General features: G+C 66.7%; 56 protein-coding genes and 2 pseudogenes (1 of these 58 only partly in view). 27 read left to right on the top strand and 31 right to left on the bottom strand.

What is annotated here, in order from left to right:
• From ABZS43_RS26695 to ABZS43_RS26685, 3 genes are all read right to left on the bottom strand, one after another.
• On the bottom strand, positions 1-440 hold the 5' portion of the coding sequence (locus ABZS43_RS26695; protein ID WP_109525945.1) for a DUF3090 domain-containing protein. Its footprint begins 145 nt before the window's first position; the window shows 440 of its 585 coding nt (coding positions 1-440); it begins with the start codon at positions 438-440; its stop codon lies beyond the left edge, outside the window.
• An 83-nt stretch (positions 441-523) separates the two neighbouring features.
• Positions 524-1,270 (bottom strand): histidine phosphatase family protein, encoded by a 747-nt coding sequence (locus ABZS43_RS26690; RefSeq protein WP_355038709.1) that lies wholly within the window; start codon positions 1,268-1,270, stop codon positions 524-526.
• Positions 1,271-1,322: 52 nt separating this feature from the next.
• Positions 1,323-2,270 (bottom strand): undecaprenyl-diphosphate phosphatase, encoded by a 948-nt coding sequence (locus ABZS43_RS26685; RefSeq protein WP_355038708.1) that lies wholly within the window; start codon positions 2,268-2,270, stop codon positions 1,323-1,325.
• 448 nt (positions 2,271-2,718) lie between these two features.
• Between ABZS43_RS26685 and ABZS43_RS26680 the strand changes: the two genes are divergently transcribed.
• Genes ABZS43_RS26680 through ABZS43_RS26665 form a run of 4 tightly spaced genes read left to right on the top strand, consistent with a single transcriptional unit; the run spans position 2,719 to position 6,825 of the window.
• Positions 2,719-3,693, top strand: a complete 975-nt coding sequence (locus ABZS43_RS26680) for an aldo/keto reductase (RefSeq protein ID WP_355038707.1) — start codon at positions 2,719-2,721, stop codon at positions 3,691-3,693.
• A gap of 20 nt (positions 3,694-3,713) precedes the next feature.
• On the top strand, positions 3,714-4,790 hold the full coding sequence (locus ABZS43_RS26675; protein WP_355038706.1) for an ABC transporter substrate-binding protein: 1,077 nt from the start codon (positions 3,714-3,716) through the stop codon (positions 4,788-4,790).
• Entirely contained in the window at positions 4,787-5,974 is a 1,188-nt protein-coding gene (locus tag ABZS43_RS26670) for an iron ABC transporter permease (protein WP_355038705.1), read from the top strand. The genes ABZS43_RS26675 and ABZS43_RS26670 overlap by 4 nt, the downstream gene beginning before the upstream one ends.
• A complete protein-coding gene (locus ABZS43_RS26665) occupies positions 5,971-6,825 on the top strand; it encodes a heme ABC transporter ATP-binding protein (RefSeq protein WP_355038704.1) in 855 nt (284 codons plus the stop codon). Before ABZS43_RS26670 ends, ABZS43_RS26665 begins: the two co-directional genes overlap by 4 nt.
• 26 nt (positions 6,826-6,851) lie before the next feature.
• Here ABZS43_RS26665 and ABZS43_RS26660 read toward each other — a convergent pair whose 3' ends face one another.
• Genes ABZS43_RS26660 through ABZS43_RS26645 form a run of 4 tightly spaced genes read right to left on the bottom strand, consistent with a single transcriptional unit; the run spans position 6,852 to position 10,294 of the window.
• Positions 6,852-7,244 carry a YrdB family protein gene (locus ABZS43_RS26660; protein ID WP_355038703.1) on the bottom strand — a complete coding sequence of 131 codons (393 nt, stop codon included), beginning with the start codon at positions 7,242-7,244 and terminating at the stop codon, positions 6,852-6,854.
• Positions 7,245-7,255: 11 nt separating this feature from the next.
• Entirely contained in the window at positions 7,256-9,394 is a 2,139-nt protein-coding gene (locus ABZS43_RS26655; protein WP_355038702.1) for an MMPL family transporter, read from the bottom strand.
• A 9-nt stretch (positions 9,395-9,403) separates the two neighbouring features.
• Positions 9,404-9,931, bottom strand: a complete 528-nt coding sequence (locus tag ABZS43_RS26650) for a hypothetical protein (RefSeq protein ID WP_355038701.1) — start codon at positions 9,929-9,931, stop codon at positions 9,404-9,406.
• A gap of 6 nt (positions 9,932-9,937) precedes the next feature.
• Positions 9,938-10,294, bottom strand: a complete 357-nt coding sequence (locus ABZS43_RS26645) for a hypothetical protein (RefSeq protein WP_355038700.1) — start codon at positions 10,292-10,294, stop codon at positions 9,938-9,940.
• Positions 10,295-10,450: 156 nt separating this feature from the next.
• On the opposite strand from ABZS43_RS26645, the gene ABZS43_RS26640 reads away from it, so the two are divergent.
• From ABZS43_RS26640 to ABZS43_RS26630, 3 genes are read left to right on the top strand one after another with little or no spacing between them, the layout of a single operon-like run.
• Entirely contained in the window at positions 10,451-11,512 is a 1,062-nt protein-coding gene (locus tag ABZS43_RS26640) for a hypothetical protein (RefSeq protein ID WP_355038699.1), read from the top strand.
• A complete protein-coding gene (locus ABZS43_RS26635; RefSeq protein WP_355038698.1) occupies positions 11,513-11,761 on the top strand; it encodes a DUF5703 family protein in 249 nt (82 codons plus the stop codon).
• 8 nt (positions 11,762-11,769) lie between these two features.
• A complete protein-coding gene (locus ABZS43_RS26630; protein WP_355038757.1) occupies positions 11,770-12,840 on the top strand; it encodes a quinone-dependent dihydroorotate dehydrogenase in 1,071 nt (356 codons plus the stop codon).
• 11 nt (positions 12,841-12,851) lie between these two features.
• On the opposite strand, the gene ABZS43_RS26625 is transcribed toward ABZS43_RS26630, so the two are convergent.
• Positions 12,852-13,187 (bottom strand): hypothetical protein, encoded by a 336-nt coding sequence (locus ABZS43_RS26625; protein ID WP_355038697.1) that lies wholly within the window; start codon positions 13,185-13,187, stop codon positions 12,852-12,854.
• Between the two features lie 361 nt (positions 13,188-13,548).
• Here ABZS43_RS26625 and ABZS43_RS26620 point away from each other — a divergent pair, with 361 nt between their 5' ends.
• Entirely contained in the window at positions 13,549-15,243 is a 1,695-nt protein-coding gene (locus tag ABZS43_RS26620; protein WP_355038696.1) for a PfkB family carbohydrate kinase, read from the top strand.
• A 240-nt stretch (positions 15,244-15,483) separates the two neighbouring features.
• On the opposite strand, the gene ABZS43_RS26615 is transcribed toward ABZS43_RS26620, so the two are convergent.
• The gene (locus ABZS43_RS26615; RefSeq protein WP_355038695.1) at positions 15,484-15,843 is read right to left on the bottom strand and encodes a hypothetical protein; all 360 of its coding nucleotides are present in this window, start codon (positions 15,841-15,843) and stop codon (positions 15,484-15,486) included.
• Between ABZS43_RS26615 and ABZS43_RS26610 the strand changes: the two genes are divergently transcribed.
• Together ABZS43_RS26610 and ABZS43_RS26605 are read left to right on the top strand one after the other, a co-directional pair.
• Positions 15,842-16,015 carry a hypothetical protein gene (locus ABZS43_RS26610; RefSeq protein WP_355038694.1) on the top strand — a complete coding sequence of 58 codons (174 nt, stop codon included), beginning with the start codon at positions 15,842-15,844 and terminating at the stop codon, positions 16,013-16,015. The genes ABZS43_RS26615 and ABZS43_RS26610 overlap by 2 nt on opposite strands.
• Positions 16,016-17,486: 1,471 nt before the next feature.
• Positions 17,487-19,319: a long-chain fatty acid--CoA ligase gene (locus tag ABZS43_RS26605; RefSeq protein ID WP_355038693.1), complete on the top strand. Its 1,833-nt coding sequence runs from the start codon at positions 17,487-17,489 to the stop codon at positions 19,317-19,319.
• Between the two features lie 56 nt (positions 19,320-19,375).
• On the opposite strand, the gene ABZS43_RS26600 is transcribed toward ABZS43_RS26605, so the two are convergent.
• Together ABZS43_RS26600 and ABZS43_RS26595 are read right to left on the bottom strand one after the other, a co-directional pair.
• Positions 19,376-19,909, bottom strand: coding sequence for a YbhB/YbcL family Raf kinase inhibitor-like protein (locus ABZS43_RS26600; protein WP_355038692.1), 534 nt, complete (start codon positions 19,907-19,909; stop codon positions 19,376-19,378).
• A 46-nt stretch (positions 19,910-19,955) separates the two neighbouring features.
• Positions 19,956-21,320 (bottom strand): M20/M25/M40 family metallo-hydrolase, encoded by a 1,365-nt coding sequence (locus tag ABZS43_RS26595; RefSeq protein WP_355038691.1) that lies wholly within the window; start codon positions 21,318-21,320, stop codon positions 19,956-19,958.
• A gap of 196 nt (positions 21,321-21,516) precedes the next feature.
• Between ABZS43_RS26595 and ABZS43_RS26590 the strand changes: the two genes are divergently transcribed.
• The 3 genes from ABZS43_RS26590 (at position 21,517) to ABZS43_RS26580 (ending at position 23,203) form a co-directional block, all read left to right on the top strand.
• The gene (locus ABZS43_RS26590; RefSeq protein WP_355038690.1) at positions 21,517-21,930 is read left to right on the top strand and encodes a TIGR03668 family PPOX class F420-dependent oxidoreductase; all 414 of its coding nucleotides are present in this window, start codon (positions 21,517-21,519) and stop codon (positions 21,928-21,930) included.
• A 68-nt stretch (positions 21,931-21,998) separates the two neighbouring features.
• Positions 21,999-22,778: an SMP-30/gluconolactonase/LRE family protein gene (locus ABZS43_RS26585; protein ID WP_355038689.1), complete on the top strand. Its 780-nt coding sequence runs from the start codon at positions 21,999-22,001 to the stop codon at positions 22,776-22,778.
• A 128-nt stretch (positions 22,779-22,906) separates the two neighbouring features.
• Entirely contained in the window at positions 22,907-23,203 is a 297-nt protein-coding gene (locus tag ABZS43_RS26580) for an ANTAR domain-containing protein (protein WP_355038688.1), read from the top strand.
• Positions 23,204-23,271: 68 nt separating this feature from the next.
• Here the strand turns inward: ABZS43_RS26580 and ABZS43_RS26575 are convergent, their stop codons facing one another.
• Positions 23,272-24,198, bottom strand: a complete 927-nt coding sequence (locus ABZS43_RS26575; RefSeq protein ID WP_355038687.1) for an alpha/beta hydrolase — start codon at positions 24,196-24,198, stop codon at positions 23,272-23,274.
• A gap of 205 nt (positions 24,199-24,403) precedes the next feature.
• Between ABZS43_RS26575 and ABZS43_RS26570 the strand changes: the two genes are divergently transcribed.
• From ABZS43_RS26570 to ABZS43_RS26560, 3 genes are all read left to right on the top strand, one after another.
• Positions 24,404-24,847 carry a TIGR03618 family F420-dependent PPOX class oxidoreductase gene (locus tag ABZS43_RS26570; RefSeq protein ID WP_355038686.1) on the top strand — a complete coding sequence of 148 codons (444 nt, stop codon included), beginning with the start codon at positions 24,404-24,406 and terminating at the stop codon, positions 24,845-24,847.
• Between the two features lie 81 nt (positions 24,848-24,928).
• On the top strand, positions 24,929-25,726 hold the full coding sequence (locus tag ABZS43_RS26565) for an SDR family oxidoreductase (RefSeq protein WP_355038685.1): 798 nt from the start codon (positions 24,929-24,931) through the stop codon (positions 25,724-25,726).
• Positions 25,727-26,317: 591 nt separating this feature from the next.
• A complete protein-coding gene (locus tag ABZS43_RS26560) occupies positions 26,318-27,475 on the top strand; it encodes an NAD(P)/FAD-dependent oxidoreductase (protein ID WP_355038684.1) in 1,158 nt (385 codons plus the stop codon).
• Between the two features lie 135 nt (positions 27,476-27,610).
• On the opposite strand, the gene ABZS43_RS26555 is transcribed toward ABZS43_RS26560, so the two are convergent.
• Positions 27,611-27,877 carry a hypothetical protein gene (locus ABZS43_RS26555; RefSeq protein ID WP_355038683.1) on the bottom strand — a complete coding sequence of 89 codons (267 nt, stop codon included), beginning with the start codon at positions 27,875-27,877 and terminating at the stop codon, positions 27,611-27,613.
• A gap of 18 nt (positions 27,878-27,895) precedes the next feature.
• Here ABZS43_RS26555 and ABZS43_RS26550 point away from each other — a divergent pair, with 18 nt between their 5' ends.
• Positions 27,896-28,552 (top strand): hypothetical protein, encoded by a 657-nt coding sequence (locus ABZS43_RS26550; protein ID WP_355038682.1) that lies wholly within the window; start codon positions 27,896-27,898, stop codon positions 28,550-28,552.
• Between the two features lie 176 nt (positions 28,553-28,728).
• On the opposite strand, the pseudogene ABZS43_RS26545 reads toward ABZS43_RS26550, so the two are convergent.
• Positions 28,729-28,845, bottom strand: a pseudogene (locus tag ABZS43_RS26545) (methylisocitrate lyase); the annotation flags it as partial.
• Positions 28,846-28,998: 153 nt separating this feature from the next.
• Positions 28,999-30,153, bottom strand: coding sequence for a LuxR C-terminal-related transcriptional regulator (locus ABZS43_RS26540; protein ID WP_355038681.1), 1,155 nt, complete (start codon positions 30,151-30,153; stop codon positions 28,999-29,001).
• Positions 30,154-30,458: 305 nt separating this feature from the next.
• Between ABZS43_RS26540 and ABZS43_RS26535 the strand changes: the two genes are divergently transcribed.
• Positions 30,459-31,520: a hypothetical protein gene (locus ABZS43_RS26535; RefSeq protein ID WP_355038680.1), complete on the top strand. Its 1,062-nt coding sequence runs from the start codon at positions 30,459-30,461 to the stop codon at positions 31,518-31,520.
• A gap of 9 nt (positions 31,521-31,529) precedes the next feature.
• Here ABZS43_RS26535 and ABZS43_RS26530 read toward each other — a convergent pair whose 3' ends face one another.
• The 3 genes from ABZS43_RS26530 to ABZS43_RS26520 all read right to left on the bottom strand — a co-directional run bounded on the left by ABZS43_RS26530 (position 31,530) and on the right by ABZS43_RS26520 (position 35,254).
• The gene (locus ABZS43_RS26530) at positions 31,530-32,279 is read right to left on the bottom strand and encodes a hypothetical protein (RefSeq protein ID WP_355038679.1); all 750 of its coding nucleotides are present in this window, start codon (positions 32,277-32,279) and stop codon (positions 31,530-31,532) included.
• Between the two features lie 333 nt (positions 32,280-32,612).
• The gene (locus ABZS43_RS26525) at positions 32,613-34,076 is read right to left on the bottom strand and encodes an MDR family MFS transporter (RefSeq protein WP_355038678.1); all 1,464 of its coding nucleotides are present in this window, start codon (positions 34,074-34,076) and stop codon (positions 32,613-32,615) included.
• A 371-nt stretch (positions 34,077-34,447) separates the two neighbouring features.
• Positions 34,448-35,254: an enoyl-CoA hydratase-related protein gene (locus ABZS43_RS26520; RefSeq protein ID WP_355038677.1), complete on the bottom strand. Its 807-nt coding sequence runs from the start codon at positions 35,252-35,254 to the stop codon at positions 34,448-34,450.
• A gap of 518 nt (positions 35,255-35,772) precedes the next feature.
• On the opposite strand from ABZS43_RS26520, the gene ABZS43_RS26515 reads away from it, so the two are divergent.
• A complete protein-coding gene (locus ABZS43_RS26515; RefSeq protein WP_355038676.1) occupies positions 35,773-35,970 on the top strand; it encodes a hypothetical protein in 198 nt (65 codons plus the stop codon).
• A gap of 220 nt (positions 35,971-36,190) precedes the next feature.
• Here ABZS43_RS26515 and ABZS43_RS26510 read toward each other — a convergent pair whose 3' ends face one another.
• Complete coding sequence (locus ABZS43_RS26510; protein ID WP_355038675.1) at positions 36,191-36,406, bottom strand: hypothetical protein; 216 nt, start codon at positions 36,404-36,406, stop codon at positions 36,191-36,193.
• Positions 36,407-37,022: 616 nt separating this feature from the next.
• On the opposite strand from ABZS43_RS26510, the gene ABZS43_RS26505 reads away from it, so the two are divergent.
• Positions 37,023-37,277: a hypothetical protein gene (locus ABZS43_RS26505; RefSeq protein WP_355038674.1), complete on the top strand. Its 255-nt coding sequence runs from the start codon at positions 37,023-37,025 to the stop codon at positions 37,275-37,277.
• Positions 37,278-37,308: 31 nt separating this feature from the next.
• On the opposite strand, the gene ABZS43_RS26500 is transcribed toward ABZS43_RS26505, so the two are convergent.
• Positions 37,309-37,629, bottom strand: coding sequence for a lipopolysaccharide assembly protein LapA domain-containing protein (locus tag ABZS43_RS26500; protein WP_355038673.1), 321 nt, complete (start codon positions 37,627-37,629; stop codon positions 37,309-37,311).
• A 120-nt stretch (positions 37,630-37,749) separates the two neighbouring features.
• On the opposite strand from ABZS43_RS26500, the gene ABZS43_RS26495 reads away from it, so the two are divergent.
• The gene (locus ABZS43_RS26495) at positions 37,750-38,697 is read left to right on the top strand and encodes a tyrosine-type recombinase/integrase (protein WP_355038672.1); all 948 of its coding nucleotides are present in this window, start codon (positions 37,750-37,752) and stop codon (positions 38,695-38,697) included.
• 671 nt (positions 38,698-39,368) lie between these two features.
• A complete protein-coding gene (locus tag ABZS43_RS26490) occupies positions 39,369-39,560 on the top strand; it encodes a hypothetical protein (RefSeq protein WP_355038671.1) in 192 nt (63 codons plus the stop codon).
• 49 nt (positions 39,561-39,609) lie between these two features.
• Here ABZS43_RS26490 and ABZS43_RS26485 read toward each other — a convergent pair whose 3' ends face one another.
• The 3 genes from ABZS43_RS26485 to ABZS43_RS26475 all read right to left on the bottom strand — a co-directional run bounded on the left by ABZS43_RS26485 (position 39,610) and on the right by ABZS43_RS26475 (position 42,304).
• Positions 39,610-40,434, bottom strand: coding sequence for an alpha/beta hydrolase (locus tag ABZS43_RS26485; protein WP_355038670.1), 825 nt, complete (start codon positions 40,432-40,434; stop codon positions 39,610-39,612).
• Between the two features lie 210 nt (positions 40,435-40,644).
• Positions 40,645-41,748 (bottom strand): NAD-dependent epimerase/dehydratase family protein, encoded by a 1,104-nt coding sequence (locus ABZS43_RS26480; protein WP_355038669.1) that lies wholly within the window; start codon positions 41,746-41,748, stop codon positions 40,645-40,647.
• A gap of 52 nt (positions 41,749-41,800) precedes the next feature.
• A complete protein-coding gene (locus ABZS43_RS26475; RefSeq protein WP_355038668.1) occupies positions 41,801-42,304 on the bottom strand; it encodes a nuclear transport factor 2 family protein in 504 nt (167 codons plus the stop codon).
• A 277-nt stretch (positions 42,305-42,581) separates the two neighbouring features.
• On the opposite strand from ABZS43_RS26475, the gene ABZS43_RS26470 reads away from it, so the two are divergent.
• Entirely contained in the window at positions 42,582-43,643 is a 1,062-nt protein-coding gene (locus ABZS43_RS26470) for a dihydrodipicolinate reductase (protein WP_355038667.1), read from the top strand.
• A gap of 27 nt (positions 43,644-43,670) precedes the next feature.
• Complete coding sequence (locus tag ABZS43_RS26465) at positions 43,671-45,041, top strand: ABC transporter substrate-binding protein (protein WP_355038666.1); 1,371 nt, start codon at positions 43,671-43,673, stop codon at positions 45,039-45,041.
• A 52-nt stretch (positions 45,042-45,093) separates the two neighbouring features.
• Here ABZS43_RS26465 and ABZS43_RS26460 read toward each other — a convergent pair whose 3' ends face one another.
• Entirely contained in the window at positions 45,094-45,798 is a 705-nt protein-coding gene (locus ABZS43_RS26460) for a TetR/AcrR family transcriptional regulator C-terminal domain-containing protein (protein ID WP_355038665.1), read from the bottom strand.
• A gap of 185 nt (positions 45,799-45,983) precedes the next feature.
• A pseudogene (locus tag ABZS43_RS26455) lies at positions 45,984-46,205 on the bottom strand (TetR/AcrR family transcriptional regulator); the annotation flags it as partial.
• A gap of 148 nt (positions 46,206-46,353) precedes the next feature.
• Here ABZS43_RS26455 and ABZS43_RS26450 point away from each other — a divergent pair.
• Entirely contained in the window at positions 46,354-47,478 is a 1,125-nt protein-coding gene (locus ABZS43_RS26450) for an NADH:flavin oxidoreductase (RefSeq protein WP_355038664.1), read from the top strand.
• Between the two features lie 18 nt (positions 47,479-47,496).
• On the opposite strand, the gene ABZS43_RS26445 is transcribed toward ABZS43_RS26450, so the two are convergent.
• Both ABZS43_RS26445 and ABZS43_RS26440 read right to left on the bottom strand, forming a co-directional pair.
• Positions 47,497-50,925: a protein kinase gene (locus ABZS43_RS26445; RefSeq protein ID WP_355038663.1), complete on the bottom strand. Its 3,429-nt coding sequence runs from the start codon at positions 50,923-50,925 to the stop codon at positions 47,497-47,499.
• 157 nt (positions 50,926-51,082) lie between these two features.
• Positions 51,083-52,000: a TIGR03564 family F420-dependent LLM class oxidoreductase gene (locus ABZS43_RS26440; protein ID WP_355038662.1), complete on the bottom strand. Its 918-nt coding sequence runs from the start codon at positions 51,998-52,000 to the stop codon at positions 51,083-51,085.
• 162 nt (positions 52,001-52,162) lie between these two features.
• Between ABZS43_RS26440 and ABZS43_RS26435 the strand changes: the two genes are divergently transcribed.
• Positions 52,163-53,017, top strand: a complete 855-nt coding sequence (locus tag ABZS43_RS26435; RefSeq protein ID WP_355038661.1) for a GNAT family N-acetyltransferase — start codon at positions 52,163-52,165, stop codon at positions 53,015-53,017.
• Between the two features lie 83 nt (positions 53,018-53,100).
• On the opposite strand, the gene ABZS43_RS26430 is transcribed toward ABZS43_RS26435, so the two are convergent.
• From ABZS43_RS26430 to ABZS43_RS26415, 4 genes are all read right to left on the bottom strand, one after another.
• Positions 53,101-53,955, bottom strand: a complete 855-nt coding sequence (locus tag ABZS43_RS26430) for a class I SAM-dependent methyltransferase (protein WP_355038660.1) — start codon at positions 53,953-53,955, stop codon at positions 53,101-53,103.
• 2 nt (positions 53,956-53,957) lie between these two features.
• The gene (locus tag ABZS43_RS26425; RefSeq protein WP_355038659.1) at positions 53,958-54,302 is read right to left on the bottom strand and encodes a VOC family protein; all 345 of its coding nucleotides are present in this window, start codon (positions 54,300-54,302) and stop codon (positions 53,958-53,960) included.
• Position 54,303: 1 nt separating this feature from the next.
• On the bottom strand, positions 54,304-54,474 hold the full coding sequence (locus ABZS43_RS26420; protein WP_355038658.1) for a CopG family transcriptional regulator: 171 nt from the start codon (positions 54,472-54,474) through the stop codon (positions 54,304-54,306).
• Positions 54,475-54,560: 86 nt separating this feature from the next.
• Complete coding sequence (locus tag ABZS43_RS26415; protein WP_355038657.1) at positions 54,561-55,463, bottom strand: helix-turn-helix transcriptional regulator; 903 nt, start codon at positions 55,461-55,463, stop codon at positions 54,561-54,563.
• 165 nt (positions 55,464-55,628) lie between these two features.
• Between ABZS43_RS26415 and ABZS43_RS26410 the strand changes: the two genes are divergently transcribed.
• Entirely contained in the window at positions 55,629-57,071 is a 1,443-nt protein-coding gene (locus ABZS43_RS26410) for an MFS transporter (RefSeq protein ID WP_355038656.1), read from the top strand.
• Positions 57,072-57,156: the final 85 nt, after the last annotated feature.

Raw genomic sequence — 57,156 nt, 5'->3', positions numbered from 1 at the left:
GCGAATTCACGCGCCTGTATCGGCGTCAGGAAGACCCGCACCGCGTCCGGCCCCTCTTCGGTGTCATCGAGCACCACCGATTCGTCGACCTCGGTCTCGGTGATGGCGAGCAGTTCGACCACCACGGCGCCCGCGTCGGCATCCCAGCCCAGGCCCATGGTGCCGACCCGGAATTCGGCGTCTATCGGCGTGACCAACGGGTCGACGTCACTGACGTCCTCCGCTTGCGGCGGCACCGTGGCGCCGAAACGGCGCGCGACCTCGTCCAAGAGCAGACCCATACGGTCGGCGAGCACCTTCACCTGCTGCTTTTCCAGCAGCACACTCACCACCCGCGGCTCCTGCACGGCTTGGAGATAGAACGCGCGATCGCCCGGCTCACCGACGGTCCCGGCGACGAAACGATCGGGGGTGCGAAATACATGGATTTCTCGTGCCATCTGCACCTCCTGATACGTGACCCTGATCGACTACCCACGGCGCCCGGTGAACCCACACGCCACTCATTCGTTTACAAGGATTCTCACTGCTCCGCATTCCCATTATCCGCACCGGAGCCGCCGCCTATCTCGCCGCCGGGAACCGGACCACTCGTCGCGGTGGGTGCCGTCGCGGTGGATGTCGACGCGCCGTGCCGTTCGGAGGGAGCCAGCGCGCTCAGATCCGATCCGGTGTCGTTGAGCCGCCACACGTACGGCGCGGTCGGCGTGTAGCGGATCACGCTGATGGACGCGGGTTCGACCACGATGCGCTGGAATCCGTCGAGATGGATTCCGAAGGCGTCGGCGAGCACGGACTTGATCACGTCGCCGTGCGTACAGGCCACCCACAGCACGTCACGCCCGTGTTTCTCGGCGTAGGCACGCTCGCGGGCGCGGATCGCGGCCACCGCGCGGGACTGCACCTGCGCCAGTCCCTCGCCATTGGGGAACACCGCGCCGGAGGCGTGTTGCTGCACGACCTTCCACAGCGGTTCGGTGAGCAGGTCCGCGATCGGCTGCCCGGTCCAATCCCCGTAGTCGACTTCGATGAGCTGGTCGTCGTACTCCGGTTCCAGCCCGAACTTCTCGGCGAGCGGCCCGACTGTTCGCTGACAGCGCAACAGCGGGGAGTGCACGATGTACTCGATCGGCAGCTGCGCGAGGCGCTCGGCGACAGCGCGGGCCTGCTCGGCGCCGCGATCGGTCAGTTCGACTCCGGCGCTGCGACCTGCGAGAGTGCGGGCGGTGTTCGAGGTCGACACGCCGTGTCGCAACAGGATCACCGTCATCGGTACAGCCTAATCGGCGCGGCCGAGCGGGGGCGGGTCGCCGTGGCGGTGCTCACGTCGCCGACACCACCCCGCCCGCCAGCAGACCCATGACGACCAGGCCGAGCAGAATCCGATAGACGCCGAACCAGTTCAGCGAGTAGTGAGCCACGAACTTCAGCAGCCACGCCACCGACGCGTACCCCACCGCGAACGCCACGAGGGTCGCGACGAACAGCTGCGGACCGCTCGCGTTGAGTCCCTCACCCGCGGGTTCGAAGGCGTCCGGCAGGCTGAACAGGCCGGACGCGGTCACCGCGGGAATCGCGAGCAGGAACGAGAACCGCACCGCCGCTTCACGTTCCAACCCGAGGAACAGGCCAGCCGATGAGGTCGCGCCGGACCGGGACACACCGGGCACGAGCGCGAGGCATTGGGCGAGACCCATGACGAGTCCGTCGCGGGTGGTCAACTGCTCGATCGGACGGATCTTGCGACCGTAGTATTCGGCGGCGGCGATGACCAGCGCGAAGGCGATGAGCATGAACGACACCAGCCACAGATTGCGCGCCCCGGTGCGGATCTGATCCTTGAACAGGAATCCGATGACGCCGATCGGAATGGTCGCGATGATGACGTACCAGCCGACGCGGTAGTCGAGTTCGCGTTGCGAATCCTCGTCGTTGCGGAAATCGGCCGCGTAATCGCCGGTGATCACGGGCAGTTTCCGCGTGGGCTGCTCCGACAGCGGCACGGTCTGCCCCGATCGTTCCCGCAGCCGCGATGCCACCGTGGTGAACCAGGCGCGGACGATACGCGCGATGTCCTTGGCGAAATACACCAGGACCGCGGCTTCGGTCCCGAGCTGTGTGACCGCGGTGAAGGACGCGCCCGCGTCGTCACCGAAGAACACCGCGGACACGATCCGTAGATGCGCCGACGAGGAGACCGGGAGGAATTCGGTGAGGCCCTGCACCAGACCCAATATCAGCGCCTGTATCCAGGTCATCGACTCGCCCACTGGCTCCTCCGTTCCACGCGGTGCGGGCCGCCGATCGCGGCCCGCCTCGCACCCGTTCTACCTGGTGCCCGAAATATCTGTTCCGAGTGGGCAATTGGTCCTTCATGTGATCGCATCGGCATGAGCACCGCCGCAATCCCGCAGCGACAGTACAGGCTGGTGTCACACATACGACGCCCGGGCGTGTCCTCGCATCCCGCGCGGGCGAATGTCCTCGCATCCCGACGACACGGCGGCCGACGCGCGCGCCGTCGGGTACCGCTGCGGCAAGGCGGCCGACCGGTCGTCGTACCGCGCGCCGTCGAGGTGAAACCGCTGATCACAGCATGGTTCGATACCGCATCCTTGCGCGTGCTCCGGTTCGCCCGGCCTGCCGCGCGGCAGGAGACGAACTTCGGCGTGCGCCGCGCATTACTCTTGGCGCCGTGACGAATGCGCGGACACGGTGATGGAACAGCGGACGGTCGGTCGCAGCGGCCTACGGGTGTCCCGGATCGGACTGGCGACCCACACCTGGGGTTCGCAGACCGATTCCGACGACGCCGCCGGACAACTGGTCGCGTTCGCGGAGGCGGGCGGCACCCTGGTCGATACCTCCCCCGTCTACGCCGGTGGCGGCGCGCAGCGGATTCTCGCCGATCTGCTGGGCGATCTCGTCGCCCGTGACGAACTCGTCCTCAGCGGCAGCGCCGGGGTGGTGGCGCGGGTGGACCCGCCGTTGGTGGAATCCGGGGTGCCGACCCCCGAACCCGCGCGTCCTACGGTGGACGCCTCGCGGCGCACCCTGCTACGTCAACTCGACCGGACCCTGCTCGAACTGGGCACCGACTATCTCGACATCTGGACTGTCGCCGCCTGGGATCCACGCACGCCGCTCGACGAGATCGCGGCGACCATCGACTACGCCGTGCGGTCGGGACGCGTCCGCTACGCGGGCGTCAGCGGATTCGGCGCGTGGCAGTTGGCCAGTCTGGCCGCCATCGCACCGGTCGTGGTCGCCCAGACGGCGTACTCGCTGCTGGCGCGCGAGGCGGAGGACGATTTCGTCCCCGCCGCCCGGCACCACGGTGTCGGGGTGATCGCGACGGCGCCGCTGTCGGGCGGCATCCTCACCGGCAAATATCGCGACGGCGTTCCCGCCGATTCGCGGGGCGCGGACGAGGCCACCGCCGCCGAGATCCGGCATCGGCTCGACGATCGCGCCACCAGGGTGGTCGACGCGCTGGTCACCGCCGCGGACGGCCTCGGCACCTCACCGCTGGCCGTGGCACTGGCCTGGATCCGGGACCGCGACGGTATCGCGAGCATGTTCGTCGGCGCCCGCGATATCGGCCAGCTGACCGGGGTGATGGCCGCCGAGACCCTCGAACTGCCGAGGGCCATCGCGGCCGCGCTCGATGACGTCAGCGCACGCGCGGAATGACGCGGATTAGGCTTACCTACATGAGCAGTGCGAGTCCCGGCGATTCCTTCGTCCCGGCGCGAGGAAGTCACCGCGCCCGATCAGGCTGGTCGCGACCGGTGATCGCCGTGCTCGCGCTGATACTGCTCATCGGCTCGGCGGCCTGCGGCACCGAGGGCGGTGCGGTGAATTCCGGGCAGGCCGGACCAACCACCGCCGTCATCCCGAATCTGGATCCGGTGCCGATCGGTCCCGAGCCGACGCCTGTGCTGCCGAGCACGGTGCGGTCCTTCGACGGCGCCGACGTCACCGTGAACTCCGCGGACCGCATCATCGCCGCGGACCGCTACGGAACCCTCGCGCAAACGGTGTGGGCGCTCGGCCTCGGACGCAAACTCGTCGGCCGCAGCACCGGAGGCACCTTCCCCGCCGTGCGGCAGGTGCCGAACGTCACCGGCGGCAGCGGCTCACTGAATGTGGAATCCATTCTGGCGCTGCGTCCCTCGGTATTCCTCACCGACACCACGAGCGCGGCGCCCGCGGTCCGTGAGCAGCTCAGGGCGGCAGGTGTCACCGTCGTCTACTTCGATCCGCAACGCACCATGGCAGGCGTCGTCCCGCAGATCGAGGAGGTGGCGGACGCGCTCGGTGTGCCCGCGGCCGGACAGGCGCTCGCCCAGCGCACGACCGACGAGATCGCCGCGGCGAGCGCCGCGGTGCCCGAGCAGGAGAAACCGCTCAGCATCGCCTTCCTCTACCTGCGCACCACCGCCATCGCGCTGATCGCCGGACCCGGATCGGGCGCCGACGCCTTGATCGCCGCCCTCGGCGCGAAAGACGCGGGCACCGCCGCCGGCCTGAAGGAACCGTTCACCACGATCACCTCCGAAGCGATGATCAGCGCCGCACCCGAGGTCCTGCTGGTGATGTCGGACGGCTTGACCTCGGTCGGCGGGGTCGACGGACTCGAGAAGGTTCCCGGCGTCGCGCAGACCCCGGCCGGTCGCACCAAGCGGGTGGTCGACATGTCCGACACGGTGCTGCTCAGTTTCGGTCCGAACACCGGCCGCGTCATATCCGCGCTCAGCGACGCCGTCTACGGCCCCCGGCCCGCATGATCGAATCCGCTTCAGCGCGATCCGATTCGTCGACATCGGCGCCTGATGCCGGTCCCGGCGCGCAACTCGACGGCTCCGCGCCGGGCGACCTGGACACCGCGACGCGGCCGACGCCACCCCCCGCGGCCGACAGCGGCACAGGGCCGGTGCGTCGATCACGCACCACCATCGCCTTCGCCGTCACGGCGACCACCCTGGTACTGCTCGCGCTGGCGTCGGCGGCGATCGGTCAGGTTCCGACAGCACCCCTCGAAGTGGCAGGCAGCATGCTGCATCGCATCGGACTCGACTGGGGCCCGATGCCGGCACATCCCGCGGGCGAGGTCACGCTGTGGGAAGTCCGGTTCCCCCGTGTGATCCTCGCGATGCTGGTGGGCGCGGCGTTGGCCACCGCGGGAGCGCTGCTGCAGGGCGTATTCGCCAACCCGCTGGCCGAACCCGGCGTGATCGGGGTGTCGGCCGGAGCCGCGGTCGGCGCGGGCACGGTCATCGTGGTCGGCGGCGCGTTCGTCGCGGCCTGGTCGGTGGCGGCGGCGGCCTTCGTCGCCGGATTGATCACCACCGCGCTGGTCTACGCGCTGTCGCGATCCGGTGGACGTACCGAGGTGGTGACCCTGGTCCTCACCGGCGTCGCGATCAACGCCTTCGCGGGTGGACTCATCGCGTTGCTGCTGTTCGTCGCGACCCCCGCGGCGCGCGATCAGATCGTGTTCTGGCAGTTGGGCAGTCTCAACGGCGCTACCTGGCAGGCCGTTGGCGTGGTCGCGCCGATCGCCTTCGTCGGGGTGGCCGCCGCGATCGTCATCGCGCCGCGGCTCGATCTGCTCGCCCTCGGGGAATCGGCGGCTCGCCACCTCGGCGTGGATGTGGAACGGCTGCGCCGCAATGCGATCGTCATCGTGGCGGTCCTGACCACGGCGGGTGTCGCCTTCACCGGCATCATCCTGTTCGTGGGTCTGATCGTGCCGCATCTGGTGCGGATGCTCGTCGGTCCGGGGCACCGGGTACTCATCCCGTTGAGCGCCATCCTCGGCGCGGTCGTTCTGCTCGCCGCCGATGTGGCGGCCCGCTCCCTGGTGGACAACGCGGATATGCCGCTGGGCATGTTGACCTCCCTCATCGGCGGCCCCTTCTTCTTCTGGCTGCTGCGCCGGACCCGGGCCCGCGCGGGAGGCTGGGCATGAGCGGATTGCGGGGTCTCGGGGCCGCGTTGCGACGGGTGCACGCGATGCCGTCGATGCCGGCTCCGGGGGCGGTGACGCTGCGGTCCACCGGGTTGAGCATCGACCGGCGCGGCGCCTCCCGCGCCCGCCGGGTGCTCGACACCGTCGACTTCGAGGTGGTCGCCGGGCAGGTGGTGGCCTTGGTCGGGCCCAATGGGGCGGGTAAGTCGACCTTGCTCGCCGCGCTCGCCGGCGAGTTGACGCCGACCGAGGGAACCGTGGAACTCGACGGTCGCCGTCTCGATGACTGGACCCCGCTGGATATGGCCCGCAGGCGCGCGGTGCTGCCACAGAGTCATACCGTCGGATTCCCGTTCACCGCCCGCGAGGTCGTGGCGATGGGCCGCGCACCGTGGGCGCGCACCGAACGCGGCGAGCACGACGACGAACGGATCGACGCCGCGCTGGCCGCCGCCGACGTGCGGCATCTCGCGGGCCGTTCGTTTCCGACACTCTCCGGTGGTGAACGTGCCCGCGTCGCGCTCGCCAGGGTGCTCGCGCAGGACACCGCGACGCTGTTGCTCGACGAACCGACCGCCGCGCTCGATCTCGGCCACCAGGAGTCGGTGCTACGCCTCGCCACGTCCCGGGCCGCCGCGGGGGCGGCCGTCGTCGTGGTCCTGCACGATCTCGGTATCGCCGCCGCCTACGCGGACCGCGTCGCCATTCTCGAATCCGGCCGCGTCGCCGCCGACGGCCCGCCGCGCGAGGTCTTCACCACAGAACTGCTCACCCGCGTGTACGAACATCCGGTGGAAGTTCTCGACCATCCCGTGACGGGCGCGCAACTGGTCCTCCCCGTCCGCCGCTGACCATTCCCGCTCGAGTTGCCGGTGGGTCAGGACAGCTCGGCGCGGGATCGATCGCCGGATCCGATCTCCAACATCAGGCTCCCGGCCAACGCGTATCGCGCCAGCGCGTCGACCGCCCACAGGGCGAAGAAGACCACTCCCGCCACCGCCGACACCGCGACCGCCCAGGTGAGCGCTCCACCGCCGAACCAGATGACCTCCAAGGCGATTCGCCAGGGCCCACGCAGCCGGAAAGCGGCGTCGCGGGCGGCCCCGAACAGCGCCCACATCATGATGAACAGCAGCGGCGCGACCACTCCGGCGACGATCCGCAGCACCACCGAGCCCTCCAACGTGAAACCCCACACCGCGGCGCCGACGATCACCCCGAGTTCGAGCAGGAACATCAGCAACAGGGTGGCGCCCTTGGTGATTCGCACGGCAGATCTCCTCAGCGCCAGATCAGTTTGAGCACCGCCGGGGTCAGCAGCATGCGGATCACCGTGGCGTCGAGGATCAGCGCGGCGATCATGCCATAGGCGATGTACTTCATCAGCACGAGGTCCGAGAACCCGAACGCACCGGTGACCACGATGAGAATCGCTGCGGCAGAAGTGATCACACCGCCGGTGTGGGCGATGCCGTAGCGGATCGCCTCGGGTGGGTCCGCGCCGCCCGCTCTGGCCTCGGCGACCCGCGACAGCAGGAAGACCTCGTAATCGGTGGACAATCCGAAGACCACCGTCACGATCAGCGCGAGCACCGCGAACATCAACGGACCGGGAGTGAAGTGGAAGATCCCGGCGCCGTGCCCCTCCACGAAGATCCAGGTGAGCACCCCGAGGGTCGCGACCAGACTCAACCCGCTCATCGCGACTGCCTTGAGCGCCAAGATGATCGAGCGGAACGCCGCGTACATCAGCAGCAGCGCCGCGGCGGCGAGCAGCGCGACGAGCAGCGGCAGCCCTTCGAGCAGTCCGTTGATACTGTCGCGTTCCAACGCGGGCACCCCGGCGACCATGACCCGCACTCCCGGCGGTTCGGGTATCGCGCGCAATGCGTCGATCACCCGGTCGGCGTCGCGTTTGTCGCCGAGTCCGGCATTGAGCACATTCACGCCGTCCTTGGTCGGCGCGCTGGGTTCGAAGCGACCGGTGAGGCCGGGCACCTGGTTGGCCTCGTACCGGATATCACTGAGCTGCTGCGGATTCGCGCCGACCACGACGAGTTTCAACGGTTCGGTGCGGAAACTCGGGAACAGGTCGTCGAACCGTTCCTGCGCGACCCTGGCCGGATTCTCGGCGGCGAGATACTTTTCGCTGATGCCGCCGAATTCGATATGCCGGAACGGAATCGCGAGGGCGAGCAGCGCGAGCACGATCGGAATCGTCACCGCCAACGGCCGGCGCATCGCCCAGCGCGCGAGCCGGGAGAAGAATCCCGCGTCGATCTGCGCCTCGGTCTTGCTCCGGGAGAACCGCTTCCAGCCGAGGAAGTCGATACGGTGACCGGCGACGCCGAGCGCGGCGGGCAGCGCTGTCACCGAAAGCAACGCGGCGAGCAGAACGGAACTGATACCGCCGTAGGGCACCGACCGCAGCACACCGTTCGGGAAGATGAACAGCGCGGCGAGGCTGATGGCGATGATCGCGGCGGAGAACATCACGGTGCGCCCGGCCGTGGCCACGGTGCGCGCGGTCGCCTCCTCCACGGTGCGTCCCGCGGCGAGTTCTTCGCGGAACCTGGTCACCGTGAACAATCCGTAGTCGATCGCGAGACCGAGACTGACCAGGGTCATGACCGTGCTGGCGAACACGTTCACATCGATGATCCCGGTGAGCACCCGCATGATGCCCGCCGTGCCGAGAATGGTCATGCCGCCGATCAGCACCGGGAGCAGCGCGCCGACCATCCCGCCGAAGACGAAATACAGCAGGATCGCCACCAGCGGCAACGCGATCAGTTCGGCGCGGTGGATATCGTCCTGCATCCCGGTGTTCAATCCGGCGAGGATCGGTTGCAGCCCAGCTGTCTGCACGGTCGTGCCGCCCGGTCCCCTCCCCTGCCCCCCGGCCCCGAGGTCGTCCTTGATCGCCGCGTAATTCTCGACGGTCGCGGTGCCTTCACCCCGCAACCCCACGCTCGCGAAGGCGTGGGCACGCGAGGCGTCGGTGGCATTGGCGGCGAACGGGCTGTCCCAATAGCTGTCGATTTTCAGGATTCGGTCCGGATACCGGGCGAGCAACTGCCCCAGTGCCCCGGTCACCGCCGAGCGGACCTCGGGATCATCGACCGTGGCTCCTTCGGGCGCGGTGTAGAGCAGGATCAGGTCGCTGTCGGTATCGCGGCCGAAGGTGTCGTCGGCGATCTTCGACGCGGCCACCGATTCGCTGCTCTCGTCGAACCAGCCCTCCTGCGTGAGCCGACCGGCGAGATCACGTCCATACCAGCCCGAGAGCAGCACCATCAGCACGAAGATACCGAGTACCAGGTAACGGTTCCGGTAGACGAGATACCCCCAGCGCAGGGATTTCGAATCCGGCCCCGGCGACGACGCGGGGTGCGATCGGGACCGAACCCGCAGATTCACCACGATCGGCTATCCGCAGGCGGGGGTGCGGTAATCGGCGGATCGTAGGATGCCGCACAGATCTGTCCTGGAGATCTTCCACTTGCCGTCGATCAGCACGAAGTGCACCACCGTGGTGCGGATGACGGTGCCGCTGCCGTCCTTGTCCAGGCGCATGGTCGCGGTCAGGGTGCCGTCGCGGTTGTCGAACACCGGATCGGTCACGCCGTAGATGGCCCGCGGATTGTCCTGCAGCGCCTTGTACATGTCGGGGATGGCGTCTTTGAAGACGTTGCCGTCCTCGATCAGATCGGTGCGCTCGCTATCGGGCAGCGCCGGATCCAGCGCCCGCTTGATCTGCGCGTCGAGTTCGGCGGCCGACGGCAGCGGACGGTTCGCGGCACTCGACGACGCCGCTACCGAGGAGGACAGCGATTCGTTGGCGCGCGAACGCGCGGCGTCGACGGACGCCTCGTCCGAACTCGAATCGCAGGCCGAAGCCACCGCGAGGACGCCGACGAGGGCGAGGAGGGTTCGGGCAAGTCGTGTGGGTCGCATCACTTCCTAGATACCATCTATGACGGAACTGATCCGCCCCAGCAGGGCCCGCACGGTCGTGACGTCCCGATCCACGACGGTCCCGACCGGCGCGGCGTCCGGAATCATATCCCGGACCAGTGCGACCACACTGCGTTCGTCGCCGAGATCGACGTCGGTGACCCGCACCCGCGCCACCGCGACCACGTCCTCAGGGCCCGGCACATCGGAATCGAGATCCGCCCGGTAGATCTCGAGCAGGAGCGTGGCTCTGACGGTGCGAAACGCGTACGGCCTGCCGTCCGCCGTCGTGCCGAATCCGTGGGCGTACGGACCGACGGTGACGTCGTCTATGGCGAATCCCGATCGTCGGTCGGACTTCACACCGCGGCTCCCTGTGTCGGACATTGTTTCAACACTAAGGTAACCCGCGCCACCGACATTCCATGCCCGCGGCGGACCCCCGTCTGCCCCGTTGTCACCCCGACATGGTCAGATGGTGACGTCGTGCTGTCACCTCGGTAGTTAGGAGTTCGGTGGATGCGCCCTCGCGGCTCGGTCCCCTGTGCGCTCGTTGGCGCGGTGGTGCTCGCGTTGCTGACGACCGGATGCTCCTCCGATAACGGCACACCCGACGTTCCGACCCGAGATCCCGCCGTCGCGGCGGTCGCCCCCGCGACGACCGCCGCACCCGCGGGCGAGGTCGCGAGACTCGCGAATCCCATCGGTGCGCTGCTGGCGGAATCGGGTACCGGGCAGCTGGTGGCGCTCGACGCGAGCAGCCCCGCCGCCACCGTGCTCTTCGTGCTCGATCCCGCGACATTCCAGCGCCGCGATCCGGCCGGAGCGCCCGATCCCGCCGTGAAGACGCTTCCGCTGCCCGCGCCCGCCACCGCGCTGGTCCAGGGCAAGCCGGGTGAAGTCCTGCTCCCCGCGCGCGATCGGATCCTGCGCGTCGATCTCGCGACCGGGGTGAGCACCGAGATCCCCGTCGACGGTGACGCCAGGTCGGTGCGATACCGCCCCGACGGCACGTTTGTCGTCGGCACCTCCGATGGGAAGGTCCGCACCGTCACCGCCACCGGCGAGGTGGTACGGACCGTATCCGGTCTGGTCTCCGCCGACGTCCTCGCGACCACTCCCGACCACATCGCCGTGCTCGACCGGCGCCAGACTTCGCTCACCGAGATCGACCCGTCGCGGGACCGGCTCGGCCTCGCTCTGCGCGCGGGCGACGGTGCGACCGATATGATCGCCGACCACTTCGGCCGAGTCATCGTGGCCGACACCGCGGGCGGCGAACTCCTGGTCTATACGACCGGACCTCTCGTACTGCGTCAGCGTTTCCCGGTAGGATCGTCGCCTTACGCGCTCGCCTACGATCGACGGTCCGAGACCGTGTGGGTGACGTGCACGCAGAGCAACGAAGTCGTCGGATTCGATCTGTCGACGGGGATACCGAAGGAAGTGGGCCGGTTTCCCACCGTGCGCCAACCCGATTCGGTGACCATCGATGAACGCACCGGTGATCTGTTCGTCGGATCCGCGACCGGGGACGGTCTGCAGCGGATTCCCGCGGACGAGCGGAAGAGAGGGCAGTAGATGGCGCCGAACACCTCCCGCGGGGCACTACCGGCGAGCTGGGAAACCACCAGCGACGATTACGAGTACGTGCCGCTGCGACTACCCAAGGACGTGAACCGGGTCACCGCGTCGATGCGTCTGGCTATCCAGGCCGAATTCGGCGGCTGGGAACTGTCCCGGGTCCGCGCCTACACCGACGGCAGTCGTCGGGTGCTGTTGCGCCGTCGAAAATCTACGCTGCTACCCCAGTCGGAACCGGGGATGTGACGCGGCCGATGTACGCACTGGTGCTTCGCTTGATGTTCCTGGTTCCGCCGGAGCGGATCCATCATCTCGTCTTCGCCGCGATGCGCCTGGCAGCGCGTTTCGCGCCCACACGCTGGGTGTTGAACAAGTTGTTGGTGTCCGATGACCCGATCCTGCGCAATACCGCGTTCGGCGTCGAGTTCCCCGCGCCGTTGGGCCTTGCCGCCGGTTTCGACAAGAACGCCGACGGCGTCGACGTGTGGGGCCCGCTCGGCTGGGGTTTCGCCGAGATCGGCACCGTGACAGCACAGGCTCAACCGGGCAATCCGGCGCCGCGCCTGTTCCGCCTGCCCGCCGATCACGCCCTCATCAACCGGATGGGTTTCAACAACCACGGTGCGGCGCGTGCCGCGCGGCAGTTGATCGCGCGTTCCAGTGCCGTGCCGATCGGCGCCAATATCGGCAAGACCAAAATCGTCGAAGCCGCCGACGCGGCCGCCGATTACGCGACGAGCGCGGCGCTGCTCGGTCCCCTGGCCGATTTCGTCGTGGTGAACGTGAGCTCGCCCAATACGCCCGGGTTGCGCGATCTACAGGCCGTCGAATCCCTGCGGCCCGTCCTGCAGGCCGTGCTCGACCAGGTCCGGGTCCCGGTCCTGGTCAAGATCGCCCCCGACCTGTCCGACGACGATATCGACGCCGTCGCCGACCTCGCCGTAGAACTCGGACTCGCGGGCATCGTCGCCACCAACACCACCATCCGCCGCGACGGACTGCGCACCGATCCCGCCGAGGTCGCCGCCATGGGGCTGGGGGGCCTGTCCGGCGCGCCCATCGCCGACCGCTCCCTCGAGGTGCTGCGGCGCCTCTATCGCCGCGTCGGCGATCGCGTGGTCCTGGTGTCGGTCGGCGGTATCGAAACCCCCGACCAGGCGTTCGAGCGAATCCTGGCCGGGGCCACCCTGCTGCAGGGCTACACCGGTTTCATCTACGGCGGCCTCTTCTGGACCCGCACAATCCACCGCGGACTCGCCGAACGCCTGCGCGCCCGGGGATTCACCTCGATCGCGCAGGCGGTCGGCGCGGAGTACACGGCCTGAGTCTGATCCACCTACCCGAGTACCCGCGGCGGCTCGATCACATGGCGCGACATCCTCGGCCCCCCGGGAGCCCGGCCCCTGGACGGCGCGTCCTCCATCATGCGCGCCAGTATTCGCGTCGCCAGCAGGATCACCACCTGTTCGGCCGAGAGACCGAGCGCGGCGGCACGGGTGTCGACGGCGGCGTGCACGCCGGGATCGTTCACCCGGTCCGGATCGCTGAGCATTTCGTCCATTTCCATTCCGGCCAGTGCCTGCTGCCGGGTGAGCGGGCGATCCGGCAGCCAGCTCAACCGCCAGACCTCCTCGTCCGAATCCGTTGTCCGGTGCGCCGATTCGGGTGTCACGTCACTGATCATCGTTCGTGTGGTGGTGTGTACGTTCATCGCTGCCTTCGGGTGCTACAGCTGAGCAGGGACTGCTCGGGGGATGTGCTGGTCGGCCGGCATCGTCCGACGAACCGCGCATCGGTGAGTGCCGGAATACCTGGGTGCTGACGGTCTCGCGGAAACCGTCCCCGCGGGTGCGTGAGTGTGTCTCCGGCGGCATGCCACCGGTCACGTCGGCGGCCACGAATGTCCTCGTCGAGCATCCGGGCCGCGTGTTCGGACGCAGACCGAATCGTGATTCCCCGCGCTCCGGGCCCGCCTGCGCCGGCGAGGCTCGATACGCTGGGCATCACGGTGATCACCAGATCCTCCCTGACTGGTGGACGACGTAATCGCCTGCCTTCCAGTGTGTCTGCTGCGACGATGCGACGCCACCGAAATTAGGGCAGTTGCCGCGACGGCGACCGGCAATTGCCCGCGCTACGTGGGGGTTTGCCGGAAAAGGTGTGGCCTAGCCCCCTTACGCGGAATATCGTGGGGGCAGGCGCATATCGGCCGAATCCCAGGAAGGCGGATCGCGCGCATGGCCCCGCAGGACGCCCGTACCGTGATGATTCGCGATATTCTCACGCGTCTGTGCACGTACTACGGTCTGAAGCCGGAACGCCTCGGCAGCACCGAAATCGACGTCGGCCCGCTGCTGGAACTGACGGTTGTTCGCGAGCACGCACATCGAACGGGATTGTCGCCGGGCGACTCCATGCTTCCGGTGGTGCGCGATATGGCGCGAAGATTGCCGCCGACCGATCTGCTGATCGCCGACGCCACCCTGTCGCTCGGGCATTTCCGTGAAAATCCCCCCGGGGGAATCGATCTCGATCAGCTGTATGCCGACAGACTCGGCACGCGCCGCGAATACCTCGTCCAGCAGTGGCTGCCGCTGCACGAGGCATTACACGCCGAAGCTATCCCCGCCGCCCCGACGGTCAAACGCCTTCGGACCACGACCGAGAGCGACACGTTCACCGCACTGGCGAACCTGCTGGCGACGGGCACGGGTCACGTCATCGCACCGGCCGCGTCGAGCGGCAAAATACTGGTGTCGCTGCCAGATTCGACAGCACGCCCTGGTCGGATCACTGTCATCGGGGACACCGTCATCGACGATATCTACCGCGTCGACCGATTTCCTTCCATCGAGACGCCGACCTCGGCCGAATACGTCGAGCACCCCGGCGGGAAAGGTCTCAATCGCGCGGTGGCCGCGGCACGGCTCGGATTGGACGTGCACCTGCTCTCCGTAGTCGGCGATGACGACAGCGGCCAGAAGATCCTCGACTATCTGGCGCACGAGGGCGTGCACCGGGATCTGGTCAAGGTGGCGCGGGACGGGTCGACATCGAAAACCGCCGTCATCATGAACGCCAGCGGCGACACCCTGCTGATCGGGTGCCGCGATGATCGGAGCACACTGGCGGTGGAGGATGTCGAGACCTCGGCCGCCGTCGCCGTCATGAAGGCATCGGATGTGGTGCTGCTGACGTTCGAGCATCCACGCGGTGTCACGGAGCGGGCGCTCGCCCTGGCTCGACAGATGCGGCCCACACCGCAGGTAATCCTGTGCCCGACGCCGACCGTCGCTGTGCCGCAGGATTTCTACCGCTACCTCGACGCGGTCGACTACATTGTCGCGACGCCGACCGAACTGCGCAGAATGCTTCCCGACCAGCCGTCGGCGACGAGCAAGGACAGTGCGCGGCGTCTGCGCGGACTCGGGGTGCGTGCCGTCTGCGCTATCGACGAATTCCACTGTGCGGTCTGGTCGGATGAGGTCACCCTCGACATCTCGCATTTCCGTGGGGCGCTGAAACGAGCCCCGGGCGCCACCGCCGCTTTCGCCGCGGCACTGGCCTATCGCATCGTCGTCTCGGACGGACCGTTGCGGCGCGAGGATGTCATCTGGGCGACCGCGGCGATGATCCCGACACAGAAACTGGGCCCTGCGGCGAGCACCATGCCGGAGCGGAGTCAGGTCGACGCGATCGTCAGGCTGGCGGGCGACGTTCACCAGTGACACCTATCCTGAAGCGGGAGTTCACAGCACCGGAGGCAGTGACGCATAGCCTTGCGTGACACGGCCTTGGTCGTGGTCCGCGACATTCTCACCAGCGCTTACTATCGGCCAGGACCGCAGCGGCAAACGGATCCTCGACGATTGCGCACGGGGGGCGACGGGCCCGACCCTGCCTCGAGCCCGACGGCCGCGCCACGCGAGGGCGGCGATGATCGGCTCGAAAGACCCGAGCCGACGCCTTCATTCGTGGTCATGCGGTATTCGACTCGCGCTCTGCACAATTCGAGACACACAAGTATTCCAATCCTCGAGCTCGCGAGCGACTATCCGTCGATACAGCAGAACCGCCGCGTGCTCCCAGTCGATGCCGAGAACATCGGCGCGATCGGCGATGGCCGCATGCGCGATACCGTCGTGGATCAGATCGGGATCACTGAGCAGTTCATCGAGTTCCATACCCGCAAGCGCCTGCTCACGGAGCAGAAACAGATCCGGCAGCCAGCTCAGGCACCAGATCCGATGGGCGGGAGGGGGTTCCCGGCACGCGTATTCAGGTGAGCGATCGCTGGTCATCATCCAGGTGGTCGCGTGTATCGTCATGTTGGCTCCGGCATTACAGCTCCAACTGCTCCCACGGAATTCCGAGTTGACCGGCGGTGTGGACTGCCCGCAGAAATGCGGCGTGTTCGTGCCGGTTCGACTGGGTGCTGACGATCTCGGCGAGATCCATCCCCGCAAGTACCTGCTCGCGAGTGAGCAGGCGATCCGGTAACCAGCTCAGCCGCCACGATTCGAGCCATTTCTCGGCGGACGCGGTGCGCCGAATGCTCGGCGATATCGAATATGGTCACGAATTGCTCCTATCGAGCATCCGCACGTGCGAGGCCGTTCCGAGTGCACCGTGATTCGCTCTGCGGCGGCTCGTGTGAACGACGTCGGTTCGCACGGCGGACCACCGTCGGGGAAGCCCGATATTCCGGCCCTTGCGGTAGGTGGTGGGTCACCGCTGCCGTTCCGAAGTCCGCGAAACGGTCGTGCGTCGCGCGGATCGCGGCTGGATCGTTGTTCGAACAATTACGCCGACAACGCTTTCCGGCCGGTGATAACCTTCTGCCCGTCCGGGCCGATCCGAAGTGGTCAGGAAACAGGCCGGACGATCGACGGCACGGGAAGCGCCGTGGGCGAGGACCGAGGCCGATCGGTTCGGCTCGTCGGCCGGTGATTCGCTCAACGTGGGAAGTTCGACTCCGCTTCGCTGCCGGGGCGGTGCTGTCCACGCCGCCGAATACGCCGCTTCACAAGATTCATTCCGATCACCAGACCCTCCCTAGCTGCTGGTGGGCGATGTTCCGATGACACCAGTGTGGCTGGTTCCCCGGACAATCGCCACTACCTGATTGCCAATTGACATCTCAACTATGCCAATTGGCATCAACCACCTACTCTTTTCACCGTCAATAGCCTGGATAAATAGGCCAATACCGCATATCGTAGGCGTGCACACCGATCGAAAGATTCGCCCCGGGGAGGAACAGATCGACCTATGGCGACCCAGGACTCCGCAACTGTCGCCGTGCGGAACGTCCTCGCGCGACTCAGCAAGCAGCGAAAGCAAGAATATTTTCGCGCTCGTTCTCCAAAAGCCTGATACGCCCGGGATCGGTATATATATCGGCGTGGCTGGGAGCGAATTCGCCGTGGAAGTCGATGAGTCTATCCTCGAGTCACTCTCTGCGAATTGTTGGAGCGCATACGCCCGAGTCGAGGGGTGCATCCGAAGTCGGCTGAACTTCTCGCCCGCAGGTCGATGCGGTCACGGGATGCATAGCGACACATGACGATCGTGCGGGCATTCACATCCGTCGAAAGCAGACCGTTCCATGTCCGGCCGAAGATCGCCCCGAAAAGATCGCGATCTGTTGCATCTCGCAGACGAGCTCCGGGCCTCGGTGATGCGAGCTTCGATGCGGAGGGCGCGACGCCCATGGTCGCGGTCGATTCACCGCCGATTCACCGCGATCTCCGGTCCGCCTACGTACTTCCGGCCGCTGGTTCGCGAGAAACGGACACCCTGAACACACTTCTCTGGCTACGATAAGTGAGCCGCGCCACTCGATGACGCGCCGACCCGCGAGACGATGACATACGCAACGCCACATTCTGTCGTGGTCGCGGGTCCACCAGCAGCGGTACTGCGGGCGCATCGAGATCGGTCTACGACAGAGTTATCGGGAACAGGGAAGATGAGCACAACAGAAATCGGTTTCGCACACGAGTCCGGCAAGACGGTGTATACCGTGCCCGAGGCATTCCAGGAGACCGTGAAGTTGCGGCCCGATCAGGTCGCGTTGCGCACGGTCGGCGGCACGCTCGAGATCACCTGGCAGCAGTACGCGCAGCGCGTCGAAGCGCTCGCGGCCGGACTGTCCGCACTGGGCGTCGGGCACGGCGACACGGTCGGCATCATGCTCACCAACCGGCCCGAATTCAACCTGGTCGACACCGCCGCACTGCATCTGGGCGCGACGCCGTTCTCGATCTACAACACCAGCTCCCCGGAGCAGATCACCCACCTGTTCACCAATGCGGAGAACAAGGTCGTCATCACCGAGAGCGCGTTCCTCGACGCCATCAAGGCCGCGGGCGTGTCGTCCATCGAGCACATCGTGCTGGTGGACGGCCAGGCCGAAGGAACGGTGTCACTCGCCGATGTCGAGACCACCCCGGTCGCGGACTTCGATTTCGCCGCGGCCTGGCAGGCGGTGACGCCCGACGATCTGGCGACCCTGATCTACACCTCGGGCACGACCGGCCCGTCCAAGGGCGTCGAGATCACCCATCGCAATGTGATCGCCCAGATCATCGCGCTGGTCAAAGGTCCACTCTCGGCCGGTTTCGACGACCGGGCCATCTCCTATCTGCCCGCCGCACATGTCGCCGACCGCATCTCCGGGCACGCGATCAGCCTGCTCACCGGAATTCTGATCACCAGCGTGCCCGACCCGCGCGAAATCGCCGCGGCACTGCCGGACGCGCAGCCGACCATCTTCTTCGGTGTGCCGCGCGTATGGCAGAAGATCAAGGCCGGAATCGACGGCAAGCTGTCCACCGAGGCGAGTCCGGTGAAGAAGGCACTCGCGAAGTGGGCGATCGAAACCGGTATCGCGGCCGCTCGCTCGGATCTGGCGGGTAAGCGCCGTGGGCCGGTGCTGGGCCTGCAGTACAAGATCGCGGACGCGCTCGTGCTGTCCAAGCTGCGGCACGCGCTCGGACTGCAGAATCTGCGCGTGGCGTCTTCCGGCGCGGCCGCGATTCCGGCGGAGACCCTCGAGTACTTCCTCGGACTCGGCCTCACCGTGAGCGAGGTGTGGGGCATGTCGGAGACCACCGGCGTCGGGACCTACACCGAATTGGACAAACCGCGGCCGGGTTCGGTCGGCCGACCCGTCGATGGGCTGGAGATCAGACTCGCCGCGGACGGCGAACTGCTGGTACGCGGCGCGATCGTCACCCCGGGTTACCGCAAACAGCCCGATAAGACCAAGGAGGCGCTCGACTCCGACGGCTGGCTCGCGACCGGCGATGTCGCGACCATCGACGCGGATGGCTACGTGCGCATCGTGGACCGCAAGAAGGAACTGATCATCAACGAGGCGGGGAAGAACATCTCCCCGACCAATATCGAGAACGCGGTGAAGGCGGGCTCTTCGCTGGTCAGCCAGGTGGTCGCGATCGGTGAGGCCAAGCCCTACATTTCCGCGCTCATCGTGCTCGACCCGGACACCGCGGCTCTGCGCGCCAAGGAATTGGACGTTCCCGCCGACGATCCGACCGCGCTTGCCACCCGCAAGGAGATCATCGACGAGATTCTCGCCGCGGTGGTCGCGGGCAACAAGAAGCTGTCGCGGGTCGAGCAGATCAAGCGGTTCACCATCGTCGGGAAGCCGTGGGAGCCGGGCGGCGACGAGCTGACCCCGACCATGAAACTCAAGCGCAACCCGATCGCGGCGAAATACGCCGAGGAGATCGCCGCGCTCTACACCGATCCGTTGCCGGACACCGTCATCAACGTCTGAGTTCACGACAAAGGACCGTGGCCCCGAGCGTTCGGGGCCACGGTCCTTTTCGTCTACTACTTCTGTTCGTAGGTGGCTACCAGGACCGCGCGGGCCAGGGTGTGGGAGAACAGGTTGAAGCCGAGGTAGGCGGGCGTCGCCGTCGACTCGATACCCAGACTGTCCACGTCGACCGCGTGGACGACGATGAAATAGCGGTGCGGGCCGTGTCCAGGCGGCGGGGCCGCGCCGACATATCCGGCGAAACCTCCGTCGTTGTTCAGCGTGATCGCGCCGGTGGGCAGCGCGCCGCCCTCGGAGCCGGAGCCCGCTCCGGCGGGCAGCGAGGTGACATTCGCCGGAATGTCGGCCACGGCCCAATGCCAGAAGCCCGACGCCGTCGGCGCATCGGGATCGTAGACGGTAACCGCGAAACTCTTTGTGCCCTCGGGGAATCCGGACCAGGACAGTTGGGGCGAGATATCCTTGCCACCCGCACCGAAGACACCGCTGACCTGATCGTTGTGCAGCGGGCTACCGTCGGTCACATTCTCGGAGGTCAGGGTGAAACTCGGAACCTGCGGGAGTGCCTCGTAGGGGTTGTAGGTCATCGTCTCTCTTCCGGATCGTCGGTTGTCGGAGAAGTGCGGGTCGGGTTCAGCTATTGAGCAGGAAGTGTTCGAGCACCCGCGTACCGAATTCGAGGGCGTCGACCGGGACTCGTTCATCGACGCCGTGGAACAGCGCGCTGAAATCCAATTCGGGCGGCAGCTGCAGCGGCGCGAATCCGAAGCAGCGAATGCCCAAGCGGGCGAACGCTTTCGCGTCGGTGCCGCCCGACAGCATATAGGGCACCGTGCGCCCCTGCGGATCGTTCGCGAGGATGGCGGCGTTCATCGCGTCGACCAGGTGACCGTCGAATGTCGTTTCGTAGGAATCGAGTTCGGTGATCCATTCGCGTTCGACATCGGGACCGATCAATTCGTCCACCTCGCGCTCGAACGCCGCCTGCCGTCCCGGCACCACGCGGCAGTCGACGACCGCCTCGGCTGTCTGCGGAATGACGTTCGCCTTGTAACCGGCCTGCAGCATGGTCGGATTCGCGGTGTCGCGCAGGGTCGCCCCGATGATGCGGGATATGGTGCCGAGCTTCGCCAACTGGCCCTCGATATCGGGACTGTGCGGATCGAATTCCAGTCCGGTCTCCTCGGCGACCGCGGTCAGGAATTCGGCCACCGAATCCGAAAGCACCAGCGGGAAGGTGTGTTTGCCGAGTCGCGCCACCGCGGCGGCCAGAATGGTCACCGCGTTGTCCTCGTGCAGGAACGAGCCGTGACCCGCACGGGCCTTGGCCCGCAGGCGCATCCAACCGAGCCCCTTCTCGGCGGTCTCCACCAGGTAGAGCCTGCGCACGCTACCGTCGGGGCGAGGCACCGTCAGCGAGAACCCGCCGACCTCACCGACCGCTTCGGTGACTCCATCGAACACGTCGGGACGGTTGTCGACCAACCACTGCGAACCCCATCTGCCGCCGTTCTCCTCATCCGCGAGGAACGCGAAGACGATATCGCGCGGGGGTACCGTGCCCTCGACCTTGAACTGGCGCGCGATGGCCAGCATCATGCCGACCATATCCTTCATATCGATCGCGCCGCGCCCCCACACATACCCGTCGCGGACCGCCCCCGAGAACGGGTGCACACTCCAATCCGAGGCCTCCGCGGGCACCACGTCCAGGTGACCGTGCATCATCAGCGCGCCCCGGCTGGAATCGGCGCCCTTCAGCCGCGCGAACACATTTCCGCGACCGGGCGCACCCGACTCCAAGTACTCGGTGGTGTAGCCAACCTGCTGCAGTTGCTCAGCGATCCATTCCGCGCATTCGCGCTCCCCCTTGGTCGTCGCCAGATCCCCGGTGTTGGAGGTGTCGAACTTGATCAGCGTGCTGACCAACTCCACAACCTCGTCCACCGCGCGCGACCTGCTGCTGATCCGACCCGATCCTTCGCCAGTAACCGACACGCCCCCTTTCCTACCACTGCGGGCGAGCACGTGACACCACCCCACCCGTGATGCCATCGGGTACGCGGCGTCGGCGTGCCGATTCCCGTAGCCGCGCGCCAACATCACCCTGATCGCAATGTCCGCGACAGCGAGGCGAGTTGCCGAACGAGGCCGAGCGGCGCATGGTCATCGGTGATCGAGACGAGGAGGTGCGATGCGGCTGAACACGGTACGGGCGCGGGAGCTTTTCGCGGGCGAGCGCGTCGCCCGGCTCGCGACGGTCTCCCCCGACCTGACCCCGCATATCGTGCCGATCGTGTTCGCGGTGTCCGACGATATCGTCTACACGGCGGTCGACGCCAAACCCAAATCCACCACGGCGCTGCGCCGACTGGCCAATATCGCCGCCAACCCCGCCGTCGCGCTCCTCGCCGACCACTACGCCGACGACTGGACCCGCCTGTGGTGGGTCCGCGCCGACGGCTCCGCCCGCCTCGCCGACGCCGCCGAATCGGAGCACGCCCTCCCCCTGCTGGCCGCCCGCTACCCCCAGTACATCACCCACCCCCCGCCTGGGCCCGTCGTGATCATCCGAGTCACCCGATGGACCGGGTGGGCCGCGAGCTGATGTCGTCTGCGGTGGGTACGATTCGGGCCGAACGCGGTAGAGGCTCGGTCGAGTACAGAGGAGCGGACGTGCTGAGGCAGTTGTACTCGACCGACGGCTTGCTCGAGGCGCCACTGGTGGAATCCGATGGCAGCGTCGTCTTCTCGAACGTGACCGGCGGCGGGATCTTTCGGCACCGCGGCGGCGAGACCGACATCGTGGTCGATCGTCGGCGTGGCGTCGGCGGACTGGCATCGCACGCCGAGGGCGGCCTCGTGATGACCGGCCGCGACCTCGCCTTCGCCGATGGCGACCGACAGCACACGCTCCTCTCGATCGACGGTGCCACCGGGTTCAACGATCTGACCGTCGCGGCTGATGGTTCCGTCTACGTCGGCGTCCTGCGGCACCGCCCGCAGCAAGGGGAATCGGCGGTGCCGAGCGAAGTCGTGAGAATCGATCCCGGTGGCATCGTGACCGTCGCGGCGTCCGATATCCGGTGGCCCAACGGGCTCGGCTTCGCGCCGGACGAACAAACCCTCTACGTGTGCGAATACGCGGAGCGGCGGGTACTCGCGGTACAGCAGGGCCGCACGAGGGTCTTCGCCACCGCACCGACCGGAGAATGCGACGGACTGGCCGTCGACGTCGAAGGCGGCGTGTGGGTCGCCCTCGGCAGCGGGAGCGCCGTCGCGCGCTTCACCCCTGACGGCACACTCGACACGATGATCGATGTGCCCGACGGATTCGTCTCCTCGGTGGCGTTCGACGGTGAGGTCCTCTACATCACCACCGCTTCCCGACTGCTCAGCACGTCGGTGGGCGTCCGCGGACACGCCGTGGCCATGGCCCGCATTCCGGTGCACTGATCCCGGCATCGTAGGCAGGCGAATATGCCTGTGCTCCAAGTCCATTCGACTGATCACTTCGCGAGCGCATCGGCCGCGCCGAGAGGAGGCCGAGGGGTATCTCGGCGAAATCTGGGTACAGCCGTGAAGTGGAGGAGAACAGCACCGAGCCGACCGCGCGACCGAACGAGTCCGACGACTCGCGCGAGGTCATCGAGCAGGTGAACGGTGTACTCATGCTGGTGTACGGGATCACCGCCGAGCAGGCATTCGCCTTGCTGCGCACCTGTGCGCAGGACAGCAATATCAGCGCGGCGCAGTTGGCCGAACGGATCGCGACCTGCCTGCCCACCCTGTCCGATTCGCCCGCACTGTGGCAGACACGGGTGCAACTCAACCGAATCCTGCTGGTTCCGGATGCGCACGGAGCGGGCCGAGCCCGCTGAGTAGGCGCCCCCACTGTCGATCGGGTGGGCGCTGTGGTCGACCCGCGCACCCTCGCTCGGGTACGTGATCACCCGGCAGCGTCGCGACGCTCGATCCGCGAGATGGTCGAGACGGTCGCCGAGCGCGTCGTCGCGGTGACCTCGCCGATGATCGCCGCTGTCGCGGCGCGGCCTTCCGGTGCGGCCACCAGCGGGTACACGTGGATCGCGTTGCGGCAGACGGTGACCCGCACGTCGGCGCCGGCTTCGGCGGCGAGATCGCGGAAGCGAAGGACATCAGGGTAGAGCAGATCCCTTGTACCGATATAGACGTGGGTCGGCGGCAGACCGGACAGCGGGCCGTTGATCGGGCTCAGCAGTGGGTCTGCCATATCCGTGCCATGCGCCCAGGCCCGGCCCGCTTCGACGAGCCCGACGCGGCTGAGCCACGGATCGTAGATTCCGCTGTTTTCGGACATCGTCAGGTCGAGCCACGGCGAGATGAGTATCAGCCGGTCGGGGGCGGGTAGCTCGCGCTCGGCGAGGGTCTGGGCGAAGCCGAGGGCCAGACCGCCACCGGCGGAATCGCCGATGATGGTGACCGCGGCGGCGGGATGCTCGGACAGCGCGCGCTCATAGACGGCGGTGAGCATCCCATAGGCGTCGCGGTAGGAGTACCGGGGCGCGAGGCCGTAGAGCGGCGCTTCCACGGCTACACCCGCGTCGGCCAGACGCGAGATCAAAGTCCAATGCGGACGGGCGATCTCACGGTAGTAGCCGCCGCCGTGGACGTAGATCACCAGATGCGCGGCCGGACCGGCCCCGGGTAGCACGCTGTAACAGGCGAATTCGCCGAACCGTCGCATGCGGACCGCATGGCGGTTGCGCAGCTTTCGCGGCGGCGTCCCGGATTCCTTCGGCGCGGCGATCTGCGCCCGCGCTCGTTGCGCCGTTGACATCAGAGGTTTGGATACCCGCTGCATGTACAGGCTCGCCATCCTCATCGCGAAACTCATCGGTCAGACCCTTCATCATGGCGCAGCCCTGGACTACCGGACTCCGATCGAGGCGGGGATACCCGGGCACCGGCGGATCACACCTCGTCCGCGATACGGACAATCAGGGCGAGCGAGGGTGAAGTCCGCGGTGCGTTCCCCCCGCGACGACGACCGTCGGGTGAGTTCGCCCGATTCCCTCCCCCACGCTGGTTAGACTGCCGACGTGACCGACCTCGCGGACTTCACGCGGCTGATCGCAGGCGACCACGGGCTGTGCGTCGTCTCGACCCTGCGTGCGGACAGCACGATCCAATCGTCCCTGGTCAACGCGGGCGTGCTGAAACACCCCGATACCGGTGCCGATGTGGTCGCCATGGTGGTGCACGGAGGCACCCGCAAGCTGGACAATCTCCGCGACCGGCCACGGATGACGGTCGTGGTCCGCGTCGGCTGGGAATGGGCCGCCGTCGAGGGACCGGTATCGATCATCGGTCCCGACGATCCGGCGCCCGCGTTCGATGCCGAACGGCTGCGGATTCTGCTCCGTGAGGTGTTCAGCGCGGCAGGCGGCACGCACGAGAATTGGGACGAGTACGACAGGGTCATGGCCGCCGAACGTCGCGCGGTCGTTCTGGTCGCGCCTGACCGCGTCTACGGCAACGGCTGACCTGCTCCGACGGGCCAGGAATTCGGATCAAACCGATCGGGAGGGGTCACCCGCGCCGACACGCTCATTACCGTGGTGCGGGTGAATCTGAATCTGGACCGAAAACGGGCGATCGTCACCGGTGGCAGCCGCGGTATCGGAGCGGCGGTCGCGCGCGGGCTCGCGCTCGAAGGCGTCGACGTGGTGATCGCGGCGCGCGACGCCGTACAGCTCGAAGCCACGGCGCGCGCGATATCCGAGGAGACGGGCCGGCGGGTGATCGCGATACCGACCGACACCGGTGCCGACGACCAGGTCCAGGCGCTGGTCCAGCGCACCGTCGCCGAACTGGGCGGCGTCGACATCCTGGTGAATTCCGCCGCGACGCCGTGGAGCGCTGGTCCGAGCACCGATCTGGCCGCCACCAGCGACGATATCGTTCGTCGTGAGGTCGAGATCAAAGTGCTCGGATATCTGCGCACCGCGCGTGCCGTCGCACCCCACCTGCTCGAGCAGGGCTGGGGCCGCATCATCAACATCAGCGGACTCGGTGCCCGCCAAGCCAATTCGATCGCCCAGACGATCCGCAATATCAGCGTCTCCGCACTGACCAAGAACCTCGCCGACGAACTCGGCCCGAAGGGCGTCAACGTGACGGTCGTCCATCCCGGCCTGACCAGAACCGAAAGGCTCACACAGCGATTGGCGGCGCGCGCCGAGGAATCCGGGCAGACGATCGCTGAACTCGAAGCTGAGCTGGCCGAGAACACGCTGCACCGCGTCATCGACGCGTCCGAAGTGGCCGATGTGGTCACCTTCCTCGCCTCCCCACGTAGCATCGCCATCACCGGCGACGCCATCGCGGCAGGCGGCGGCGTTCCCGGCCCGGTCTTCTACTGACCAGCAGGCCGATGGCGAGATCCTCGGCCACCTCCAGGAAGCGTGTCCAGCGGGCGTGCACCCCCCGCTTCGGGACCAGGTCTGGTTCGATCGCGAGCTCTGACGTCATCGAGTTGGGTTGACGCGGGCGCGGAGTTCGGATTCTGGTCGTCAACTGATACCCTCGCAGGTCGCTGGCACCGGCGGCGTCCGGTCAGGTGGGACAGGGTTTCACGCTCGCCGGTCGAGAACGGCGCGGATGGTTCGCTCAACGAAATGTCGGAGCAACTTTCGCGGCTTCGCGACCAGGACATCTGCGCAATACCGACCACGACGATCGTGTCCACCCCCACGGTCGAATGGGCCCCGCGAGCAGCGACATCCTGCGCCGCGAATCTTCGTCCGGTTGATCGATGACCATCGAATGAGTGAGTCGACACGGCGCGTAGCTCGCGGCGAGTCGAGTGGGGTCAGGGGTGGACTGACCCAATACGTCCAGCTGGTGGTTCATGTGAATTGATCGGACTGCCCGCGCGTCGGTTGAGGTGGTGGAAGTTGAATACAGGCGACCAGCCTCGAGATAGTGTCGTCCGAACTTCATCGGCCCGGCGTGTGTTGATAGTCGGCGCCGGCGTCGGCGGCATCTCCGCCGCCCGCGGACTGCTGCGCGACGGTCACGACGTGACCGTGTTCGAACGTGCGTCGGCCGTGCGAGCCAGTGGTGGAGCGGTGACCATCTGGCCCAACGGCGCGAAGGTGCTCAGCCAGCTCGGCGTCGACATGGCCGGAGCCGGTCAGGTCCTGTCTCTGGTGCACGTGTCGACCGCGACCGGTCGCCGCGTCGCCGCTATCGACGTGACGGCGTTGAACGCCGAATTGGGAGCGCCCACCCGAATGGTTCCGCGGCGGGTACTGCTGGAACGACTGATGGACGACTTGCCGCTCGGTCGTATCCGCTGCGACGCTCGTGCCGTCGCCGTGACCAATACTCCCGACGGCGTGCGAGTCGACTTCGCAGACGGTACATCGGCCGAAGGTGATCTGTTGATCGGCGCGGATGGGCGACACTCGATGGTGCGCGCGGCGTTCAACACACAGGACGCGGTTCCGACCGGCTGGTGCAGCTGGCAAGGGCTGGTCGAGCTCCCTGACCTCGCCGACAGCGATGTCGCGGTGATCATCATCGACAAAGGCGGAAACCTCGGCCTGTCGCCCGCAGGTAATGGCAGCCTCCAGTGGTGGTTCGATCTACCCTGGTCCCCGGGTTTCGTACGACCGGACTCCCCCATCGACACCATCAGGTCACATTTCACCGGCTGGTCCCAGCCGGTCGACCGGGTGCTGGCGGCGTTGACCAACGACGACCTGAGCATGTCGCCGTTTCCCCACTTCCGGCATCCGATACCGCGTGAATGGGGACAGGGCCGATTCACCCTGCTCGGCGATGCCGCCCACACGATGCCGCCCACGCTCGCCCAGGGCACCAACCAGGCGCTGCTGGACACGATGGTGCTGCGCCGGGCACTGGCATCACCGCGCACCGTGCCCGAGGCGCTGCGCTGGTACGGGAAGACCCGGCGACGCAAGGTCGCCGCCGTCTCCTGGGTGACCTCACGTCAGATCTCGCACGGCGAGTCCGCGATGAAGCCTGCCGGGCTACTTCCGCCGGGCTTCGTGACCCGGGTGCTGACGAGTTTCCTTCGGGCAGTGAGCCATTCCAGAATGTCGGCCGAAGCCACCGGGAAACTCTGGCCCATCGACACACGATGATGTGACTCGAACGGCGTGACGCACCGATCCGCGTGGTCCTCCTCCGGACGACGGTTGCCCTCCGACGGGCGTCAGTGCGGTGACCTCCGGCCCTTCTCGCCCGTGGCAATCGTCGACGGCCGCCGCACGCCGCTGTCAGCGCCGGAGAATACGTCGGATACGCGCACGGATATCGGGGCGGTCGCCCGGCGCGGAGCCGGCGACTTCGACGACTTCCTGTGCCGACTCCGCCTGTGCCGACTCCGCCTGGGCCGACTCCGCCTGTGCCAATCGCATGTGCAATTGTTCGCGGACCTGCTCGGGCGTATATGCCCGGCGGCGGCGTTCCGCACGCACCACCACCACACCGGTCGCCACCACACCGGCCGCACCCGCCAATCCCACTGCCTTCCACCACCTCATACCGCATAGGCTACGGCCATGACGGGTAAGAGCATCAGTCTCGATCGAGCGCTCGAGGTCACCAGAACCGGCGACATCTGGCTTTTCCGTGGACATTCGACCGCCGACCGGGTGATCCGCATGACGACCAACAGTCCGGTGAACCATGTCGGCATGTCCGTCGTGATCGACGATCTACCCGCGCTGATCTGGCACGCGGAACTCGGCCGATCCCTGCCCGATATGTGGTCGGGAACCGAGCATCGCGGCGTCCAGTTGCACAATCTGCGCGACGCGGTGCTGGTGTGGGCGCACCGCTACGGTCAGCAGGCGTGGTTGCGCCAGTTGAACCGTCCGGCCACCCGCGAGATGGAGGACGGCGTATTGCGCACCATCGCCCGGCTCGACGGAACCCCGTTCCCGTCCACCGCCGGTCTGGCCGGACGCTGGCTGCGCGGCCGGGCGCGCCTGCCGCGCCGCGCAACGCGTCAGAAGGCCGCCAGGGAACTCGAGAGCGCGTACTGCGCGGAGATCGTGGCGGCGACATATCAGGCGATGGGATTGCTGCCGGAGCATCGAAGCCCCAACTGGTACGACCCGGGCCGATTCTGGAGCGGAGACGGACTGGGTTTGTCCGGCGGCTACGAACTGGGTGGCGAAATCGCCGTCAGGACACCGCCCGCGCCGGAATCCTGACTCGGTCAGCACCGGTTCCTTCCCAGGGAGAAATCGACGATGTCGGAATCGAACTCGCTGTAGCGCGCGTACTGGAGCAGCTCGTTCAGCCTGCTGCCCGGCGGCATCCGATCCAGCAGCCCGGATTGTGTTCCCTCGGCAAAGATTTCCCGTAGCCCGGCCTCGGCGGCGAACAACGCCACCAACGGATTGAACGCACCGGGCAAGCGTTGAATCCGGCCGGAGGACAGCCCCGCGCGAAACGCGACGCGCTTATCAGCGGCTGAGGTGGCGGCAGCCAATAGACCCGTCATCGGACACATCCTTCGGAAGTCTCGGCGCCCGAGCCAGGGCGTCGTCGGAGATCATGCAGTTCAACTGCGGCAATTCTTCCGGAGTCGGGCGAACGCTCGCGCCCCGCCGTCGCGAACACCCGCGACACTTTCCGATATCCGCCGTGCCGGTAGTCAGCGCGTCCCCGGCTGATTCGCGGTCCCCTCGAACTGACCGGTGCCTGCGAGGATCGTCGTGAGCACCCGAACCAGTTCGGCCTGCCGATGCGTTCCTGTCTTCTCGAAGGCGTGTTGCAGATGTGTGCGCACGGTGTTCACCGAAACCGACAGCTCCTCCGCGATCGAACGCAGACCCTCACCGCGCAGCGCTGCCGCCGCGACGCGCGCTTCGGCCGCGGTCAACCCGAACAGTTCCCGCAATGCCTTCGGTCCTCCCGTGATTGCCTCACCCGGGTCGACGATGACTACGAGCGCCGACGCCGAACGCTCCTCACGGCACCCGGATTTCGGATTCAGCGGCGCCACCAGCAGTGCGTACTGGCCCGCGCCGCTGCGCCGGGGAACGAGGGTGCGTCCGCCGTCGCACGGCCCACCCGCTCGGATCGCCGAATCTATCAGGGTGCGCAACACGGCCGCGGATCGATTGTCCGACGATTCGAGGTGGCCGCTGCGTCCCCTGCAGAGGCCGTCGCGCGATTCCAGGATCGACAGGGCCGACGGGTTCGCGTAGCTGATCGCCCCGCCGCTCGACACGATCACCAGTCCGTGCCGGTGCACGTCGAGCACACCGATCGCTCGATCACGTTCGGTCCTGACGTCCGTCAGACAGGACTGGACGGTCAGCGCTTGCCGCAGATGCGGGAGCAGCAGTCGCAGTACCGACGCGGCCTGCACTCGGTCGAGATCTCGATCCCGGTCGGGATACACCCCGACCCACGACATCTCGCCGCCACTGCTCAGCACTGCGAGCATCCCGTTGCCGAGTCGGTTCGGCACCATCCAGCCCTCGAAGAACGGATGCCTGCGCAGGTATTGCGGGCCGAGCAACTCCTCGCATGTGGTGATGACACCGGCGGGTTCGCGTTCGAGCGCCCGCGCGAACGGATCGATACGCCAGAATCCGGCGTTGTAACTTCGGCGCAGGTCGTCCGCCCCGGGTGAACAGACGGTCATCCGTCGCCTACTCGCGCCGGAAACGACCAAGCCGCCGTGGTATCCGCCCACCGCCGCGACGATATCGCGCACCGCGGGCGGCCAGTCACCGGAATGCAGCGCCGCGCGGTTGATGAGCGCGACGATCGCGGAGAACCTCTCGATTGTCAGTGTCATGTGAAATGTCCTGCGGCGCAATCGAACCAGCTGACAGCGGGCGGGTTGACCATAGATGTTCGAGCAGTACTTCACACGAGTAGTCCGATACCCGATTCTACTCTCCCGCATGCCATCAACGGATTCGGCGTCCTCATCGGTTCGGATGAGGAACCGCGTCGCCGGCCCTGCTCTACTCGATAGAGCAACCACTTCGCTACAGCCGGTCGGCCTCGATTCCCGGATCAACCCCGCCCACGACAACCCCTGCCGCCGAGTTCGGACAGTCGTTCCTCGATCGCACTGCGACACAAGGAGAAGACACCGTGAACGCCCCCGAATACACCGAACTCGACAGGATGGGAAACTCGCGCTCGGAGCGCTGGGGAGCTCGTATCACCAACTTCCTGCTGCACACCCAGGAAGGGAACGGCACCGCGGAATCGCTTGCGGCCTACCTCGGCAACCCCGACAACGGCGTCTCGTATCACTACACGCTCCGGGACGCGATCGTCTGCGATGTCGTCGATACCGACTATGCGTCGTGGTCGGTCCTCGACGCCAACAGCAATACGATCAATCTCTGCTTCGCGGGCAGCCGGGCCTCCTGGACGCGCGACGAATGGCTCGTCATCGAGGCAGACCTTCGGATAGCGGCCTGGCTGGCCGTTCAGGACGCGAAGAAATACGGTTTCGCCAGTGATGTGATCGCACCGCCGTATTCGCGAAGGGACGGTATCTCCGACCACAAATACGTCACCGAATGTCTCGGCATCGGCACTCATACCGACGTCGGCTGGAACTTCCCCTGGAGTGTCTTCGAGAGTCATGTCCGAGAGTTCGCCGGCGGTGTCCCGGTGGCCGGGGATATCGATCGCAAGGCAGCCGTATCTCCCTGGCTCGGCAAGCGTCTGGGCACCGGGCAGGAAATGCGAACGGCCGACGGCGTCGGCCGGTTCGTTCAGTTCGAGCACGGGTATATCTACTGGCATCCGTCCACGGGCGCGCATCCGATCCCCATATCACTGTTCCAGCGATACGCCGAAACCGGATGGGAAGCCGGACCCTTGGGCTACCCGATCACCGACCACACTGCGCTCCGAGACCCGGAGAACCGAGAATGGGGCGAGGTGCAGGGCTTCCAGAACGGGGCACTCTACCGGCGCAACGGCCGTCCCACGTACCTGGTGCACGGCGAAATCCGCGAGCGATGGAACCGGAGCGGATTCGAGAACGGCCCACTCGGCTGGCCGATATCCGACGAAATCGCCTACGACACCGCGACCTACCAGGAATTCGACAACGGCCGGATCTACTGGACGCCGAAACCGACGCTCGCGCTGCTGACGATCGGTGGACGCGACGAACCGCTGCGTGAGACCGCCTGAGTCGGTCGGCTACGGTTGCCGCACCGCGACGACGGGGACACCGAGAATATCGGTGACGATTCCCTCGAGCGCGCCCATTACATCCGCGGTCTGTTCGGCCGGTCCGCCGCGGGTATGCGCGGCCACCGAGAAACCGGGACCGAACGACGCCGAGGCGACCTCCTGTGGCGGCATATCCGACCAGCCCCATTTGCTGCCCTGAACACCGGGCAGTGCGGCGGTGCCCCAATTCTGCTCGGTGCCGTCGACGGCGGTCGGCGCCGCGGTGGCCATCCAGTCGAGAATCGGAGAATTCGGGTCGGTGGTCTGTTTAGCGGTGAGGAAATCGGCGAGATCAGCGGTGCTGGTGGTGGAGGTACCCCACTGCCCGGTGGATTGTGTCTGTTCCAAACCGTATTCGGCGGCGGTCGACCCGATCGCTTGCGGATATTTCACCGCGACGGTGTCGGCGGCGGCGTCGTCGGAGTAACGGATCATCCGTTCGGCGCACGCGCGATCCTCCGCGGAGCCGTCGCCGTGGCGCAAGGCGTAATCGGCCAGGTACAGCTTGGCCGTCGACAGCGCGCTGCGCGGTTCGTGCTCGTTGGCCGTACCCCATTCGATCCCCATCGGGGTGCGCAGGGATATCGCGCTGCGTGGGGGCACGCCATCCGGCGACATGCCCGGCTCGGGGTCCGACTGCGCGGACGCCGACATCGGCACGGCACCGAAAGAAGCGGAAGCGATCAGGATCGCCATCGCCACCGTCCGGTAACTCATGGTCTTCACCTCGATTTCGCAGACAACAGCCGCATCGAGCGCCCACGCGGTAATCCCGGGCGCGGCGCCATCGGCACGAATTCGGCGGAGTCCTTATTCGGCAACCGTACGGTGGTGCACAAATTCAAGGCTACTTCAGGGCAACCGCCAATGTCCTCGAATAAGCTCGATTGCAGAGATTCCCAGCAAACTGATTTCCGGTTCGCGCGCGCCCCATGATCGGGCGTTGCGCGCGAGCAACCATTTACTCCCTGACGAATGAACGCACCGAGCCGTGTCGGCTCGGTGCGTTCATTCGATGCGCGATCCGTCACCCATGCATCGGAATCGAAGTCATCCCTTGGCCAGTTCCGGAGCTACCGCTTCGAACTCGTCGGACCCTTCCGGGGCCGCCGCCCGGCTCGGAAGCAGCACCGCCACCACGATCACGATCAGCGCGAAAGCGGCACAGACGAGGAAGGCCAGGCGCATACCGTCGAGGTGGGCGGCGACGGCGTCCGCGCCGTCGGCGACGAGGCCGGTGCTGCGCGCCGACATCACGGTCACGACCAGGGCGGTTCCGAAGGCCGCGGCGACCTGTTGCAGGGTGCCGAGCATGGAGCTGCCGTGCGAGTACAGATGCTGCGGCAGCGCGCCGAGGCCGAGGGTGAAGACCGGCGTGAAGGTGACCGCCATCGACACCATCAACACGACATGCAGGGCCAGCAGCTGCCAGTACGGCATATCCATCGAGATCTGAGTGAACCCGGCCAGCGCCACGGCGATTCCGATCGCCCCGGGAATCACCAGCACGCGTCCGCCGAATCGGTCGAACAGACGTCCGACGGTCGGTCCGAGCAGCCCCATCCCCAACCCGCCCGGCATGACCAGCAGGCCGGTCTCCAAGGGGCTCAAGCCACGCAGGTTCTGCAGATAGAGCGGCAGCAGGATCATCGACCCGAGCATCGCCATGAACGCGACCGACATCAGAACCAGCGCCTTCGTGTAGGTGCCGGACAACAGGACCCGCAGGTCGAGCAGCGGCGTGCCGGTGCGCTGCAACCGCAACTGCCGGAACACGAACGCGGCGATGAGGGCCGCACCCGCGGCGATGATCAACGCCGGACCGGTGAGGTTGCCGGTCTCGAACTTGCTGAGCCCGTACACGAGACCACCGAAGCCGAACGCCGCCAGCACCACACTGGCCCAGTCGATCTCGCCCGCCTGCGGTTCACCGACATTCTCCAGCCTGCGCATGCCCAGCCAGGCGATCACCCCCGCGATCGGCAGCACCAGCACGAAAAGCCAACGCCACGAACCGATCTGCAGCACCAATCCGGAGATCACCGGACCCATCGCCGGCGCGACCGAAATGGCCAGGGTGACGTTACCCATCACCCGGCCGCGATCATGTTCGGGTACAACCGTCATCAGGGTGGTCATCAGCAGCGGCATCATCACCGCGGTGCCACCGGCCTGGACGATCCGTCCGATCAGCAGTACCGCGAAGGTCGGAGCGACGGCCGAGAGCGCGGTGCCCGTGATGAACACTCCCATCGCCACCAGATACGCCCGCCTGGTCGACACCCGCTGCAGGAACCAGCCGGTAGTCGGGATGACAGCCGCCATGGTCAACATGAATGCGGTGGAAACCCATTGCGCCGCCCGCTCGGTGACCTCGAGATCCGCCATCAGCCGCGGGATCGCGTTGATCATGATGGTCTCGTTCAGGATCACCACGAAGGTCGCGAGTACCAGGACCCGGATGACGGTCGGTGTCCGTCCCCCCGAGGCTGAGGCGGATGGTTCGGCGGACATCGGATACCTCCGGGGTATGGGGCGCTGACAGGTAAGTGTGGCCCGTTGCCGAGTAGCCGGATCGTGTCCCGGCCGCCACAGTGGTTGAGACGGACTCGGCTGCTCGAACTCATCGGGCGCGGGCCAGTATTCCGGGCGGCACCGACAAAAATCATCCGATTTTCTACCGCTCCCCTTCGCGGACCTCCACAATCCGCTGGTCGCCAGCTTCTTTTGGACTACCGCTGTACCTAATAGTGACCCTGGTCACCTAGAAATGCATAGTTTGATGCGCATATTTACGTAACTATATGTAGGACACCGGGTGTCGCGGTAGCCCACCGGGCACCGGAAGTTCACCAGGCACCGGAAGGTCACGGCCACACGGAAGGTCAACGGTCCGCGTCGGGCTTGCGCACATTCCAGTCGCCGGTGAAGGTCGCCTCCCGCTTCTGCGCGAAGGCCGCATAGGCCTCCGGGACATCGGCGGTGGCGAAATTGACCGCCTGGGCTCGTGATTCGCTGGCGAGCGCCTCCCGCATCGTCCGGTCGGCGCCCTCGTTGAGCAGCGCCTTCGTCTGCGCGACCGCGATGGGCGGACCCGCCGCCAGCCGCCTCGCCGTCTCGTCGACGAAGTCATCGATCGCGTCCGGCGATTTGATCCACGTGACCAGGCCGAGGGCGCGAGCCTCCTCGGCATCGATGGTCTCGGCGAGCAGCGCCAAACGTTTGGCCTGCTGAATACCGATGAGTTTGGGCAGCAACCAGGAACCGCCACAATCGAGCGAGAGTCCGCGGCGGGCGAATACCTGGGAGAAGGTCGCGTCCGGGGTGGCGACCACCAGATCACACCCCAACGCCAGATTCCACCCCGCCCCCACCGCGACGCCCCGCACCTTGGCGATGGTCGGCACCGAGAGATCGTGCAACCGCTGCGCGACTTCGGAAATCGCCTGGAGTTTGGTGAACGGGGCGGCATAGGGATCACTGTCGACGACATCGGCGCCGGCACAGAACGCTCCCCCGGCCCCGGTGACGACGACGGCGCGCACCGTCCGGTCGTGCGCGATCTCGTCCAATGCGGTGCGTAGGGCATCCCAGAGTTCGATAGTGATCGCATTCTTGCGATGTGGCCGGTTCAGGGTCAGCGTGCTGACGCCGCCACGCCGAAACTGTTGTAGCACAGGTTCTTCTGTCATCGAGTCGACTCCGTTCCCGTCCGAATGCCGTTCACCCCACACCGCCCGACCGATCAGGCTTTCGCGCCCACCTCGGGAACAACAGATACCCGACCGGGGCTTTACCGCGCGTACTCCGGTGCACCTTACAGTAAGGCGTCACAGTCGAATACGCACGGCCGTGAACAACCCGCTGTCATATTCGTCATCGAGGACAGAACCGGCACTCAGTTCGATTGCCCCCGCACATCGAACAGGGCCGGCAGGATCGTCGTGACTTTTTCGCGACTTCGAACTTGCCGACACGCGACTCGGTCATGCATGATCGGTGCGGTCGGCAACTCGACGATCAGCCGCCGGCCACGCCGTGGCGAACGGGGACCGTGTATCGCTTTGCGGCACTCGAGTATTCGAGCGGATCGAACCCTGGCCGCTCGGTAGCCACACCTGCTTCGAAAACTCCCCGACATGCCGTCGCGGCGCCAGTAGATCACGCCGCGTGGGCATTTCGACGATTCTCGTGGAAAGGCTCGCTGTCGATGATGTCCTATGCACCCGAGCGCCGCGCTTTCGTTCACGCGAACAGCAGACTGGCCGAACACCTGTGCGGCCTGCACGTCACAGATCTCACCGTCGAGCGCGCGCGACGATTACAGAAGATCCACGGCGAGCACCGACCCGACGACTGCCTCATCCACCTGGCCGCCGCGATGCTGCTGACGCGGAACACACAGTGACGCACTGTGAGTCCGTGCCGACCGGGTATCTCGCGGCACCGGGGTGACAGGCGAGCCGATCGCGCGCGAGCACGTGCGATGTCCTCCGCCCCCCGACGACGCACCCGCGTTTCGCAAGGCGGACTTCGACATTCGCCATCTACCGCGCGTGGTCGTATCAGCGATTCGATGAGCACCGAGCGCGGCTCGGGACAGCGTCCTCCCGAGCCGTACGCCCCGCTCACGGTGCGTACGGGTCGATCACCGGCCGGTCCGTGAGATCTCGATGCTCGGCGGCCCCGATCAGTTTCCGCATCTCCTGTTCGATCGCCGCGACAGCCTCCGGCGGCCCCGCGACACGGAGATCGGCGAGTCGTTGGAACACGGCGGCGGCACCGTATTCGCCAACGATTTCCGCCAGACCGATCCGTCGCGTCTCGCGGTGGGAATTCGCCACTGTGATCGAACCTCCCTCGTGGCCGTGCGCGCGCTCGGCCACATATGTCCCGATGCCGCGATCGGTCGGCGAACCGCAATCCGTGGCCGGATCGGTCAACCGTCGGCCACCGGCCCCAGCGCGGTCGGCCGCCCAGAGATCTCAGGCATATCCCGATAGCTATATGTTACTCAGAATTCCTCTCATGGAAACGGCGAATTCGAGCAGTACGCGTAGCGGAGGCGGTCGGCTTCCGGGGCAGGGGAATCTGCATGTCGGAAGATATACGCGCGAGCCTTCCCGAACCCGCGGACAACCACCGCGCGGCGGCCGTATCCACGCACTAACGGCACACACCGTTCTTCGAGCGACCGTGCACACCGGGGGCGAACAGAGCGCAAGCCCCACCCCCGCGTCACCGCCTGGCCCGACCGCGCCGAGTGATCGCTCGGCAATCCGTGCCGCAAAGTCGACCGAAGCGAGGAGGAGTCCAGTAAGTTATCAGCTGTTCCAGTATTGACCGGGCGCACTTCCGACGATTCGCCCGAGTCTCTCGCCCGATCTCGACCCGCCCCGCCGAGGCTCCGCGCGTCCACTGAGCCTCGGCCGACCGACCACGTACACGAACGGCACGCCCATGAGCACCAACGAAATCCGCCGAATCGCCGTAGATACCCAGATCCACGAAATCATCAACTACTTCGGCAAATGCGTTCGCTGCGGGTATCCAGCCACCGCTTCGGTCTACGTCACCACCTACAGCGACGGAACCGAATCCACCCAGGCATTGGCGACCTGCGGATCCCCTTGCGGCTGGACCGGACCCGCGACGCCTACCACCATGAGCGGGCAACCCCCCGTCATCCGGGGACCGCGGCGCGGCGCGTCCTGACATCGCGGCCGCGCACCCGCGCGACTACCGCTCATTGTTTGGCGACTCGGCGCAATTGGAGGATGCGCATGCCTCCGACCAGTGCCATCACCAGCGCACCACCGATCACCGACAGCAGCACCGCCACACCGATCGGCATGTTGAAATCCCAGAAGAACAGGCTGACCCGGATGGTCTGCAAATTCTGCAGAATGAAGATCAGCAGGACTACCAGGATGAGCACTCCGGCGACCAGGCCGATCCACGTGTCGCCGGTGCGCGAGGCGAGTGACTTCCTTGTCGTGACGGTGGACGTCACGGGGGGCGGCGTGGCCGTCTCGGGGCCGTGCGGATCTTCGGTGTTGGGGTACATGACTGCGGCATACCCACTGCGACAGAAAACATCGCCGCGAAGTGATCCCTCCCGTCCGGATTCCTGTCGGTCCACCCTGCCATCCTGGGGTTCGACTTGATTGCTGCTCGGGAGGCGGTGGTGGGCACGGACGCCTTCGACGCGACGGGTGAGTTCATGCCGGTACAGATCGCGGCATCCCCGATCCTGACCGGGTTCACCGCGTCCCTCACCAACCGCGACGACCTCGCCCCGCGCGCCCGCGACACCTACCGCGAACGTGTAGGTCACTACCTGAACTGGTTGCGCGACACCGGCGGCTACGACGATGCCCTGCACTCCCCCGTCGGCCGCGATCGCGCCGTCGACGCCTACCTCACCACCGCCGTGCACGATCGCGGCATCGCCACCCGCACCATCGACCTGACGCTCACCGCGCTCACCACCTTCTACGAATGGCTCGGGCTCGGCGCACCCGCGACACCCCGCGCGATCCTCGATCCCCTCACCCCCGACACCCTGTCCCCGACCGACCAGCGCGCCGTGCTGCACGCCGCCGCGGCCCGAGGTCCCCGCGCGTTCGCACTCATCGTCCTGAGTCTGGATGTGGGACCGACGAATACCGAGATCGCCGCCCTCGACCTCACCGGTCTCGACCTCGCCCGCTGGCCCGGCGCCCTCACTATCACCGATACCACCGGCGCCGCACGAGAAGTCCCGATCCAGGCGGGCACCCGTGCGGCATTGACCGCCTGGCTCAGCGAACGCCGTCGCCTACTGCGCGGTCGCCCCGAACAACGCGCCCTCTTCCTCGCCGAACACGCGCCCCACCACCGATTGGCCGTTCGCACCATCGATGATTCCATCCGCAGCATCGGCGCTGCCGCGGGTCTCGACATCTCGCCGGGCTCGCTGCGCGCGACCGCCGCACAACGCCTGCACCACCGGGGCCTCCCACCCGCCGCGATCGCCACCCGGTTGGGCCACCGAACACCCGACCCTCGGCGCGTACTCGACCACCCCGCTCGCACCCGAATTCCGCTCGGCGACAACGAACAACTCGACCTCTTCGCCGACAACGACCTTTAGAGATCGCCTCGGCGGCAAGCTGTCCCGCAGAGCGAACCGTCGGCACACCGTCGCCGTGATCGCGCCGACGGCGGGACAGTCGGCGGTTTCGCGGTCGAGCGTCGCTGGCTGCCATCGATACCGAACTCGCCGACGTGCTCCGCAGACATGTCGGGGCGGTTGGCGTGCTGTCGACCGTCGAGCCCGGGCGTGCGCGCAACGCGGCGCCCGGGGACGTGGGCCGGGGTGATCTGATCGCCCGGTACGGACATCGATCCCTCGTCGGTTGCGCTGGAGGATCTGACCGACGGGGGATTCACAGGGGCGACATAGTCGTCGAAGCCAACTCGCGCGGATGCTCCCCCGGGCTCGCCCGCCGACAGCGGTGGCCGATCGCGCACGGCCAGCGCCGGTTCCCGGCAGCGGGTGACCCGCCCCGATAATGGAAATATTCCTGTTTCACTACGGCGATCTTCTCACCTGAGGGTAACCGTGTTACCGTTTTGGATCCCCGTTCCTGGGTCCGCCAGTTATCTCGAAGTGGAGGCGTGATGCTCACCTTCCCGCCGACCGTCCGGCCGGTTCCGACACCGGGATGCCCCACGTACTCGGCCCGCACGGTGCGGCCGATCTCGCACGCCCGGACACCGCGTTGCGGATATCGCATACTCCATGGTGGTCGGTAGCGAGCGATGGAACGTCATATCGCCGTCGAATTCGGCATCGAGGGCCTGCCCGTCCTGCACTACCGCGCGGAAGAATCCGTGGCGACCGCGTTCGCGGCGGAGATGCGCCGACTCCGGCGGGCGCGCACCGTCAGCATCGATGATCGCGTGACACGGGATATGGATCCCCTCCCGTGTCAGAGGCTATTCGAGCGCTAGCCGCGACGGCTCAGATCGACCGAAATCACACCGCGGGCCTCGGACGGCATCAGGCTTGCAGGAACGCGAGAAGATCGGCGTTGATGGTGTCCGCGTGGGTGGTGGGCATACCGTGCGGAAACCCCCGATAGGTCTTCAGTGTCCCGTTCCGCAGCAGCGCCGCCGACTTCGGACCCGAGGCCACGTAGGGCACGATCTGATCGTCCTCGCTGTGCATCACGAGGACCGGGACGCCGATCCGCTCGAGGTCCGCGGTGAAATCGGTCTGGGAGAACGCGGCGATGCCGTCGTAATGCGCCTTCGCGCCGCCCATCATGCCTTGGCGCCACCAGTTTCCGATGATCGCCTCCGACGACCGCGCGCCCGGTTGGTCGAAGTTGTAGAACGGGCCCGATGGCAGCGCCCGATAGAACTCCGAACGATTGGCCGCGAGCTGCGCCCGCAGATCATCGAATACCGATTCGGGCAGGCCATCGGGGTTGGCCTCGGTTCTGACCATCAGCGGCGGCACCGCGCTGATGAGCGCGGCTTTCGCTACTCGGCTCTCGCCGTGGCGCGCGATGTAGTGCACCACCTCACCGCCGCCGGTGGAGTGGCCGACGTGAACGGCCTCGCGCAGGTCGAGGTGTTCGACGACCGCCGCCAGATCGTCGGCGTAGTGGTCCATATCGTGCCCGTCACCGGTCTGGGTGGAGCGACCGTGGCCGCGCCGGTCGTGGGCGACGACCCGGTAACCCCGCGCCAGGAAGAACAGCATCTGGTTGTCCCAGTCGTCGCTGGACAGCGGCCAACCGTGGCTGAAGACGACGGGCTGCCCCTGCCCCCAGTCCTTGTAGAAGATCTCGGTGCCGTCGGACGTCGTGATGGTGCCCATGGTGCGCCTTTCCGTCGTTGGCCGCGCCGATGCCGTGGTCGTCGGCGCGGTGGACGTGGCCGAGGATCGGCGGTGCGGACCGAGGTGAACAGGCTGTCGGGTGGGTCTTCATCGAGGATGGCGACGGCCGAAGCGGACGCCGACCACCGACAGCATACTTTCAGCAATCAATCCGTGAATACTTCGACACCGGGTCGACCGGGAACGCGGTCATACCGTGGTCGAGGCGAGAACGTCGGGGCCGTATTTCTTCTCGATCAAGGTCCATGGGTCGGCGTAGGGGCCGCGTCCTTCGCGGCGACGCTGGACGGACAGCGCGAAGCGGATCGCCGGACGAAGAACCGGGCCGAGCGCGCGGGCGAGCACACGACGCCGCCCCATGGAGTCGGCGATCCAGGAGACGGTGTCGGGCCAGTCGTGCCGCTGGAATCCGAGCAGAGCCTCGGATTCGGTGGTGTCGAACCAGCCGGTGAAACTCCAGCCCCTGTCGTCGTCCGGGTCGCCGGGCAGACCGGCCGACGGCCCCAGCCTGCCGAGGCCCGCGGCCTGCATCATGTCGTCTTCGAGGTCGCGTTGCCGGTGCGTGTAGGTGTCGTTGCCCGCGATCAGCAGAGTTCTGCCGTCGACGCGGTCACCTCGGTCGACCGCGTTGGCGAAAGCGAGCCCGACATCGCGTCCGTCCACCGCGTGAATCCGGTTGTCCACCGGCGTCGCGCGCATCAGGAGCAGGTAGTCCCCGCCCAATGTGGACGCACCGGCCGGTGAGATGACCCCACCCAACCGCAGCACCGCGTGCGGCAGGCCGCTGTCGCGGACGGCCGTCTCGGCGAGCACTTTGTCCTCGCCGTAGTGGTCGATGGGATCGACCGGCGTATCCGGCGTAATGCGCTCGGGGTAGTGGTACGGATTGCGTGATCCGTAGACCGCGGCGCTGGATGCCTGGATGAACAGTGGCGGCTCGTCGAGGGCTGCGGCCGCGACCAGTACGTGTTCGGTGCCGCCGACGTTGACCTTTCTGGCGCGCCCGGGATCTCGGTACGACAGCGGTGCGACGATCGCCGCGAGGTGCACGATGACGGCGGGCCGATGTTCGGCGACGAGGTCGGCCACGGCGGCAGCGTCGAGCAGATCGACATACGCCGGTACCAGGGCGCCGGGACGCGCCCTTCCGGACAGATCGCGAGCGACGGCGACGGTCCTGTCGTTGCGCAGATCCAGCGCGATCACCTTTTTGCCCCGACCGAGCAGGATGTCCACGCAGAATGTTCCCACCTGCCCGAACGCGCCGGTGACGAGAACAGTGTTGTCGGACATCGGTATTGCACCTCGCGGGAAGAAGGGGGTTGAGGACTACTACTCGGGACTACTACTCGGCCGAGCGGCGCACGAGCCTCGCTCCGGCATTTCGCATGCGCTCGGAGACGCGCAGGGAGAAGACCGGGTTGACGATGTCTTCCCGAAGCCGAGTCAGCTTCGAGGTCTTGATCCGCCAGTGTCCGTCGCTCTTTTCGTAGGTCTCCCGGTAGTGGCCGTATCCGTAGAGGGTGATCGACAGCGCGGGCACCAGTCGCACGACGTCCTGCAATGCCCAGATACCGCGGGCGGTCGTCGCCGAGGTCAACTCGATCTCCGGGGCGTGCACCTGGTGCACCGTCTGCTGAGAAGCCTTGCCCAGGTTGTTTCGCGTGAACGCCACGAACTTCTCCGCGCCGATGACCACTTCACCGCCCGCCTGCGAGGTGTCGCTGACGAAGTCGTCGGTGAACACCGCCCGCCACGCCTGCCAGTCCTTGGCGTCGAGATGTCGGCAGTAGCGGGCCTTCAACTGCTTGATCGCTTCGATCTCCAGCAGCACGGTGACGTCATCCACACGCGATTCCTTTCGACGGTGACGGCACGGATTCGCTCGTCCCCGCGGGCTCCGACGCCGTCGGCCACCCACGCGAGGACCGACGGCACCGAGCGCTTCCGAGGGGCACGCGCTGAGCGTAGAAGCCGGTGACAGCCGTGCGCAATATTTTCTCCGATCGGGAAAAATTTCCGTCGAAACGCTCCGCGGGCGGGATCGCGAGGTGTAAGCAGGAGCAGACCCACGGGAGAACATCGCCGCTCCGCCACGTGCGTCACGTTGATCGAGAGAGGTATCGATGTCATCGACCAAGTACCGAGTCGTCCAGTGGACGACCGGCAATGTGGGGACCAGTTCGGTGCGCGCACTCGTCGCGAATCCCGCGATCGAACTCGTCGGCTGTTTCGCCTGGGCACCGGATAAGGTCGGGCGCGACGTCGGCGAGTTGTCGGGCGGGGCGTCGCTGGGGGTGGCGGCCACCGACGATATCGGCGAGTTGCTCGCACTGAAGCCCGATTGCGTGGTCTACAACCCCATGTGGTTCGACGTCGACGAAGCGGTGCGCATCCTGTCCTCCGGCGTGAATATCGTGACCACGGCCTCCTTCATCACCGGCCACAATCTGGACGAGGGGCGGGATCGGCTCGAGCAGGCGTGCCTGCGCGGCGGGTCCACGATCTTCGGCTCCGGTGTGAGTCCGGGCTTCGCCCAACTGTTGGCCATCGTGGCGGCGAACGCCTGCGACCGGGTCGACAAGGTGACCATCGCCGAATCGGCCGACACCACGTTCTACGACTCGCCCGCCACCGAGCGGCCGGTGGGATTCGGCAGACCGATCGATGACCCCGAGTTGCCGGGAATGGCCGCGCGCGGCACCGCCGTCTTCGCCGAAGCCGTTCGGCTGGTGGCCGATTCGCTCGGCATCGAACTCGACGAGGTGCGGTGCGAGGCCGAATACGCCCAGACCACCGAGGATCTCGACCTCGGGTCGTGGACCATCGGGAAGGGTTGCGTCGCCGGTGTGCACGCGAGTTGGCAGGGCCGCGTCGGCGACGAGACCGTCATCGACATCAATGTCCGCTGGCGTAAGGGCCAGACCCTCGACCCGGACTGGAAACTCGACGGCGACGGCTGGAAGATCACCATCGACGGTCGGCCGACGGTGAATATGACCGTCGGATTCCTCCCGCCGCCCGATTTCCAGGCCGAGACGATCGCCGACTTCATGGTCCTCGGGCACATCATGACCGCCATGCCCCCCATCCATGCGATCCCCGCGGTCGTCGCGGCCGCACCGGGCATCGTGACCTATAACGATCTGCCGCTCATACTTCCCCGTGCTGTCACCGCACGGGGCTGAATTCGCGTCGCAGGGTAGGAGAGTTCAGTGTTGTCGAATCGAACACTCGTCGTCCTCGTGGCGGCGACGGCACTACTCGTCGCCGGTTGCGGCGGACGAAGCGGGACGAGCGACGAACGATCCTCGACCGCGACGGTATCGAGCGAATTCGGCGACCTCGGGGCCGTGTGCGGCGGCGGCAAGCACACGCGGGCCTCGGCCAAGGGTGTCACCGCGGACACGATCAGGATCGGCGTGTTCAGCGATCTCGGATTCACCAAGAATCCCGAATTCATCGACGCCGCGAAGGTTTTCGCCGCATGGTGCAATGACCACGGCGGTATAGGTGGTCGCAGGATCGATGTCGCGGTCCGCGACACGAATCTCACCGAGGTCCGCCAGCGCATGCTGGAAGCCTGCCGGGAGGATTTCGCGCTCGTGGGCGGCGGCGCGGGTCTCGACGCGCTGGGCGTGAAGGATCGGCTGAACTGCCTGCTACCGAGTTTTCCCGCCCAGGTGGCGCAGGCCCGCAGCGTGGGAGCCGACCTGGAGATCAGCGCCTCACCGACTTCGCTCGCGCACCACGATATCTACACCGGATTCCGGCATTGGCTGGTCAAGGAGGCGTATCCGGATTCGATCGGCAAGGTCGGCATCGTCACCGCCGACTCCCCCGTGTCGAAAGTTCTCGGAGCCAAGGGCAAGGAGAGTTTCGAGGCTCAGGGCGCGGCGGTCGTCTACGACGACCTGTACCCCATCGCGGGAATGTCGAACTGGACTCCGTTCGCGCAGGCGATCAAAGAGAAAGGCGTCCGCGGCCTGATCTTCAACGGCGAACCCCGTCAACTCGCGAAACTCGAAGAGTCGCTGACGTCGATCGGCTACCGACTCGACTGGATCGACGCGACGAACAACAACTACTCCCCCTCCTTCCTGCACGACGCGGGCACGTCCCTCGGTTTCCAGAACAATGTCGCCGACCTCGGCGGCGTCGCACCATTCGAGAAGGCCGACACCGTGCCTGCCGTCGAGCAGGTCCGGGCCATGTTCGCCGAATACTCGCCCGACACGGAGCTGACCTTCCCGCAACTGCGGGCGATATCCGCCTGGCTGCTGTTCGCGAAATCCGCGGCGAGCTGCGGCGACGATCTCACCCGCCGGTGCGTCTACAACGCGGCGTCCTCGGAGAAGTCGTGGACGGCGGGCGGCCTGCAAGCGCCGATAAATCTGTCCGACCGCGACGCCCCGTCGGGCTGCTTCAATGTCGAGCAGGCGACAACCGAGGGCTGGAAGCCCGCCGACTTCACACCCGACACCGGTCTCTACCGTTGCGACGTGACGCCGTACCGGTACCGGGCCGATTACGGCGCACCCATGACACTCGCCGACGTCGGCAAGTCCATGACCGACCTCGAGTAGCGCAGCCGGCGATCGGGCGTGGCGAACCCGGTCGCTCGGACCGCCGCGGCGGCTATCCGGGTGGCCGTTTCCGGCTCAGCACCCGCTCCAGCCCGGCCAGGATCACGGTCATCTTGAACTCGAGCTGGTCGTCGTCGTCCTGTCGCCCCGCGACCACTTCGCGCAGCACGGGAAGTTCCTTGTCACCGGCCGCCTGCAAGGCGCGGATCACCCCGGGAACGTCGGGATGCCCGTGATGTTGGGCGACGAGTACGGCGTTCAGACCCGAGGAGAACCCCGTCTCGGTGATCAGGGTGAGCGCGGCGCGGGCGTCGGCGGTATCGAAACCCGCGCCGACCAATGCCTCGAGTACGCGCTCGACGGGTTCCAGCGTGCCGAGCCCACGCGCGCCGGGCAGCCGGACCGACGTCGCCAGGACGCCGACCTGCACGACGGCGTCCCGCAGCGCCGTCGTATACGACCGCACGACATCGCGCCAGTCGCTGTCGACCGGCAGCGTCACCCGAGCCAATTCGGTCTCGAACACATCCAGCGCCACCAGTTCCCGCAGGCCCTCGCGATCTCCCACGTGGTAGTTGAGGGCTTTGGGATCGACGCCCAGCTCGTCCGCGACAGCCTGCATCGTCAACGCCTCCGGCGCGACATTCCGTGCGGCAGAGGCGATCCGCTCGAGGCTCAGCTGCCGGGGACGACCACGACGGCGCGGCGCGGCCCCGCCGTCCGCCGCCTCGGGCAGGTCACACGTTCCACCGCTCACACCACCAGCCTATTGCCGGGCGCGCCGTAACCTCGACCGACTGTCGATCCGGTCGGCACCGAGCCACCGACCACGCGGTAATTCAGTCCTGCACTCCGGATACCGCCTTGGCATTGGCGGTGAAGTCGGCGAAGCACGCGCAGCAACTGCTCGGGAGGGGCCTGCAACGCCTGCTTCACGTGCGCGATATTGCGCTCGGCATAGCGGCGAATCGCGGCCAGGAATATGCCGTCGAGCGTGCGGAAGTAGTACTGCACCAGACTCGACGTGACCTCGGCCTTCGCCGCGACCGCGCGGAAGGTCACGGCCGCATAGCCTTCTTCGAGCATCAACTGCTCGACGCAGTCCAGCAGTACATCCCGCGTCTTCGATGTCTCGGCACCGAAACGCCGGGGTGAGGCCGTCATGTCCAACCTCCTTGCGATCAGCGAATCAACGGAAACTCCACCGGACGCCATACGATTGTATGGCACCCCGGCCGAGCGCGCCCTCGGTCACCGGAACCGTATTGTGACGGAGCAGAACACCATTCGTCGGTCAGCGTAGGAGCCATCAGTGACCAGCAGTACCGATACGTCGAGGGCCGCGCGGGTTCTCGGCAGGCCGTTCCATATCGGTGACCTCACCATCCCCAACCGGATCGCCATGGCGCCCATGACGCGGAAGTTCTCGCCGGGTGGCGTACCCGGTGACGACGTCGCGCGGTACTACGCCCGACGGGCAGCGCTCGACGTGGGGCTCATCATCACCGAGGGCACCTTCGTCGGGCACCCTTCGGCCGGGATGAGCGATCGCATTCCTCGTTTCTGGGGCGAGGACGCCTTCGCCGGCTGGCGTCGTGTGGTCGCGGATGTGCACGAGGCGGGCGGAAAGATCATCCCGCAGCTGTGGCATGTCGGGGTGACCCGTGTCGAAGGTTCGGGGCCCGTCGCGTCCGCGCCGCCGGTGGGGCCGTCCGGCATCGGGCTCGACGGCGCGCCCAAGGGCGAGGCACTCAGTACCGGCGATATCGATGACGTCGTCCGAGCGTTCGCCGACGCGGCGGCGGCGGCGCGACTGCTCGGCTTCGACGGACTCGAATTACACGGCGCGCACGGCTATCTCATCGACCAGTTCCTGTGGAACCGCACCAATAAACGCACCGACGGATACGGGGGCGACCTCGCATCGCGGACTCGTTTCGCCGCGGAGATCGTCGCCGCCGTGCGTGCCGCGGTGACGCCGGATTTCCCGATCTTCTTCCGGCTGTCGCAATGGAAGTCCGACAACTATGACGCCAGGATCGCCGACAACCCGGCCGAACTCGAGCGGATCCTCACCCCGCTGGCCGAGGTCGGCGTCGACGTCTTTCATGCCTCGACTCGGCGATACTGGATCCCGGAATTCGATGGCAGCGATCTGAATCTGGCGGGCTGGGCCAGGAAACTGACCGGAAAGCCTTCTATCACAGTCGGTTCCGTCGGATTGGACAAAGAATTCGTCGGACCTTCGGGACGGGCCGCCGAAAGTTCGGTGACCGACATCGGGGAGCTGCTCGACCGAGCCGAGCGCGATGAATTCGACATGGTCGCGGTCGGAAGGGCCCTGGTCGCCGATGCCGAATGGGCACGCAAGACGCTCGGCGGTCACTCGGAGGACATACGGCCCTACAGTGTCGAGCATCTGGCCTCCCTGTCCTGAGCCGCGCGATGGCGCTCGTCACAGCGGTGCCAGCACCTCGGTGACGAAAGCCATAGGCAGCGAAGGTATTTCGCCAGAGGCGTCGGCCATTTCCCGCAGCAGGGACGTGACGGTCGGGTCCCCGAATCTGAGGAGCCCCACGAGCCCCCGTTCGGCGCACCGGACCACCACGGCCAGCAGGATTCGCTCGGCCTCGTCTCGCTCACCCGTCGCGACCAGGCAGGCGATCAGGAGCAACCGGGCCTGCACGAGCGCGCGGGGACGCGGCATCTCCGCGACACGGCCGACCAGTATTCGCGCCCGCGCACAGGCGCGCCTGGACGCGGTGACCGATTGCCGCGCGAGCAATCTCCTGATCGCCGAATCCTCCCAGAGTTCGGCGGTGAGCAGTGCGATGCCGTCGGCATCGGCCGGTGGCATCGGGGCGGACGTGCGGTCCACGTCGGGGAGCGGGAGCCCCGCGGCGATACTGTCGTTGGCGATGCGGGCCGCCAGACGGGGCAGCGATAGTTTGGCGGCCAGACGCCACCCGTCGGCCAGACGCTGTCCGGCCGTCTCGACATCACCGCGCAGCACCTTGATGCGCGCCCCCGTCCCATGGGTTGCGGCCATCGATTCGACCACGCCGCCCTCGCTGCCGAGGGTCGCGTAACCATCGTCGAGCAACTGCTCCGCCGCGTCGAGTTCGCCCCTGTCGAAGAGCAACTCGCCCAGGAGCGCGCCCGCGGTCCTCGCGCTGTGCGAACGGCTGCCGCCGGATTGCCGTGCGACCCGCAGCGCAGTGCGAAAACTGTCCTCGGCCGCGCCGATCTCGAGTTGTCCGTTGGCGGCCAAACCCTCGAAACAGTGCCCGTACATCACACTGAACGGCCCCCTGTTCCTGCGGTGATAGGCCGCGGCCCACTGCTGCCATCGGCGCGCGTCGGGATAGTCGAAGCGATAGACCGCGACGAATGTCGCCATATCGGCCGCGGTGTTGACCACCCAGGGATGGAACAGCTCGGGCCGCGCCAGGCAGTCCGACAGCAATTCGCTCACACCGTCGACCCGGTCGGCCGCGACGCGCACGGCCGCGTCGAGCACCGCGGCCTCCGCGGCCAGCACGCCGGAATCGGGCTCGGCCGCGAGCAATGACCGCACCTGCCTCACCGCGGCATCGGCCGCCGACTGATGCTGGAGCAGCAGGCTGGTCCAGACGATGGTCATCTGCAGTCGCAGACTGGACCGGACCGCGTCGGGCGGGAGTTTCGCGATCAAACCGGGCAAGGTCGCGCTCTGCGCTTGTTCGAACAGCCGGGGGGCGTCGTTCTCGACCAGTTCCACCGCGTGCGCCTCGTCGCCCGCGGCCAGTGCGTGATCGACCGCCTCGCGCAGGAAGTGATGGTCGGCGAACCACCGGGAGGCGATGCGGTGCAGGTCGGCGACCCAGTCGGGATGGTCACGGGCCAGGCGCTGGCGCAGGAAGTCGGCGAACATGTGGTGATAGCGCACCCACCCGGGGTCCGAATTCAGGCGGCTGAGGAACAGGTCGCGCGCCTCGACCTCGGCCAGCAGCGCTGCCCCATCGGGCGTCGCGGACAGCGCCGCCGCGAGGTCACCGTTCAGTCGCTCCACGATGGAGGTGCGCAACACGAACGTCCGCAGGCGCGGCTCCAATCCGTCCAGCACGTTCTCGGCGAGGAAATCGCCGATGGCGTGGTTGCCGCCGGAGATGTTCCCGATGAACTCCCCGGGATCCTCGCACTCGCGCAGCGACAGCGACGCCAGTTGCATCGCGGCCACCCACCCCTCCGTCGATTCCATCAGGTGGGTCATATCGGCGGGGTCGAGAGCGAGTCCGCCCGCGCCTTCGAAGAACAGCCTCGCCTCGGGCAGGGTGAAGCGCAGGGTATCGGCACCGATTTCGACCAGTTCGTCCTGTACGCGCATCGTGCTCATCGGCAGTCCGCCGCAGTGCCTGCTGGTGACGATGAACTGCAGGTGGTGGCAGCCGTGCTCGAGCAGATAACCCAGCACCGCGATGGCTGAGGGGTCCACGACCCGGTGCCAGTCGTCGATGACGAACGCGACCTGCCGACCTCCGGCGTGGACTTCGTTGATCAGCGTGGTGAGCACATACGGTTCGGCCTCGTCGCCGTGTACCTCCAGCAGCTGCGCCAACTCCGCGGCCAGGTCGGGCAGCGCCTGCCGCAGCGCCTCGACGAGATGGACCAGCAACCACATCGCATTGTTGTCGTCGCGGTCGATACTCAGCCAGGCGACCGCCACACCCTGCTCGACCAGCGTCGCGCGCCATTGCGCGGTGAGTGTGCTCTTCCCGAACCCGGCGGGTGCGTGGATCACGATTAGCCGTCGCCGCCGACCCTCGCGGAGCACGTCGAGCAACCTCTCACGCGTCACCTGCGGACGACTCGGCGTCGGCGGCCGGAATTTCGTCACGGCCGTCGGCTTCGGACGCGGGGTCGACGACGCCGGAGCGCGCTGGGTTTCGGCGATCGGCGCGGCGGCACGCGAACTGTCGGAATCCTGTTCCACCGCTTCGGATTCCGAGGGCAGCACCATTCGATCCCGCGCGAGGCCGTGCCGCTGCTGGATTTCGCCGAGATGGCGGCCGAATGCCGCGGCCGACGGATAGCGTTCGGCGGGATCCTCGGACATCGCACGTTCGATCGCACGGCACACGTCATCCGGGATGTCGTGTTCGCGGAGGTCCGGAATCGGATCGGAGGTGATGCGCAGGAATTGGGTGACCACTTTCTCCCCGACCCGGCGTTCGAACGCGGCATGTCCGGTGATCAAGCAGAACAGTGTGGCGCCGAGACTGTAGACATCGGAGACGGCGGTCGGCGCGTGTCCCTGCAGCACCTCGGGGGCGGTGAAGGCCGGGGAACCGGTGATCACACCCGTACTCGTGACGAAACTGCCCGAGACATGGGCGATTCCGAAATCGGTCAGCTCCGGTTCGTCGTAGTCGGTCATCAGGATATTGCCCGGTTTCACATCCCGATGCAGCACGCCCGCGCGGTGTGCCGCCTCGAGCGCACCCGCCACCTTCACCCCGACGCCGAGCGCGTCACTCCACCGCATCGGCCCGTCCCGTCGAATGCTGTCCTGCAACGACTTGCGCGCGTGGAAGGGCATGACGATATAGGGGCGACCCGCGGTCAGGACGCCGCTGAACAGAATGCTGACGATATTCGGATGTCCGGAGAGCTTGCCCATCGCGCGTTGTTCGCGCAGGAACCGCTCGAGATGTTCGGCTTCCAGATCCGTGGTCAGCACTTTGACTGCCACGGTGCGGTCGAGGGCGGCCTGTTCGCATCGGTAGACCACACCGAAACCGCCGCGACCGATCTCGGTGGCGTCATCGAAACCAGCCGCCTTCAGGTCGGCGGCAATTGTCCCGGCGAGGTCGCGTTCGGTACGCGGCAGGTCGTTGTCGACCATCGGTGGACCCTAACTCCCGACCACGTGTGCCGTCCCGGAATCACCACATCCGGGACGGGTGACCGAGCCGCCCACCAGCATGATGCCAGCATACGCGGCCCCGGCCACCGTATTCGCCGCTAGACCAGGTATCGGTCCGGCCACCGCACGGGTCCGGCTACCCTTTCGACGCCAGCGAGGTGAGCAGCGCCCGGGTGTGCGCCGCCTCGTCGCCGCCCACGAACACCGATCCGACGAATTCGGTGGCGCCCGCCTCGAAAATCGCTTCGATACGGGCCGACACCTGCTTCTCCGAGCCGATGATCGCCAGATCCTCCGGTCCGTCCACGCCCTCGCGTTCCATCATCGCCCGGTACGAGGGAAGCGCGCCGTACGCGGCGAAGTTCTCGCCGGCTTTCTGCCGCGCGGCCTCGACGTCATCGGTGACCAGGACCGGCAGCGCGCAGACGATGCGCGGAGCAGGACGATCCGCCGCGGCTGCCGCTGCCGTGATCGTCGGCGCGATGTGATCGCGGATGGTCGCGGCGCCGGTCATCCACAGCACCGTGCCGTCGGTTCGCCTGCCTGCCAGCCGCAGCATCTGGCTGCCGAGCGCCGCGAGCAGCACGGGAACCCCGCCCTCGCCCGGGACGGACAGCTGCAGATTCACCGTGTACATCTCGCCGGAATACGACACGGGACTGCCTTCGAGCAGCGGAACGAGGACGGACAGGTACTCCTTCATATGCCGCGTCGGGCGGTCGAAATCGTATCCGAACATGTTTTCGATGACGATCCTGTGGGACAGGCCGATACCCAATGTCAACCGGTTCGGTCCTGCCGCGAGTGCCGTGGTCCTGGCCTGCTGGGCCAGCGCACCAGGATGACGCGGATAGGTCGGCACAACGGCAGTGCCGATCGCGATATCGGGCACCTGGCTACTCGCCACGGCGAGCGCGGTGAGCGCGTCGACGCCGAAGATATGCGACAACCAGGCCGAATCGAAACCCTCCTCGGCGCTGCGTCGCAGTTCGTCGGTCAATCGGCGCAGGCCATCGGGGCCGGAGGGTGCGTTGAGCAGGGTACCGATCCGCACGGCGGAGACCTCCTGATATCGGGACAGTGGACGCGGCGGCACGATCTCGCCGACTGCCGAGCCTACGGTCTCGGATCCGTCTGTGAAGCAGGGATCGGAGGCGTTCCGGCACCGAGAAAATTCGGTGGGCGCACCGCGACCGGTGTGATAGAAATCGGCGTCATGTCGGAAACAGGTCTATTCGCCGGGATCGAATCGGTAGCGCGGATCGAAGCGGCCGAACGAACCCTCATCGAAGAGGGCGCACGAGCGGCGGCCACGCGGGACCCGCGAGAGCCGGTGGTATCCCTGCCGATCGGCGGCGGCAGCGCGGTGTGGGCCGGTCCGGACTCGCCGCTGAACAAGGTCGTCGGCGTCGGGATGGACGGCGACCTCGACGACGGCGAGCTGGCCGCGGTGGAACAGGCGTTCGCCGAACGTCATTCGCCGGTGCAGTTCGAGGTGTCGACGGTCGCCGACCCCGCCGTCGTGACACGACTGAGCAAGCGCGGCTATCTCCTGTTCGGATTCGAGAACGTGCTCGGACTGCGGCTCGCGCCGGGCCGGGCCGCCTCGCACGCTGACGGGGTGGACATCGGCGCAGTCGGACCAGAGGAGATCGACACCTGGATGCGGGTAGTGGTCGACGGATTCGTGAATCCCGATACCAGCGGTGTCGCCTCGCACGAGGAATTTCCGCGCGAGGCCATCGAGCGCGCCGAACGAGATATGGCGGCGACCACCGGTTTCGTCGCCTCACTCGCGCGGATCGACGGTGCGCCCGCCGGCGGCGCGGGCCTGCGACTGCACGACGGGATCGCCCAACTCTGCGGCGCTGCCACACTGCCGCGGTATCGACGACGCGGAATCCAGAGCGCCTTGCTCTCTTCGCGACTGGCAGTGGCGGCCGAGGCCGGATACGATCTCGCGGTGGTCACCACGCTGCCGGGCACCACGTCGCAGCAGAATGTGCAGAGGCTCGGCTTCCAGCTGCTCTACGCACGCGCGATCGTCGTGCGCCCAGCGCCCGGCCATTGAACGCGAAGCGAGGTGAGGCAGTCGTCGGAGACCGACGCATCCGCCCCGCACGCACCCGCTCCGCGGTCATCGGCGAGGGCCTGTCAGGTTGTCGCCCGCAATATCTGCTCCGAGTTCGCCGGGCGCAGCCCATCGGCCCGGCCGGTGAAGTAGCGGCGGCTCAAATCGTCCGCCGAAATGATCTCCGCCGCGACGAAACCCGACTCCTCGGCCAGGTTCCGCATGTCGTCCGGGGTGAAGAAGCTGCGGAACGGCGTCCCCGAAGCGCGTGCGTTCTGTTCGATCGCCCGGCGCATCGACTGTTCCTCCGGCCCGACGAACTCCAGTGGCAGCAGGTAGGTCATGGCGACCGTCGACCCGGGGGCCAGCATCGAGAGCTGTTGCAGCGTGGTGATATTCGCCTGACGAGTCAGATACATGGCGACACCGGTGGAACTCACCACCGCCGGACGGTCGGGGTCGAAGCCCGCGGTGGTCAACCGATCCCACCACGAGTCGGTCTCGAAGTCGACGGGTACCAGCCGCAGCCGTTCCGGCACGCCGTAACCGAGTTCGATGAGACGGCGGCGCTTCCACGCCTGCGGACCGGGCTGATCGACCTCGAATACGGTCAACCGCGCCGCGAGTTCGGGCCTGCGCTGCGCGAAGGTGTCCAGCCCCGCCCCGAGCAGAATGTACTGGTCGACACCGTGTTCGATCTGTTCGGTGAGCAGATCCTCGACGAAACGCGCGCGGGCGACGATACCCGCGCGCGATGAGCTCGTCGCGCGCGAATCCATATCGGGACGCAATCGCCAGTCGTCCTCGACATCCGCGAGCCGCACACCGATATCGTCCTCGATGACATGCGGCGGTGGATCGTCCTGCGCGTGCACAGCGCGCCACAGGGCGACCCGGACCGCCGTGCTGTCCGGTGCGACGGCACCCTCGCCCCGCACCGTCACTGCTTCCCCGGAGCCTGCAGCGCCCACAGGCGGCCGTCCGGATCGCGGACGGTCATTTCCTGTGTGCCGTAATGGGTTTGCTCGAAAGCGCTGACGACCTCGATATCCCCGTCGAGCCGGAAGTTCTGCTGGTCGGCAACCTTCAGGACCAACTGCGTCCGCGGTTCCCGTGTCGGCGGGACCTCGGCGACGAAGACGTAAGGCCCCTCGCCGCTGCGGAACTGGCCGGATTGATGATCGGTTTCGAATTCCATCTCGAAGCCGAGCGCCCGGAGGAATCCGGCCGTGCGGCCCCAGTTGTGGGTTTCCAGGAATACCGCCTCGATGCCATCGGTCGTCATATCAATCCTTTCCCGAATCCTGCTGCTGTTTGGTGTCGTCGAGGTAGGCCCGCAATGCCTCCGCGACCAGCGCCGACAGGGACGACCCCGTCTCGATCGCGCGATATTTGACCTGTTTGATCAGCCCGATCGGCAGGTACACGTTGAACTGCTTCACATCCTCGTCGCCCACGAACCGACGCTAGCATGCTAGCAAGCTAGGTAACAAGACCGGCGCGCGGAACATCAGCCACGAACTCAGTGGTGCGACCGCTCGACCTACCCCGCTACCGCGTGGAACTCCTCGCGATGCTCTACCCAAGGACGCCGACGCTCGTCCTCGCTCATCGCCAGCAATTCACGCAACTTCCCCCACGCCACCTCATCCACCGGCGTATATACCTGCATCCACGAATGCGGCACCGCCGGCAGCGACATACTCGTCAAGAACATTTCCAGCTCGCCCACCGCCAGGTTGCGAATCTGCTTCGTGCGACTCGCCGGGATCGCGACGTCGTTGCGCGCCCACAACGACGCGAAATGAGCGCTCTCCGAACACAACTCAGCGATGAAGTCCTCCCAGCCCGGATCGCCGATATTCTTGGCGTAAGCGCCGCGCAGATAGCCGACCATGCGGCGCAAGTCATCCCAATTGTGTTGGTAGGTATTGCAGCATTCGGGAGTCAAGAAGACGCGGCGGGCCACATTGCGCTCGCCGAGCAGAAAACCCGGACACAACGCCTCGTAGGACGAGTTGTGCGCCAACACGTCATAGCGACTGCTCAAGACCACGCCGGGCAATGGCTCCAAATGATCGAGGATCACCTGTAATTCTTCCGGCAACACCGACCCCGCGTACGCCGTCGGCACCGTCGGCACATCCGCCAACCGATACAGGTGCGCCGTCTCCGCCGCATCCAACGACAGTGTCCGCGCCACCGCATTCAGCACCTGCACACTGGCATTGATGTTTCGCCCCTGTTCGAGCCAGGTGTACCAGGTTATTCCGATCCCGGCCAACTGAGCGACTTCCTCCCGCCGCAAGCCGGGAGTCCGCCGTCGCGGTCCCGGCGGAAGCCCAACGGCTTCCGGCGAAATCCTGGCGCGACGAGATTTCAGGAACGCGCCCAATTCGGCGCGGCGAGCTCTGCGTACCACCTGGGCATCAACGGCATCGGCCATGATTCGATCATCCCGGACTCTGCTACAGGTATCCAGGTGCTACTGGTACCAGTACTCGCGGCACATCGACGGCCGGTGCGCCGGCTCGCGACTACCCGGGTGGTGGCAGTACTAGTTTTCCTGGGCTCCTGTTACCAGTGCCGGAATGGCCGCAAGATCACGGATATGACCCAGACCTCTTCGCCGAACCGGGCTCCCGGCGCGGCCGGTATCGTGGCACAGGCGCCGCCCGCCTACGGTGCGCGGCGCCCTCTCGCCATTCTCGCGGTAATACTCACCGGACAATTCATGGCGGTACTGGACAACTCCATCGTCAATGTCGCCATTCCCTCGATTCGCGACGATCTGCGCAGCAGCGGCTCGGCGCTTCAGCTGATCGTGGCCGGATATGTGATCGCCTACGCCGTTCTCCTGGTCACGGGCGCGCGGCTCGGTGACCGATTCACCCAGCGTCGCGCCTTCGTCGCGGGGCTCACCCTGTTCACCGTGTCCTCGTTGGCCTGCGGTCTGGCGTGGAACGGGACCTCGCTGATCGTGTTCCGCTTCATGCAGGGTATCGGAGCCGCGGCCATGGTGCCCCAGGTGATGACGCTGATCCAGCGCAATTTCACGGGCAACGCTCGCGCGAAGGCGCTCAGCGCCTACTCCGCCATCATCTCGGGCGGCATGGTCGTCGGACAGCTCCTCGGCGGGTTGATCGTGCAGGCGGATCTATTCGACAGCAGCTGGCGCGGTGTCTTTCTCGTGAACGTGCCGATCGGCGTGGTGCTACTCGTTGTCGCGCCGAAGGTGTTGCCCGCCAGCGCACGTTTCGACCGCGCGGTGGATCTGCCCGGACTGGCCATGCTGACAGCGGCGGTGCTCCTGCTCGTGCTTCCGCTGGTACTCGGCCACGAACAGGACTGGCCGCTGTGGACCTGGATCGCCCTCGGCGCCAGCGTGATCGCCGTCGGAGCATTCCTACTGATCGAGCGCGCGGTCGCGGCGCGGGGCGGGGAACCGCTCTTCGCGCGGCGCACACTTCGGACACCGAGGCTGTTACTCACGGCCGCAACCCTTTTCGTCATCATGGCGACCTTCAGCGGATGGATGTTCGTGATGGCCATCCATCTACAGAGCACACTGGACTACAGTGCCCTGCACGCTGGACTGCTTTTCACCCCGATGGGTCTGACCTTCGCACTGGGCAGCCTGTACTGGGAGCGCATTCCGGCCCGAATGCACGCGCTGATGATTCCGGCCGGATTGGTCGTCGGCGCCGTTTCGATGGTCGCACTGGGCATGTCGCTACGCGAAGGTGCGGACTTCGGGGTGACGGCCATGACCCTGTTCGGCATCATGGGCCTCGGCACCGGACTCGCCTTCAGCCCTCTGATGACCCGCACCCTGGCCAGGGTGCCGATGGATCTGGCCGCCGACGCCAGCGGCATCCTGGTCACCAGTGTGCAGTTGGGCATCGTCGTCGGTATCGCGACCTTCGGGACCGTATTCCTCGGTCTCGCGGGAGCGACGCCACTTTCCGCCGCACACGCCCTCGGCGGCACCGCGATCGCCGAGGGCGTCACGGTACTCCTCGCCGCCGCACTCGCGACGCGGGCCGCACGGTAGCCACGACCGCCGAATCCGGTCCGGTGTCCACAGGTCTCGGGCAAACGGTTCGTGTCGACGACTCTCCTCTAGCGTGGTCGTCGAC

It is taken from the genome of Nocardia sp. NPDC005366, from assembly GCF_040606855.1.
Taxonomy (GTDB): Bacteria; Actinomycetota; Actinomycetes; order Mycobacteriales; family Mycobacteriaceae; genus Nocardia.
This window is presented reverse-complemented; position numbering and strand designations above follow the sequence as displayed.

Bases quoted from the DNA above. Each gene is read 5' to 3' on its own strand.
- ABZS43_RS26690 (WP_355038709.1), bottom strand. From the start codon at position 1,270: ATGACGGTGATCCTGTTGCGACACGGCGTGTCGACCTCGAACACCGCC.
- ABZS43_RS26680 (WP_355038707.1), top strand. From the start codon at position 2,719: ATGGAACAGCGGACGGTCGGTCGCAGCGGCCTACGGGTGTCCCGGATC.
- ABZS43_RS26675 (WP_355038706.1), top strand. From the start codon at position 3,714: ATGAGCAGTGCGAGTCCCGGCGATTCCTTCGTCCCGGCGCGAGGAAGT.
- ABZS43_RS26670 (WP_355038705.1), top strand. From the start codon at position 4,787: ATGATCGAATCCGCTTCAGCGCGATCCGATTCGTCGACATCGGCGCCT.
- ABZS43_RS26665 (WP_355038704.1), top strand. From the start codon at position 5,971: ATGAGCGGATTGCGGGGTCTCGGGGCCGCGTTGCGACGGGTGCACGCG.
- ABZS43_RS26650 (WP_355038701.1), bottom strand. From the start codon at position 9,931: ATGCGACCCACACGACTTGCCCGAACCCTCCTCGCCCTCGTCGGCGTC.
- ABZS43_RS26640 (WP_355038699.1), top strand. From the start codon at position 10,451: ATGCGCCCTCGCGGCTCGGTCCCCTGTGCGCTCGTTGGCGCGGTGGTG.
- ABZS43_RS26635 (WP_355038698.1), top strand. From the start codon at position 11,513: ATGGCGCCGAACACCTCCCGCGGGGCACTACCGGCGAGCTGGGAAACC.
- ABZS43_RS26630 (WP_355038757.1), top strand. From the start codon at position 11,770: ATGTACGCACTGGTGCTTCGCTTGATGTTCCTGGTTCCGCCGGAGCGG.
- ABZS43_RS26610 (WP_355038694.1), top strand. From the start codon at position 15,842: ATGTTGGCTCCGGCATTACAGCTCCAACTGCTCCCACGGAATTCCGAG.
- ABZS43_RS26615 (WP_355038695.1), bottom strand. From the start codon at position 15,843: ATGACGATACACGCGACCACCTGGATGATGACCAGCGATCGCTCACCT.
- ABZS43_RS26605 (WP_355038693.1), top strand. From the start codon at position 17,487: ATGAGCACAACAGAAATCGGTTTCGCACACGAGTCCGGCAAGACGGTG.
- ABZS43_RS26600 (WP_355038692.1), bottom strand. From the start codon at position 19,909: ATGACCTACAACCCCTACGAGGCACTCCCGCAGGTTCCGAGTTTCACC.
- ABZS43_RS26590 (WP_355038690.1), top strand. From the start codon at position 21,517: ATGCGGCTGAACACGGTACGGGCGCGGGAGCTTTTCGCGGGCGAGCGC.
- ABZS43_RS26575 (WP_355038687.1), bottom strand. From the start codon at position 24,198: ATGAGTTTCGCGATGAGGATGGCGAGCCTGTACATGCAGCGGGTATCC.
- ABZS43_RS26555 (WP_355038683.1), bottom strand. From the start codon at position 27,877: ATGAGGTGGTGGAAGGCAGTGGGATTGGCGGGTGCGGCCGGTGTGGTG.
- ABZS43_RS26550 (WP_355038682.1), top strand. From the start codon at position 27,896: ATGACGGGTAAGAGCATCAGTCTCGATCGAGCGCTCGAGGTCACCAGA.
- ABZS43_RS26540 (WP_355038681.1), bottom strand. From the start codon at position 30,153: ATGACACTGACAATCGAGAGGTTCTCCGCGATCGTCGCGCTCATCAAC.
- ABZS43_RS26530 (WP_355038679.1), bottom strand. From the start codon at position 32,279: ATGAGTTACCGGACGGTGGCGATGGCGATCCTGATCGCTTCCGCTTCT.
- ABZS43_RS26525 (WP_355038678.1), bottom strand. From the start codon at position 34,076: ATGTCCGCCGAACCATCCGCCTCAGCCTCGGGGGGACGGACACCGACC.
- ABZS43_RS26520 (WP_355038677.1), bottom strand. From the start codon at position 35,254: ATGACAGAAGAACCTGTGCTACAACAGTTTCGGCGTGGCGGCGTCAGC.
- ABZS43_RS26515 (WP_355038676.1), top strand. From the start codon at position 35,773: ATGATGTCCTATGCACCCGAGCGCCGCGCTTTCGTTCACGCGAACAGC.
- ABZS43_RS26505 (WP_355038674.1), top strand. From the start codon at position 37,023: ATGAGCACCAACGAAATCCGCCGAATCGCCGTAGATACCCAGATCCAC.
- ABZS43_RS26500 (WP_355038673.1), bottom strand. From the start codon at position 37,629: ATGTACCCCAACACCGAAGATCCGCACGGCCCCGAGACGGCCACGCCG.
- ABZS43_RS26490 (WP_355038671.1), top strand. From the start codon at position 39,369: ATGGAACGTCATATCGCCGTCGAATTCGGCATCGAGGGCCTGCCCGTC.
- ABZS43_RS26485 (WP_355038670.1), bottom strand. From the start codon at position 40,434: ATGGGCACCATCACGACGTCCGACGGCACCGAGATCTTCTACAAGGAC.
- ABZS43_RS26480 (WP_355038669.1), bottom strand. From the start codon at position 41,748: ATGTCCGACAACACTGTTCTCGTCACCGGCGCGTTCGGGCAGGTGGGA.
- ABZS43_RS26470 (WP_355038667.1), top strand. From the start codon at position 42,582: ATGTCATCGACCAAGTACCGAGTCGTCCAGTGGACGACCGGCAATGTG.
- ABZS43_RS26445 (WP_355038663.1), bottom strand. From the start codon at position 50,925: ATGGTCGACAACGACCTGCCGCGTACCGAACGCGACCTCGCCGGGACA.
- ABZS43_RS26435 (WP_355038661.1), top strand. From the start codon at position 52,163: ATGTCGGAAACAGGTCTATTCGCCGGGATCGAATCGGTAGCGCGGATC.
- ABZS43_RS26425 (WP_355038659.1), bottom strand. From the start codon at position 54,302: ATGACGACCGATGGCATCGAGGCGGTATTCCTGGAAACCCACAACTGG.
- ABZS43_RS26415 (WP_355038657.1), bottom strand. From the start codon at position 55,463: ATGGCCGATGCCGTTGATGCCCAGGTGGTACGCAGAGCTCGCCGCGCC.
- ABZS43_RS26410 (WP_355038656.1), top strand. From the start codon at position 55,629: ATGACCCAGACCTCTTCGCCGAACCGGGCTCCCGGCGCGGCCGGTATC.